This is a genomic window from Humibacter soli (assembly GCF_054779035.1).
Genome location: NZ_BAAGYX010000001.1, coordinates 1,820,272 through 1,877,112, shown reverse-complemented (window position 1 = coordinate 1,877,112; position 56,841 = coordinate 1,820,272). Strand labels below are relative to the sequence as shown.

At 68.1% G+C, this 56,841-nt stretch carries 51 protein-coding genes and 1 tRNA gene (2 of these 52 cut by a window edge); 25 read left to right on the top strand and 27 right to left on the bottom strand.

The features are described from left to right. Window positions 1-1,613, top strand: partial view of a urocanate hydratase gene (gene hutU / locus ACYVDN_RS08745; protein ID WP_460570452.1) — the 3' portion only. Its footprint begins 43 nt before the window's first position; 1,613 of the gene's 1,656 nt are visible here — the last part of the coding sequence; the start codon falls outside the window, past its left edge; it ends in the stop codon at window positions 1,611-1,613. 65 nt (window positions 1,614-1,678) lie between these two features. Further along, entirely contained in the window at window positions 1,679-2,890 is a 1,212-nt protein-coding gene (gene hutI / locus ACYVDN_RS08740) for an amidohydrolase family protein (RefSeq protein ID WP_460570450.1), read from the top strand. A 9-nt stretch (window positions 2,891-2,899) separates the two neighbouring features. Here hutI and ACYVDN_RS08735 read toward each other — a convergent pair whose 3' ends face one another. From ACYVDN_RS08735 to ACYVDN_RS08705, 7 genes are all read right to left on the bottom strand, one after another. Next, complete coding sequence (locus ACYVDN_RS08735) at window positions 2,900-3,478, bottom strand: DnaJ family domain-containing protein (protein ID WP_460570448.1); 579 nt, start codon at window positions 3,476-3,478, stop codon at window positions 2,900-2,902. A 19-nt stretch (window positions 3,479-3,497) separates the two neighbouring features. Beyond that, window positions 3,498-4,268 carry an HpcH/HpaI aldolase family protein gene (locus tag ACYVDN_RS08730; RefSeq protein WP_460570446.1) on the bottom strand — a complete coding sequence of 257 codons (771 nt, stop codon included), beginning with the start codon at window positions 4,266-4,268 and terminating at the stop codon, window positions 3,498-3,500. Further along, entirely contained in the window at window positions 4,253-5,038 is a 786-nt protein-coding gene (gene hpaH, locus ACYVDN_RS08725) for an FAA hydrolase family protein (RefSeq protein ID WP_460570444.1), read from the bottom strand. The genes ACYVDN_RS08730 and hpaH overlap by 16 nt, the downstream gene beginning before the upstream one ends. Window positions 5,039-5,104: 66 nt before the next feature. Next, window positions 5,105-6,244 carry a 3,4-dihydroxyphenylacetate 2,3-dioxygenase gene (gene hpaD / locus ACYVDN_RS08720; RefSeq protein ID WP_460570442.1) on the bottom strand — a complete coding sequence of 380 codons (1,140 nt, stop codon included), beginning with the start codon at window positions 6,242-6,244 and terminating at the stop codon, window positions 5,105-5,107. Window position 6,245: 1 nt separating this feature from the next. Next, window positions 6,246-7,838, bottom strand: a complete 1,593-nt coding sequence (locus ACYVDN_RS08715; RefSeq protein ID WP_460570440.1) for an aldehyde dehydrogenase — start codon at window positions 7,836-7,838, stop codon at window positions 6,246-6,248. Then, window positions 7,835-8,545 (bottom strand): GntR family transcriptional regulator, encoded by a 711-nt coding sequence (locus ACYVDN_RS08710; RefSeq protein WP_460570438.1) that lies wholly within the window; start codon window positions 8,543-8,545, stop codon window positions 7,835-7,837. The genes ACYVDN_RS08715 and ACYVDN_RS08710 overlap by 4 nt, the downstream gene beginning before the upstream one ends. Further along, the gene (locus ACYVDN_RS08705; protein ID WP_460570436.1) at window positions 8,542-10,092 is read right to left on the bottom strand and encodes a fumarylacetoacetate hydrolase family protein; all 1,551 of its coding nucleotides are present in this window, start codon (window positions 10,090-10,092) and stop codon (window positions 8,542-8,544) included. The genes ACYVDN_RS08710 and ACYVDN_RS08705 overlap by 4 nt, the downstream gene beginning before the upstream one ends. 88 nt (window positions 10,093-10,180) lie before the next feature. Here ACYVDN_RS08705 and ACYVDN_RS08700 point away from each other — a divergent pair, with 88 nt between their 5' ends. After that, the gene (locus ACYVDN_RS08700; protein WP_460570434.1) at window positions 10,181-12,091 is read left to right on the top strand and encodes an FAD-binding monooxygenase; all 1,911 of its coding nucleotides are present in this window, start codon (window positions 10,181-10,183) and stop codon (window positions 12,089-12,091) included. On the opposite strand, the gene ACYVDN_RS08695 is transcribed toward ACYVDN_RS08700, so the two are convergent. Together ACYVDN_RS08695 and ACYVDN_RS08690 are read right to left on the bottom strand one after the other, a co-directional pair. Next, a complete protein-coding gene (locus ACYVDN_RS08695) occupies window positions 12,072-13,724 on the bottom strand; it encodes a thiamine pyrophosphate-binding protein (protein ID WP_460570432.1) in 1,653 nt (550 codons plus the stop codon). The two genes, ACYVDN_RS08700 and ACYVDN_RS08695, sit on opposite strands and share 20 nt — an antisense overlap. Before the next feature lie 139 nt (window positions 13,725-13,863). Then, the gene (locus ACYVDN_RS08690) at window positions 13,864-14,115 is read right to left on the bottom strand and encodes a hypothetical protein (RefSeq protein WP_460570430.1); all 252 of its coding nucleotides are present in this window, start codon (window positions 14,113-14,115) and stop codon (window positions 13,864-13,866) included. A 170-nt stretch (window positions 14,116-14,285) separates the two neighbouring features. On the opposite strand from ACYVDN_RS08690, the gene ACYVDN_RS08685 reads away from it, so the two are divergent. After that, window positions 14,286-18,050, top strand: coding sequence for an AAA family ATPase (locus ACYVDN_RS08685; RefSeq protein ID WP_460570428.1), 3,765 nt, complete (start codon window positions 14,286-14,288; stop codon window positions 18,048-18,050). A 157-nt stretch (window positions 18,051-18,207) separates the two neighbouring features. Further along, the gene (locus tag ACYVDN_RS08680; RefSeq protein WP_460570426.1) at window positions 18,208-18,435 is read left to right on the top strand and encodes a hypothetical protein; all 228 of its coding nucleotides are present in this window, start codon (window positions 18,208-18,210) and stop codon (window positions 18,433-18,435) included. Window positions 18,436-18,507: 72 nt separating this feature from the next. Here the strand turns inward: ACYVDN_RS08680 and mscL are convergent, their stop codons facing one another. The 3 genes from mscL to ACYVDN_RS08665 form a co-directional block, all read right to left on the bottom strand. After that, window positions 18,508-18,984, bottom strand: coding sequence for an MscL family protein (gene mscL, locus ACYVDN_RS08675; RefSeq protein WP_460572299.1), 477 nt, complete (start codon window positions 18,982-18,984; stop codon window positions 18,508-18,510). A 90-nt stretch (window positions 18,985-19,074) separates the two neighbouring features. Further along, on the bottom strand, window positions 19,075-19,422 hold the full coding sequence (locus ACYVDN_RS08670; RefSeq protein ID WP_460572297.1) for an FmdB family zinc ribbon protein: 348 nt from the start codon (window positions 19,420-19,422) through the stop codon (window positions 19,075-19,077). A 62-nt stretch (window positions 19,423-19,484) separates the two neighbouring features. Next, entirely contained in the window at window positions 19,485-20,066 is a 582-nt protein-coding gene (locus ACYVDN_RS08665) for a 5-formyltetrahydrofolate cyclo-ligase (RefSeq protein ID WP_460570424.1), read from the bottom strand. Between the two features lie 76 nt (window positions 20,067-20,142). Here ACYVDN_RS08665 and galU point away from each other — a divergent pair, with 76 nt between their 5' ends. From galU to ACYVDN_RS08640, 5 genes are all read left to right on the top strand, one after another. Further along, window positions 20,143-21,075 (top strand): UTP--glucose-1-phosphate uridylyltransferase, encoded by a 933-nt coding sequence (galU, locus tag ACYVDN_RS08660; protein WP_460570422.1) that lies wholly within the window; start codon window positions 20,143-20,145, stop codon window positions 21,073-21,075. A gap of 43 nt (window positions 21,076-21,118) precedes the next feature. Continuing rightward, on the top strand, window positions 21,119-21,772 hold the full coding sequence (locus tag ACYVDN_RS08655; protein ID WP_460570420.1) for a GNAT family N-acetyltransferase: 654 nt from the start codon (window positions 21,119-21,121) through the stop codon (window positions 21,770-21,772). 139 nt (window positions 21,773-21,911) lie between these two features. Then, complete coding sequence (locus ACYVDN_RS08650; protein ID WP_460570418.1) at window positions 21,912-22,874, top strand: hypothetical protein; 963 nt, start codon at window positions 21,912-21,914, stop codon at window positions 22,872-22,874. 68 nt (window positions 22,875-22,942) lie between these two features. Beyond that, window positions 22,943-24,646 (top strand): class I adenylate-forming enzyme family protein, encoded by a 1,704-nt coding sequence (locus tag ACYVDN_RS08645; protein ID WP_460570416.1) that lies wholly within the window; start codon window positions 22,943-22,945, stop codon window positions 24,644-24,646. A gap of 77 nt (window positions 24,647-24,723) precedes the next feature. Continuing rightward, window positions 24,724-24,799: transfer RNA gene (locus ACYVDN_RS08640), tRNA-Ala, on the top strand. Between the two features lie 145 nt (window positions 24,800-24,944). On the opposite strand, the gene ACYVDN_RS08635 is transcribed toward ACYVDN_RS08640, so the two are convergent. Together ACYVDN_RS08635 and ACYVDN_RS08630 are read right to left on the bottom strand one after the other, a co-directional pair. Next, on the bottom strand, window positions 24,945-26,897 hold the full coding sequence (locus ACYVDN_RS08635; RefSeq protein ID WP_460570414.1) for a metallophosphoesterase family protein: 1,953 nt from the start codon (window positions 26,895-26,897) through the stop codon (window positions 24,945-24,947). A 186-nt stretch (window positions 26,898-27,083) separates the two neighbouring features. Beyond that, window positions 27,084-27,629: a CGNR zinc finger domain-containing protein gene (locus ACYVDN_RS08630; protein WP_460570412.1), complete on the bottom strand. Its 546-nt coding sequence runs from the start codon at window positions 27,627-27,629 to the stop codon at window positions 27,084-27,086. A gap of 26 nt (window positions 27,630-27,655) precedes the next feature. On the opposite strand from ACYVDN_RS08630, the gene ACYVDN_RS08625 reads away from it, so the two are divergent. The 3 genes from ACYVDN_RS08625 to ACYVDN_RS08615 are packed head-to-tail and all read left to right on the top strand — an operon-like array spanning window position 27,656 to window position 30,782. After that, window positions 27,656-28,978 carry an MFS transporter gene (locus ACYVDN_RS08625; RefSeq protein ID WP_460570410.1) on the top strand — a complete coding sequence of 441 codons (1,323 nt, stop codon included), beginning with the start codon at window positions 27,656-27,658 and terminating at the stop codon, window positions 28,976-28,978. 55 nt (window positions 28,979-29,033) lie between these two features. Continuing rightward, window positions 29,034-30,302 (top strand): NAD(P)/FAD-dependent oxidoreductase, encoded by a 1,269-nt coding sequence (locus ACYVDN_RS08620; RefSeq protein ID WP_460570408.1) that lies wholly within the window; start codon window positions 29,034-29,036, stop codon window positions 30,300-30,302. Between the two features lie 57 nt (window positions 30,303-30,359). Beyond that, window positions 30,360-30,782, top strand: coding sequence for a hypothetical protein (locus ACYVDN_RS08615; protein WP_460570406.1), 423 nt, complete (start codon window positions 30,360-30,362; stop codon window positions 30,780-30,782). A gap of 3 nt (window positions 30,783-30,785) precedes the next feature. Here the strand turns inward: ACYVDN_RS08615 and ACYVDN_RS08610 are convergent, their stop codons facing one another. After that, a complete protein-coding gene (locus ACYVDN_RS08610; RefSeq protein ID WP_460570404.1) occupies window positions 30,786-31,517 on the bottom strand; it encodes a VIT1/CCC1 transporter family protein in 732 nt (243 codons plus the stop codon). 62 nt (window positions 31,518-31,579) lie between these two features. After that, a complete protein-coding gene (locus ACYVDN_RS08605) occupies window positions 31,580-32,176 on the bottom strand; it encodes a cadmium resistance transporter (RefSeq protein ID WP_460570402.1) in 597 nt (198 codons plus the stop codon). A gap of 60 nt (window positions 32,177-32,236) precedes the next feature. Here ACYVDN_RS08605 and ACYVDN_RS08600 point away from each other — a divergent pair, with 60 nt between their 5' ends. Continuing rightward, window positions 32,237-33,058, top strand: a complete 822-nt coding sequence (locus tag ACYVDN_RS08600) for a Rossmann-fold NAD(P)-binding domain-containing protein (RefSeq protein ID WP_460570400.1) — start codon at window positions 32,237-32,239, stop codon at window positions 33,056-33,058. Window positions 33,059-33,067: 9 nt separating this feature from the next. Here ACYVDN_RS08600 and ACYVDN_RS08595 read toward each other — a convergent pair whose 3' ends face one another. Beyond that, on the bottom strand, window positions 33,068-34,429 hold the full coding sequence (locus tag ACYVDN_RS08595; RefSeq protein WP_460570398.1) for a DUF1254 domain-containing protein: 1,362 nt from the start codon (window positions 34,427-34,429) through the stop codon (window positions 33,068-33,070). 328 nt (window positions 34,430-34,757) lie between these two features. Here ACYVDN_RS08595 and ACYVDN_RS08590 point away from each other — a divergent pair, with 328 nt between their 5' ends. The 4 genes from ACYVDN_RS08590 (at window position 34,758) to ACYVDN_RS08575 (ending at window position 39,999) form a co-directional block, all read left to right on the top strand. Next, window positions 34,758-35,840 (top strand): ABC transporter substrate-binding protein, encoded by a 1,083-nt coding sequence (locus tag ACYVDN_RS08590; protein ID WP_460570396.1) that lies wholly within the window; start codon window positions 34,758-34,760, stop codon window positions 35,838-35,840. A gap of 20 nt (window positions 35,841-35,860) precedes the next feature. Next, on the top strand, window positions 35,861-37,657 hold the full coding sequence (locus ACYVDN_RS08585) for an ABC transporter permease (RefSeq protein ID WP_460570393.1): 1,797 nt from the start codon (window positions 35,861-35,863) through the stop codon (window positions 37,655-37,657). Beyond that, a complete protein-coding gene (locus ACYVDN_RS08580) occupies window positions 37,654-38,811 on the top strand; it encodes an ABC transporter ATP-binding protein (RefSeq protein ID WP_460570390.1) in 1,158 nt (385 codons plus the stop codon). The genes ACYVDN_RS08585 and ACYVDN_RS08580 overlap by 4 nt, the downstream gene beginning before the upstream one ends. Window positions 38,812-38,907: 96 nt before the next feature. Continuing rightward, the gene (locus ACYVDN_RS08575) at window positions 38,908-39,999 is read left to right on the top strand and encodes a COG4280 domain-containing protein (protein ID WP_460570388.1); all 1,092 of its coding nucleotides are present in this window, start codon (window positions 38,908-38,910) and stop codon (window positions 39,997-39,999) included. 32 nt (window positions 40,000-40,031) lie between these two features. Here ACYVDN_RS08575 and ACYVDN_RS08570 read toward each other — a convergent pair whose 3' ends face one another. The 4 genes from ACYVDN_RS08570 to ACYVDN_RS08555 all read right to left on the bottom strand — a co-directional run bounded on the left by ACYVDN_RS08570 (window position 40,032) and on the right by ACYVDN_RS08555 (window position 43,955). Beyond that, the gene (locus ACYVDN_RS08570) at window positions 40,032-40,613 is read right to left on the bottom strand and encodes a Chromate resistance protein ChrB (protein WP_460570386.1); all 582 of its coding nucleotides are present in this window, start codon (window positions 40,611-40,613) and stop codon (window positions 40,032-40,034) included. 68 nt (window positions 40,614-40,681) lie between these two features. After that, on the bottom strand, window positions 40,682-40,813 hold the full coding sequence (locus tag ACYVDN_RS08565; protein WP_460570384.1) for a hypothetical protein: 132 nt from the start codon (window positions 40,811-40,813) through the stop codon (window positions 40,682-40,684). Between the two features lie 126 nt (window positions 40,814-40,939). Beyond that, entirely contained in the window at window positions 40,940-42,211 is a 1,272-nt protein-coding gene (locus tag ACYVDN_RS08560; protein ID WP_460570382.1) for an arylsulfotransferase family protein, read from the bottom strand. A 70-nt stretch (window positions 42,212-42,281) separates the two neighbouring features. Then, the gene (locus tag ACYVDN_RS08555) at window positions 42,282-43,955 is read right to left on the bottom strand and encodes a SulP family inorganic anion transporter (RefSeq protein WP_460570380.1); all 1,674 of its coding nucleotides are present in this window, start codon (window positions 43,953-43,955) and stop codon (window positions 42,282-42,284) included. 174 nt (window positions 43,956-44,129) lie between these two features. Here ACYVDN_RS08555 and ACYVDN_RS08550 point away from each other — a divergent pair, with 174 nt between their 5' ends. Next, window positions 44,130-45,524 (top strand): glutamate decarboxylase, encoded by a 1,395-nt coding sequence (locus tag ACYVDN_RS08550; RefSeq protein WP_460570378.1) that lies wholly within the window; start codon window positions 44,130-44,132, stop codon window positions 45,522-45,524. Between the two features lie 128 nt (window positions 45,525-45,652). Then, window positions 45,653-46,279, top strand: coding sequence for a hypothetical protein (locus ACYVDN_RS08545; protein WP_460570376.1), 627 nt, complete (start codon window positions 45,653-45,655; stop codon window positions 46,277-46,279). A gap of 5 nt (window positions 46,280-46,284) precedes the next feature. Here the strand turns inward: ACYVDN_RS08545 and ACYVDN_RS08540 are convergent, their stop codons facing one another. Continuing rightward, a complete protein-coding gene (locus ACYVDN_RS08540; protein ID WP_460570374.1) occupies window positions 46,285-47,568 on the bottom strand; it encodes a cytochrome P450 family protein in 1,284 nt (427 codons plus the stop codon). Window positions 47,569-47,678: 110 nt separating this feature from the next. Here ACYVDN_RS08540 and ACYVDN_RS08535 point away from each other — a divergent pair, with 110 nt between their 5' ends. The 5 genes from ACYVDN_RS08535 to ACYVDN_RS08515 are packed head-to-tail and all read left to right on the top strand — an operon-like array spanning window position 47,679 to window position 52,025. Beyond that, entirely contained in the window at window positions 47,679-48,728 is a 1,050-nt protein-coding gene (locus ACYVDN_RS08535) for a Gfo/Idh/MocA family protein (RefSeq protein ID WP_460570372.1), read from the top strand. A gap of 39 nt (window positions 48,729-48,767) precedes the next feature. Then, window positions 48,768-49,064, top strand: coding sequence for an antibiotic biosynthesis monooxygenase family protein (locus tag ACYVDN_RS08530; protein WP_460570370.1), 297 nt, complete (start codon window positions 48,768-48,770; stop codon window positions 49,062-49,064). A 4-nt stretch (window positions 49,065-49,068) separates the two neighbouring features. Further along, window positions 49,069-50,130, top strand: coding sequence for a LacI family DNA-binding transcriptional regulator (locus ACYVDN_RS08525; RefSeq protein WP_460570368.1), 1,062 nt, complete (start codon window positions 49,069-49,071; stop codon window positions 50,128-50,130). Between the two features lie 30 nt (window positions 50,131-50,160). Continuing rightward, window positions 50,161-51,039 (top strand): TolB family protein, encoded by an 879-nt coding sequence (locus ACYVDN_RS08520; RefSeq protein ID WP_460570366.1) that lies wholly within the window; start codon window positions 50,161-50,163, stop codon window positions 51,037-51,039. Next, window positions 51,036-52,025: an aldo/keto reductase gene (locus ACYVDN_RS08515; protein ID WP_460570364.1), complete on the top strand. Its 990-nt coding sequence runs from the start codon at window positions 51,036-51,038 to the stop codon at window positions 52,023-52,025. The genes ACYVDN_RS08520 and ACYVDN_RS08515 overlap by 4 nt, the downstream gene beginning before the upstream one ends. Before the next feature lie 46 nt (window positions 52,026-52,071). Here ACYVDN_RS08515 and ACYVDN_RS08510 read toward each other — a convergent pair whose 3' ends face one another. The 5 genes from ACYVDN_RS08510 to ACYVDN_RS08490 form a co-directional block, all read right to left on the bottom strand. After that, window positions 52,072-52,674: a TetR/AcrR family transcriptional regulator gene (locus ACYVDN_RS08510; RefSeq protein WP_460570362.1), complete on the bottom strand. Its 603-nt coding sequence runs from the start codon at window positions 52,672-52,674 to the stop codon at window positions 52,072-52,074. Next, a complete protein-coding gene (locus ACYVDN_RS08505) occupies window positions 52,674-53,417 on the bottom strand; it encodes a Rossmann-fold NAD(P)-binding domain-containing protein (protein WP_460570360.1) in 744 nt (247 codons plus the stop codon). The genes ACYVDN_RS08510 and ACYVDN_RS08505 overlap by 1 nt, the downstream gene beginning before the upstream one ends. 92 nt (window positions 53,418-53,509) lie before the next feature. Further along, window positions 53,510-54,178, bottom strand: a complete 669-nt coding sequence (locus ACYVDN_RS08500) for a sulfite exporter TauE/SafE family protein (RefSeq protein ID WP_460570358.1) — start codon at window positions 54,176-54,178, stop codon at window positions 53,510-53,512. Between the two features lie 11 nt (window positions 54,179-54,189). Then, window positions 54,190-55,665 (bottom strand): phospholipase D-like domain-containing protein, encoded by a 1,476-nt coding sequence (cls, locus tag ACYVDN_RS08495; RefSeq protein WP_460570356.1) that lies wholly within the window; start codon window positions 55,663-55,665, stop codon window positions 54,190-54,192. Continuing rightward, on the bottom strand, window positions 55,662-56,841 hold the 3' portion of the coding sequence (locus ACYVDN_RS08490) for an AI-2E family transporter (protein ID WP_460570354.1). The gene runs 26 nt beyond the window's last position; only the last 1,180 of its 1,206 coding nucleotides appear in the window; the start codon falls outside the window, past its right edge — the gene reads right to left on this strand; it ends in the stop codon at window positions 55,662-55,664. Before ACYVDN_RS08490 ends, cls begins: the two co-directional genes overlap by 4 nt.

Below are 56,841 nucleotides of genomic sequence, written 5' to 3'. Positions count from 1 at the left end.
TGCGCGCGAAGTCGTGGCAGACCGAGGCACCTCTGCGCATGCTGATGAACAACCTCGACCCGGAGGTGGGGGAGCGCCCCGAAGACCTCGTCGTGTACGGCGGAACCGGCCGCGCGGCGCGCAGCTGGGAGGCGTACGACGCCATCATCCGCACGCTCGAGACCTTGGATGCCGACGAGACGCTGCTCGTGCAGTCCGGTAAGCCGGTCGGCGTGTTCCGCACCCACGAGTGGGCGCCCCGCGTGCTGATCGCCAGCTCCAACCTGGTGCCCGACTGGGCGAACTGGCCTGAATTCCGCAGGCTGGAGGCGGCCGGCCTCACGATGTACGGCCAGATGACGGCCGGATCGTGGATCTACATCGGCAGCCAGGGCATTCTGCAGGGCACCTACGAGACCTTCGCCGCCGTCGCCGATAAGAGGTTCGGTGGTAGCCTCGCCGGCACCCTCACCCTGACCGGCGGATGCGGCGGCATGGGTGGCGCACAGCCGCTCGCCGTCACGATGAACGACGGCGCCGTGCTGATCGTGGATGTCGACCGAGCCCGGCTGCAGCGTCGAGTCGACCACGGATACCTCGACGAGCTCACCGACGACCTCGACGCCGCCATCACCCGCGCGATCGTCGCGCGTCAGGCCGGGGAGGCCCGTTCGATCGGGCTCGTCGGCAACGCGGCGACCGTCTTCCCCGAGCTTCTGCGGCGTGGCGTGCCGATCGACATCGTCACCGACCAGACCAGTGCGCACGACCCGCTGAGCTACCTCCCCGAGGGCATCTCCGTCGAAGAGTGGCACACCGCAGCCCGGGAGGACCCGGAGGGCTTCACGGCGAAGGCGCGGGCATCCATGGCGAAGCAGGTCGAGGCGATGGTCGGGTTCATGGATGCGGGCGCCGAGGTCTTCGACTACGGCAACTCCATCCGGGCCGAGGCACAACTGGGCGGCTACGAGCGGGCGTTCGCGTTCCCCGGGTTCGTTCCTGCGCACATTCGGCCGCTGTTCGAGGAGGGGAAGGGGCCGTTCCGCTGGGCGGCGCTCTCCGGCGATCCGAAGGACATCGCGGTGACCGACCGCGCGATCCTCGAGCTGTTCCCCGAGGACGAGAAGCTGCGGCGGTGGATCACGAAGGCCTCGGAGAAGGTGCACTTCGAGGGACTTCCCGCCCGCATCTGCTGGCTCGGCTACAAGGAGCGTCATCTCGCCGGCCTGCGGTTCAACGAGCTGGTGGCGTCTGGAGAGCTCTCCGCACCGATCGTGATCGGTCGTGACCACCTCGACTCCGGGTCGGTGGCATCGCCCTATCGCGAGACCGAGGGCATGAAGGACGGGTCGGATGCCATCGCCGACTGGCCGCTGCTGAACGCGCTGCTGAACACGGCGTCGGGCGCCACCTGGGTGTCCATCCACCACGGCGGCGGTGTCGGAATCGGCCGCTCGATCCACGCCGGGCAGGTGGTCGTCGCCGACGGCACCGAGCTCGCTGCGCAGAAGATCGAGCGGGTTCTGACCAATGATCCGGGCAGCGGTGTCATGCGTCACGTCGACGCGGGATACGAACGCGCCGCGCAGGTTGCACGCGAACGCGGCCTGCGCGTCCCCATGCTGGAGGGGTAGCGGTGCCGGTCGCCACGAGTGACGACACTGGCGACGACACCGCCGACCGACGGGGAGGAGCAGCCATGGGCACACTCTTCGTGCACGGCATCGGCCTGCTCGTCACCAATCTGCTCGGAGCGCAGGGTGCCGGTGCGGATGACCCGCTCGGCGCGATCCCCGACGCGGCACTCATCGCGATCGACGGAACCATCGTCTGGGCGGGCCCGCAGGCGGACGCAGCACCTCAGGTCGCACGGCTCCTGCACGGCGACGTCGAGCGGGTGGATGCCGGAGGTCGCGCCGTCATCCCCGGATTCGTCGACAGCCACACGCACCTCGCCTTCGCAGGTGACCGCTCGGACGAGTTCGTGTCGCGGATGGCGGGGGAGCGGTATGCGGCGGGCGGCATCCTGCGAACGGTGACGGCGACCAGGGCGGCGAGCGACGAACAGCTGCGGGCGACGCTGCTGCGCTTCGAGCGTGAGTTGGCGTCGCAGGGAACGACGACCTTCGAGGTGAAGACCGGATACGGCCTCGACGTCGAGACCGAGAGCCGGCTCGCCCGGCTCGCGGCCGAGATCACGGATGAGGTCACCTTCCTCGGCGCCCATGTGGTTCCGCCCGAGTTCGCGCACGACCGCGACGGCTACGTCGACCTGGTGGTGGGCGCGATGCTGGATGCCTGTGCAGAGCAGGTCCGCTGGATCGACGTGTTCTGCGAAGAGGGCGCCTTCACGGCGGACGAAGCGGCGCGCATCCTGGCCGCGGGGCGCGCCCGGGGACTCGGGGCGCGCATCCATGCCGGTCAGCTCGGAGTAAGCGACGGCGTTCGCGTCGCAGTCGAGGCGGACGCAGCCAGCGTCGACCACGGCACGTACCTGTCCGAGCGCGATGTCGAGTTGCTCGCAGGCTCGGAGACGGTCTGCACGCTGCTGCCCGGAGTCGAGTTCAGCACCAGGCATCCCTGCCCGGACGCCCGCGCCCTCCTCGCCGCTGGCGTCACACTGGCGCTCGCCAGCGACTGCAACCCGGGCTCCTGCTTCACCTCGTCGATGCCCTTCGTCATCGCAGTCGCCGTGCGAGATCTCGGAATGACGCCGGACGAGGCGCTCTGGGCGGCGACCGCAGGGGGAGCGCTGGCGTTGCGTCGTGACGACGTCGGTCGCCTGTCGCCCGGCGCAAGCGCCGACCTGGTGCTGCTCGACGCGCCGAGCCACATCTACCTCGCCTACCGGCCGGGTGTGCCGCTGGTGCGGCGGGTCTGGAAGCACGGCGTCGAGCTGCGGGTGCACTAGCCACCCCGACTACCCTCTTCGCCTCCACCGCCGCCTGGGCTTCTCGGCCGCTTCCGTTGCACGCCGCTCGAGCTCGACCGACAGCCGCTGCTCCCGACGCTGCCGCCACGCCGACACCTCTACTTCGAGGTCTCGTGTGGGCGTGACGACCGGCGGGCCGCCGAGCAGCTGCCGTCGAGCTTCGATGACTCGTCGGTTGAAGTCGTCCACCGCCGCACGCACGTCGCCCTCGCGGTGGAGCCTGTCGAGCCGGTCGTCGAGCTCGGCATCTTCGACGCGAAGCGTGAGCGCAGGAGGCCCGAGGCCGCCCAGCTTCTCGGTCTCGATCTTGCGGCGGATCCACCAGTCGGGGTCGTAGGGGCGGCTCAGACCCCGCAACGGTTTTCCCGCGCCGGGCAGGTCGTCGAACTCGCCCCGCCTGATCGCCTGCTGAATAGCGGTCTCCACGTACGCGGCACGGTGCAGAGCGGATGTCCCGCCGGAGCTTGCGCCGCCGCCCTGTGCGGTGCCTTCAGGCTCGCCGCCGTTCGCCTCGTTCGTCTTATCGAGGCGGTACCGAGCAGCAGCCAGTCGCGGATCCTCGTTCATCGTGGGTCCTCGCGATCGATCACACCTGCCGCCTTGCCAGCCTCTCCGACTCGTGCGCGAGCACGGTCACGTCGGCGCCAACCAGGATAAAGCCCGCGCCCGCATCGAGGTAGCCCTGTGCGGCCACGGGGTCGAAGGCGTTGACGCCGACGGGCTTGCCCGCCCTGCGCACCACCTCGAAAGCTCGCAGCACCGCGGCGACGACATCCGGGTGCGTCTGCTGCCCGATCAGCCCCATCGACGCGGCGAGGTCCGACGGGCCGACGAACACCCCGTCGACGCCGTCGACCGCGGCGATCTCGCCGGCCGCATCGATGGCAGCCGGCGTCTCGACCTGCACGAACAGCGACACGTGCTCGTCGCCGTCCTGCAGATAGCCCTGCACGCGATTCCACCGCGCAGACCGGGACAGCGCCGAACCCACGCCGCGTCGCCCCCGAGGCGGGTACCGCACGGCCTCAACAGCCGCGCGCGCTTCCTCGACCGACGACACCATGGGAACCAGCAGGTTCTGCGCCCCGAGGTCGAGCACCTGCTTGATCGTCACGATGTCGTTCGTCGGCACCCGCACGACCGGCGTCGTCGGATACGCGGCGACCGCCTGCAGCTGCGCCAGCACGCTCTCGAGCCCGTTCGGCGCGTGCTCCATGTCGATCAGCAACCAGTCGAGGCCGGCTCCAGCACAGATCTCGGCCACCAGCGGACTGCCGGTGCACACCCACATGCCGGTGAGCGGAGCGGATGTCCCAGCCAACGCATCCCGAAACGTGGGGTTCAGACGAAGCGGCATGTCAGGGTTCCCATCTCTCGGTAGTCGCACAGCACGCTGTCACCGCGCGACACCCACATCGGCCGCGTGAACGATCCGGCGAGGATGATCTCGCCCGCCTCCAGGCGAGCGCCGTGCTGGTGCAGCTTGTTCGCAAGCCAGGCCACGCCCGTCGCCGGGTGGTTCAGCACCCCGGCGGCGACGCCCGTCTCCTCGATCGTCTCGTTGCGGTAGAGCAGCGCGGAGACCCACCGAAGGTCCACGGCGTCCGGGGCGGTGGGGTTGCCGCCGATCACCATGCCGCCGTATGCAGCGTTGTCGCTGATGGTGTCGACGATGGTTCGTCCCTCCAGCTCGATGTGCGAGTTGAGGATCTCCAACGCAGGCGTGACGTACTCCGTGGCACGCAACACGTCGAACACGGAGGTGTGCGGCCCTTCCAGTGCCCGGCTCAACACGAACGCCAGCTCCACCTCGACGCGCACGTTCGAGAAGTCGTCGAAGGGGATGACCGAGCCGCTCTGCCACACCGTGTCGTCGAACATCACGCCGTAGTCGGGCTCGGTGATGCCGGTGGCCTGCTGCATCGCCCTGGAGGTCAAGCCGATCTTGCGGCCGACCAGTCGGCGACCGGCGGCGAGGTTGCTGTCGCGCCATATTCCCTGAATGGCATACGAGTCCTCGATCGTCGCCTCGGGATATCGGGCCGTGATGCGCGGGATGACGCTGCGTGCGCGCCCCGCCGCCGCAAGCTCCTCCGCGATCGTCGCGTGCGTCTCAGCGGAGAGCATGTGCCTCGCCTCTCAACCCACGGGGGACGCGCGCCTTCGGCGTGCTCCTCAATCGACGGGGCGGCTTCACAGTTGCTGGCCCAACTTGTACTCGGCGCCCTCGTCCGGCCGGGTGTACGAGAAGCCGTCGGCGCCGACCGTGACGGACATCTCGCTCGCGTCGGTGCGCGCGACGACGGGCTGCGGATTTCCGTCGAGGTCGAGCACGAGCGAGGCATCCGTGTACCAGCTCGGTACAACGGGGTTGCCCCACCAGTCGCGGCGCTGGTTGTCGTGCACGTCCCAGGTGACCACCGGGTTGTCAGGGTCGCCGGTGTAGTAGTCCTGCGTGTAGATCTCGACCCGGTGGCCGTCCGGATCGCGCAGGTAGAGGTAGAACGCGTTCGACACCCCGTGGCGTCCCGGCCCGCGCTCGATGCAGTCCGAGCGACGCAGGGCGCCGAGCTTGTCGCAGATGGCGAGGATGTTGTGCTTCTCGTGCGTGGAGAACGCGATGTGGTGCATCCGCGGGCCGTCACCGCCGGTGAGCGCTGTGTCATGCACCGTCGGTTTGCGGCGCATCCATGCCGCGTACACGATGCCCTCCTCGTCCTGGATGTCCTCCGTCACGCGGAACCCGAGGCTCTGCAGGTAGCCGACCGCACGAGGCACGTCGGGCGTGACCTGGTTGAAGTGGTCGAGTCGCACCAGGGCGCCTGGCGTGTAGAGGTCGTAGCGCCAGGCGAGGCGTTCGACGTGCTCGACGTCGTGGAAGAACTCGTACGGGAAGCCGAGCGGATCGATGATGCGCACCGAGTCGCCGACGCCGTTCACGTAGCCGTCGGGGCGACGCTCGACGCGGCATCCGAGCTCCGAGTAGAACGCGACAGCCCTGTCCAGGTCCTGCGGAGCTCGCACGCGATACGAGAACGCCGCGACGGCTGCGACCGGCCCCTGACGGAGCACCAGGTTGTGGTGGATGAACTCCTCGAGCGGCCGCAGGTAGACGGTCCGCTCGTCCTCCTCCGTCACCGTGAGGCCGAGCACATCGACGTAGAACTCCCGCGATCGCGCCAGGTCGGTGACGACGAGCTCCATCGAGGCGCAGCGCAGGATGTCCGGGGGTGGCGACGTCGGTATGGGCAGCGGGTCGTCGGCAAGGATCGGCGCCTCCTGCGACACGAAGAAGCCGGATGACGTCGGTGTCATGTCGGTGCGGCGGGTCATCTCAGCGTCCTTGCTCGTCGGATGTCGAGGGCTGGTCGGATGTCGAGGGCTGGTCCGTTGTCGAGGGCCGGCCGGATGCCGGAGCCCTTCCGAACGTGGGGTTCGGGGTCGGCCCGAGCGTGATGTGCACCGCCTGCTGGTCAGTGTAGAAGTCGATCGAGCGATAGCCGCCCTCGTGCCCGAGGCCGGACGCCTTGACCCCGCCGAACGGTGTTCGCAGGTCGCGCACGTTGTTGGAGTTCAGCCACACCATGCCGGCCTCGATCGCCTGGGCGAAGGTGTGCGCGCGCTTCAGGTCGTTGGTCCACACGTATGCCGCGAGGCCGTACTTGACCCCGTTGGCGAGGGCGAGCGCCTCGTCGTCGGTGTCGAACGGCGTGATCGCCACGACCGGACCGAAGATCTCCTCCTGGAAGATGCGCGCGGTGGGCGGAACGTCCGCGAACACGGTCGGCGCCACGAAGTTGCCGGTCGGGAACCCGGCAGGCCGGCCTCCGCCGGCGACCAGCCGCGCCTCGGTCTTTCCCAGCTCGACGTAGCCCATCACCTTCGCGAAGTGCTCGGGATGCACCAGCGCGCCGACCTCGGTCGATGGCTGGTTCGGGTGTCCGACGACGACCCGCTTCGCCTGCGCTGCGTACCGCTCGACGAACTCGTCGTACACCGGCCGTTCCACCAGAATGCGGCTGCCTGCTGTGCAGCGCTCGCCGTTGAGCGAGAAGACGCCGAAGATCGTGGCGTCGATGGCGGCGTCGAGGTCGGCATCCGCGAAGATGACGGCGGGAGACTTGCCGCCGAGCTCCATCGAGAGCCCCTTCAGGTAGGGGGCGGCGTTCGCGAAGATGAGCTGCCCCGTGCTGCTCTCGCCGGTGAAGGAGATGAGCGGCACGTCCGGATGCTTGACCAACGGGTCGCCGGCATCCTCACCCAGGCCATTGACCAGGCTGAACACCCCTTGCGGCAGCCCGGCCTCTTCGAAGATGCCCGCCCAGAGGGATGCCGAGAGCGGCGTGAACTCGGCCGGCTTGAGCACGACAGTGTTGCCGGTCGCGAGCGCCGGGCCGAGCTTCCACGACTCGAGCATGAACGGCGTGTTCCACGGCGTGATCAGTCCGGCCACGCCGATCGGCTTGCGGTTCACGTAATTGAGCTGCCTGCCTGGCACCTTGAACGCGTCGTCGGCCTGCGCCACGATCAGGTCGGCGAAGAAGCGGAAGTTCTCCGCAGCGCGACGTGCCTGCCCGAGCGCCTGGGTGATCGGCAGTCCGGTGTCGAACGTCTCCAGCTCGGCGAGACGGGCGTCGCGCGACTCGACGATGTCGGCGACGCGGTGCAGCACCCTTGAGCGCTCCCTGGGGAGCATCCGCGGCCAGGGCCCCTCGGTGAATGCCCGGCGTGCGGCGGCCACCGCGAGGTCGACATCCGCCTTCTTTCCGGCAGCAGCCCTGACATACGCCTCGTTCGAGACCGGGTCGAGAACCTCGAACGTGCCGCCGTCGACCGAGTCGACGAACTCACCGTCGATGTAGTGCCTGATGCGCTCGGGCAGCCCGTCGGGAACGTGCCGGGATGCCCGGATCTCGGGGTCGCTCATCGTCGCTCCTCGCCTGGATCCGCCGCGTGGTGGTGCCTCGCGGCGACGAACTCGTTCATCGTGCGCCATCTGTGGTCTCTGGCGGCGAGCTCGATCGTGAGTGCCGGTGCGCCCTCGTCGATGAGCCGCACGATCTCGTCGTGCTCCTCGACGGAGTGCTCTGCTCGCTCGGGGATGACCGCGAACGTGGAGTCGCGCACGTCTGGCAGCCGCCGCCACCCGCGTCGAACGAGGTCGAGGATGTGCGGGTTGGGGCACCGCTCGAACAGGATGGCGTGGAATCGGTGATTCAGCCGCGTGAACTCGTGCGGGTCGAAGTGGTCGAGCATGCCGCGCAGTCGATCGTTCACCGCGCGCGCCTCCGCGATCACCTCGGCGGTCAGCAGGGGAGCCGCGAGCGACACGGCCGAGCCCTCGACCAGGCCCAGGGTCTGCATGGTGAAGACGTATTCGGACTCGTCGGGCACCGCGACCCTCGCCCCGACGTTGCGCTCGAACGTGACGTACCCCTCGGCCTCCAGGCGACGGATCGCCTCCCTCACCGGCACGACGCTCATGTCGAGCTCCTCGGCGATGGTGGCGAGCACGAGGCGGTATCCGGGGGAGTACACGTGCTGCGCGATGCGATCGTGCAGGTGGTCGTACGCTCGCTGCGACTTGCTTTCGGTCTGTGCGGTGCTCTCCGCGGGCGCGGCGGTGTCGGTCATCGTGCGGCTCCGCCGGACTCGGTCCCGGTCCCGCCGTCGCCGGTGCTGTGGCGGTGCTCGAACCTTGCCCGCCACACGGCGTTCATCGGGAACAGCCCATCGATCGGATGACCGAGCGCGACCTGTTGCGCGATGTAGGCATCCTCTTCCTCCTGCGCAAGCGCCGCGTCGGCGATCTCCTCCGCGACTGCGGCCGGGATGACCAGCACGCCGTCCGAGTCGCCGACGATGACGTCGCCGGGTTGCACCGTGGCTCCTCCGCAGGCGATCGCGAGGTCGCTGTCCCACGCGACATGCCGCCGCCCGAGCACTGCGGGATGTGCTCCGGCCGCGAAAACGGGGATGCCCACCGCGGCGACGGCGTCGGCGTCGCGCACCGCGCCGTCGGTCACGATGCCGGCCGCACCAGCAGCCTGAGCGCGGATGGCCAGGATGTCGCCGAGCGTGCCGGCTGTCGCGTCCCCTCGCGCCTCGATGACGATCACCTCACCTGGCTGCACCGCGTCGAACGTGCGCTTCTGCGCGTTGTACCCGCCGCCGTGTGTCGCGAAGAGGTCTTCGCGGTTCGGCAGGAATCGCAGCGTCTTCGCCGGGCCGACCAGCTTGGTCCCCGGTCGCAACGGGCGAAGTCCGTCGATCGAGACGTTGTTCAGCCCGTGCTTGCGCAGCTGGCCGGAGAGTCCTGCGGTCGGCGCGAGCAGGAGCTTGTCGCGCAGCTCGGGAGAGATCCCCGGCGCGGCCGCGGGCAGCCCGGCCGCTTGGCGTGACCCCCAGGCATCCTCGCGCTGCCGGTCGTCCAGAGCGGGCAGCGAGCCGAGCTCGGCCTCGAAGCCGTCCTCGCCCTGCACGACGGTGCTGACGAGTCGTCCGGAGCTGGGCGCACCCTGGACATCCGGCGCGTCCACTTCGACCTCGACGACGTCGCCCGGCACGACGACGGATGACCCGGCCGGCGTCCCGGTGAGAATGACGTCGCCCTCCTCGAGGGTGAAGTGCTGGGAGAGGTCTGCGACGAACTGGGCGAGCGGGAACAGCAGCCCTGCGCTGGTGTCGTGTTGCACCAGGTGTCCGTTCACCCAGGTGCGCAGCCGAAGGGCGTACGGATCGACCGTGCGAGCGTCGATGAGGCCCGGACCGATGGGCGTATATCCATCGCCGCCCTTGGAGCGCAAGTTCGATCCCTTGTCGTTCGCGCGCAGGTCGTAGAGCCCGAAGTCGTCCGCGGCGGTCACCCACGCCACGTGATCCCAGGCGTCCTCCAACGACACCCGGCGGGCGCTTGTGCCGATCACGAGCGCGATCTCGCCCTCGAAGGCGAGCAGTTCGGTGCCGAAGGGGCGCTCGATGGGGCTTCCCGAAGCTGCGATGGAGCTTGACGGCTTGAAGAAGTAGGAAGGCTCCGTCGGGCGTCTGCCGCGCTGGTCGGCGCGCGACGCGTAGCTCAGATGGACGGCGACGACCTTGCCGGGGCGCGTCGGCAGGGCCGTGAAGCGGGAGTCGGCATCTGCCCGGTCGACGTCGTCGACGCTGGGCTCGTCATTCGTCATCGAGAGCTCCTTCGCCCTGGCATCGTATCTCAAATCGTATATCATCGAAAGGCAGGAGCGAGGAGGCACCTGGCGCGAGGAGGCACCCATGCAGTTCCATCACCACGGGTACGTGTCGGGGGACCCGAGGGTGCTGCCCGCGCAAGGCACCGGGATCGATCGCCCGGCCGAGCTGCCGGACACGATGGACGTTCTCGTGGTCGGCACAGGTCCCGCCGGCATGGTCGCTGCCGCGCAGCTCTCGCGCTTCCCCGCTGTCGCTACCAGAATCATCGACCGTCGTCCCGGCCGCCTCGTGATCGGCCAGGCCGATGGCATCCAGGCGCGCAGCGTCGAGACGTTCCAGGCCTTCGGCTTCGCCGAGCGCATCATCGCGGAGGCGTACCGCATCACCGAGATGGCGTTCTGGAAGCCCGACCCCGCCGAACCGTCCCGCATCGTGCGTGCGGCAGTCGCACCGGACGACCCGACGGGCATCAGCGAGTTCCCCCACCTGCTCGTGAACCAAGCGCGGGTGCTCGACTACTTCGCGGAGTTCATGGCGAACGCGCCGACTCGCATGCGGCCGGACTACGGCTGGGAGTTCCGCGGCCTCGAGCTCACCGAAGGTGAGTACCCGGTGGCGGTGACGCTCGCACGGACGGATGGCGAGGATGGCCACATCGTCGGCGCGGAGCGCATCGTCCGCGCCAAGTATGTCGTCGGCGGCGACGGTGCCCGCAGCTCCGTTCGGGACGCCATCGGTGCCGTGCATCTCGGCGGCAGATCGAACCACGCGTGGGGTGTCATCGACACGCTGGCGGTGACGGATTTCCCCGACATCCGCACGAAGTGCTCCATCCAGTCCGAGGCGGGCAACATCCTGCTCATCCCTCGCGAGGGCGGCTACCTGTTCCGCATGTACGTCGATCTCGGCGAGGTGCGCGACGACGACAACGGAGCCGTGCGCGCCACGACGCTCGAGCAGATCGTCGCCAAGGCGAACGAGATCCTGCACCCCTACTCTCTCGACGTGCGCGACGTGCCCTGGCACAGCGTCTACGAGGTAGGACACCGTCTCACCGACCGCTTCGACGACGTGCCGGTGGAGCTGATCGGCCGGCGGATGCCCCGCGTGTTCATCGCCGGCGACGCCTGCCACACCCACAGCGCGAAGGCCGGGCAGGGCATGAACGTCTCGATGCAGGACGGCTGGAACATCGGCTGGAAGCTCGGCCATGTGCTCTCCGGCATGGCACCGGAGTCACTTCTAGCGACGTACTCTGCCGAGCGGCACGTCGTCGCAAAGAACCTCATCGACTTCGACCGCGAGTGGTCGACGCTCATGGCCACGAAGCCGGAAGACCTCGACGACGCGACCGAGCTCGAGGACTTCTACGTGCGCACGTGGGAGTTCCCCGCAGGCTTCATGACGCAGTACCAGCCATCCATGATCGTGGCGGATGACGCACATCAGCACCTTGCGACGGGATTCCCCATCGGCAAGCGCTTCAAGTCCGCGATGGTCTCCCGTGTCGCGGACGGCAACCCTGTGCACCTCGGCCACCACGCCACGGCGGACGGACGCTGGCGCCTGTACGTCTTCGCCGATCGGGCGGGGCAGGATGCCGCATCAGACGTCTCCGCGTTGGCGAGCTGGCTCACCGAATCGCCCGAGTCCCCGGTCGTACGGTTCACGCCCGAAGGGGTCGACGCCGACGCCGTCTTCGACGTGAAGGTCGTCTATCAGCAGCCGCACGGTGACGTCGAGGTGCTCGACGCACCAGAGGTGTTCCGGCCCTTCGGCGGCCCGTTCCACCTGATGGACTACGAGAAGGTCTACTCGGCGCTGACCGACGACGACATCTTCGACGCTCGCGGCATCGACCGCGACGGTGCGGTCGTCATCGTGCGGCCCGACCAGTACGTTTCCGCGGTGCTGCCGCTCACGGCGACCGCGGAGCTCGCCGCCTTCTTCGACGGCACGATGCTCCCTCGCCCTACGAGTTCACGCGGATGATCTCCTGCTGGTACGGCGCGATCACGGTGGGGGAGACGCGGCAGTCCAGCAGTAAGAAGCGGCGTTCGGCGCGGTCCTCCCGTGTCCACGATCCCAACCGCTCGAGGTCGGCCAGGTCGCGCACGACGATCCCCTCAGCACCCACGGCGGTCGCGAGCCCGGCGAAGTCGACCTCCGGAATGAGCATCGGCGCCTTCGCGAGCCCCTTGAGCCCGTAGAGGTTGACCTCAGCACCGTAGGCGCCGTCGTTCCAGACCACCGCCATCCCGTGTCCGCCCGCGACCCGCACCGCCGTCTCGAGGTCCGCGAGCGCCATCAGCCCGCCTCCGTCGCCCGTCGTGAGCACGATGGTCGCCTCCGGCCGTGCCATCGCAGCGCCGGCGACAGACGGGAAGCCGAGGCCGATCGACTGGTATGCGGTGCCGACCATGATCATGCGGTCCGGCGACGCGACCGGCCAGTACATGTTCGCCCAGCCGATGAAGTGTCCGCCGTCGGAGACGACGACCCGGTCATCCGGCAGCAGGTCGCCGATGCGTGCGGCGACCGAGCGGGGATCGAGCCGGCCGTCGGATGTCAGTCCCTCACCTCGATCCCGCGCCGTCGCTGCTGCGAGGTCGACGCTCTCGCGCCAGCTGCTCGACTCGGCACGCAGCCGGGCGAGCTCGGCGACCAGCTCACCGGCGACCACTGCGGCGTCCGCACGAATGAACCCGCCGACGTTCGGATGGGTCGCGGCCGGAGCCATGTCCACCTGCACCACGCGAGTGCCCGGCGCGAACAGATCGCCGAAGCGCATCGTGAACTGGTTGAGGGATGCCCCGAACACGACGGCGACGTCGGCCTGACGCACCAGTTCCATCGCGCCCTCCGCACCGAACCCGCCGGTCACGCCGAGGTCGTATCGCCCGTCGGGGAACACACCGCGGCCGAGCGCGGTGCCGGCCGTCAGTGCCCCCGTCGCCGCGGCGAGGGAGCCGAGCGCCTCGCCTGCTCCTGAGAGCCATGCCCCTCGGCCGGCGAGCAGGAAGGGCCGCTCGGCGTGGGCGAGTGCGGCGGCGAGGTCGCGCACGGCTGCCGCGGCGAACGGTCCCATCGGGGCGAGCGGCGCAGGCGGCGTCGGCTGCGGCACCTCGGGTACGGGGCCGGCGTCGAGCTGCGCCACGTCGTAGGGGATCGCCAGCACCGTCGGCACCCGGTATGCAAGGGCGTGCTCGACGGCGATGACGGCGGTGGATGGGGCATCCGTCCGTCCGACCGTGTAGGTGCGCGCACCGACCGCGGATGCGAGGGCGATCTGGTCGACATCCCACGGCCGCGGTCCGGAGGTGGGCTCGTCGCCGACCACGAGGATGAGCGGCACGTGTGCCTGCACAGCTTCGGCCAGCGCGGTCAGCGTGTTCGTGAAGCCTGCGCCGTATGTCGTGGTCGCGGCGGCGAGGCGTCCGGAGGCGCGGAAGTGGGCGTCAGCTGCGACGACAGCCCCGGCCTCGTGCCGAACGGCCGAGTACACCGCGTCGGTCTCGCGGTCGAGGGCGTCGATGAAGTGGGCGTTGCCGTTGCCCATCACGCCGAAGACGTTGTCGAGATGACGGGCGAGTGTGATGGCGACGTGCGCGGAGACGGAGGGCATGCGAGAGCCTTTCGAGACGATCACCATGCACGCTACTGCGCCACGTGCGCTCTACTGCGCCAGCCGGAGTGGCGCAACAGAGCGCACATGGCGCAATAGATGGGTCGGGGGTCGGGTCCGAGTCGGAGACCCGAACGCTCTAGTCGTTCTCTTCGTGCTTGAGCGCGACCCCGAGAGCCAGCAGCGCGGCGACCCACTCGCCGATGAACAGCCCCCAGCGGTCGGACTGCGCGCGCTCGTCCTTCTTGATGCGCGAGATGATCCAGCTCAGGAACACCAGGCCCACCGAGACGAACGCTGCCAGATAGGCGTGCTCGCTCCTGATGCCCCAGCCGTACAGCGTCCTGATCGGGTTGCCGCCCAGTTCGACGACCTCGTCACGCTTGCTCATCGTTGCTCCCCACTGCCGCTTGGAACTGCCACTTGGAACTGCCTTCGAGTTTCGCGGCTCAGCCTACGCCGAGGCTTAGAGCCGCCCTACCCCTTGACTTGCCCGCCGGATGCCGTTGAAACGGCCTTGCTTCACCGGCATCCGCGCCCATGCCGCATAGGGTTTTGCGTGTGCGGAGACTGGAGAAGCGGCAGAGCGTCGACTTCACATCGCTGGAAGCGGTGGAGGACTCCGCCCTCGACCCCCGCACGGCGACGGGTCCGTACACCGTCACCCTCGGTGATCCTCACGTGACGCCCGGCAACATCGCCGAGCCGACGTGGGCCGAATGGCGCGACGAGGTCGCCGCGATCGGCGGACCGTCGCCCCTGCTGCACTTCGTCGACACCCCGCGCACCCGCATCGAGCTGAGCGCCACGCATCCAGGCGGCCTCCCGCAGTTCATCACCGGCGACCGCACGCTTCTCTCCAGCCTGATCCGCGACGACATCGCCCTCCGCACGGCGAAGGCCGCGGCGGGCGCCGTCACCGCAAAGGGCATCGAGCTGCGAGCCGTACGCGGCATCGACGCCGTGCACCTCGGGGTCGGACTCGCCCGCTGGCGAAACGGAGCCGATGACTTCAGCGCCCCCGTGCTTCTGCGGCCCGTCGCCATCCGTCGTTACGGCCGCGACTTCGAGCTCAAGCTCCGCGGCAGAACCTTCCTCAACCCCGAGCTGAAGCGTGCGCTGCACGAGCAGTTCCACATCGAGCTCGACGCAGAGGCGTTCGTCGCGCTCAGCGAGGTGGGCGGGGTCTTCAAGCCGCAGCCGGTGATCGACCGCCTGCGCGGGCTCACGAGTCACCTCGAATGGTTCGCCGTTCAGCCGAGGCTCGTGGTGTCATCCTTCGCCGATGTCGCACACAGCATGACCGACGACCTTGGCGACTTCGACCACGATGTGCTCAGCGCCCTCGCGGGCAACCCGACGGCGAGGGACCGGGTCGAGGCCGCGTTCACACCCGCCGAGGTGGTGCCGGTCGACAACCGTCCCCCGTCGATCGACACGATGCTCGTGGATGCCGACCCCGAGCAGGAGCGCGTCGTCGCCCAGATCTCGAACGGCAACTCCATCGTCGTGAAGACGCTGCCTGGCACGGGAGCCACGCAGACCATCGTGAACGCCATCGGCGCTCTCGTCGCGCAGAGCAGGCGAGTGCTCGTCGTGAGCCCACGGCGCTCGAGTCTCGACGCCATCGCACATCGGCTCGACCAGGTCGGCCTCGGTGGTGCGGCCGCCGCGACCCGAAGTGTTCGACGCGATCTGATCCGCTCGATCACCCGCAACGAGAAGAGCGCCAAGCCCGACGTCGATGAGGTGGATGACGCACTCTCACGCCTGCGCAGGGTGCTGCTCGACTACCGAGGCGCCCTGACGGCACCGGATGCGGCCTTCAAGGTCAGCGTGCTCGACGCACTCGGCGAGCTCGCAAGGCTCGCGCTGCTGCCATCGCCGCCGAAGACGCGGGCACGGCTCGACCGTGCTTCCGTGGAACGCCTGGCCGGCGGCAGGGGTGAAGCGGCGGACATCCTGATCAAGTCGGCGGCGCTCGGCGAGTTCAGGTACGGGCCGAACGACTCGCCCTGGTACGGCGCCGACTTCTCGTCGACCGCACAGGCGACCGCCGCGCACACACTCGCGAAGAAGCTGAGCGCGATCGAGGTGCCGAGGCTGATCGATCGCGCGACCACTCTCATCGAGGGCACCAGGCTGCGTCCGTTCGAGAACATCGCCGAGCTGGGCATCTACCTGAGGCTGCTCGCCGACCTGCGCGAGACTCTCGACAGGTTCCTGCCCGCGGTCTTCGACCGTCCGCTCGACGAACTCATCACGGCGACCTCCAACCGCCGCGACACCCCGAGCATGTCGGGCTCTACGCGTCGCAAGCTGCGCAAGCTCGCCCTCGAGTACGTGCGACCGGGGGTGCACGTCGCCGACCTGAACGAGTCGTTGCGGCGCATCCAGCAGCAGCGAACCCTGTGGCAGCGATTCGCAGACGCCGGCGCCCCTCCTCGCGTGCCGGTCGGCATCGCCGACGTGCAGGTCGCGTATCAGAAGGTGTCGGAAGACTTGGCGAGCCTGGATGTGCCCCTCGGCCGCACCCGCAGCTCCGAGTCGCTCACCGTGCTGCCGCTGAAGGAGCTCACGAGCATGCTCGGCGGACTCGCCGTCGAGTCAGAGGTGCTGATCAATCTGCAGGAGCGCACCGCCCTCCTCGCCAGGCTCCGAGAGTTGCGGCTCGATCCGCTGCTGTCCGACCTGTCGGCACGTCACGTCACGAGCGAGAACGTCGCAGCCGAACTGGAACTCGCGTGGTGGCAGTCGGTTCTCGAGATCCTGCTCGGCGACGACCGTGCCCTGCTCAGTGCGAACACCAGGGTGCTCGACCGTCTCGAGGCCGACTTCAGGCTCGTCGACCAGGCCCACGCCTCTGCCTCCGGGCAGCTCATGGCCGCCCAGCTCGCGGTGCAGTGGAAGATCGCGCTCGCCGACAACCCCGAGCAGGCCGACGGACTGCGCCGCCTGTTGCGCGCCGGATCCGCCACACCGACCACTCTTACTGAGAAGGCTCCGCAGCTCGCCCGCGTGCTGGCGCCGGTGTGGCTCGCCTCACCCTACGACGTGGCATCCCTGCCGTCGGCCATGGCGTTCGACACCGTCGTGCTGGTCGATGCAGGAGCCTGCACCCTCGCCGAGAACATCGGCGCGGTGCGGCGTGCCCGGCAGGTCGTCGCGTTCGGCGACCCCGTGACCCAGACGCCTTCGGCGTTCCGCATCGCCGTCGCCGATCCGTCGGCGGCCGCCGAACCGCGTGACACCGACGAGGTGGCGGCCAAGCGCGAGGCGCGCGATGTGGATGCCTGGCACACGGCGTCCGCACTGGCGAGGCTTTCCGAGCTGCTACCGGTGTACACACTCACCCGCAGCTACCGGTCGGTGGGCGACGATCTCGCGGAGCTCGTGAACCGCCGTTTCTACGGTGGACAGATCGAGTCGCTGCCGTGGGCAGGCAGCTACCTCGGTCACACCAGCCTCTCTCTGAGCTACGTCCGCGGCGGACACGGGATGCCCGACGACGACACCGGCACCGTCGAAAGCGTCGACGCCGAGGTGGCCAGGGTCGTCGAGCTCGTGCTCGAGCACGCGGTCAGCCGTCCTCGGGAATCACTCATGGTCGTGACGGCGAGCCCGAAGCACGCCGTGCGCGTGCAGCATGCCGTGTTGACGGCATCCACGAAGCGGCAGGAGCTCGCAGACTTCATCCTCGGGGATCGCCCAGAGCCGTTCACGGTCGTCACCCTCGAGGAGTCGGTGGCGCAGAGCCGCGACCGGGTGATCTTCTCCATCGGGTACGGCCGCACCCCGCATGGGCGACTGCTGTCGACCTTCGGAGCCCTTGGAGAGCCGGGGGGTGAGCGACTGCTTGCGGTCGGCCTCACGCGTGCGCGGCGGGCGATGGACATCGTCTCGTGCTTCCGGCCGGACGACATCGACGACCAGCGCATGAAGCACGGCATCGTGGCCCTTGCTCAGGTGCTCGAGGAGGCCGCGGAGATCGAGGCGGGACCGGACGAGGTTCCCGATGACTCCGAGCCGCTGCTCGTCGACCTCGCGTGCAGGCTGGAGAAGCTGGGACTCAAGGTGCAGCTGGGACACCGTGGTGTTCTGCCGCTCGCGGCGTCATACCGAGGCAAGGCCGTCGTCGTCGAGACGGACCGGGTGCTCGGACAGGCCAGCCTTCGCGAGTCGCTGCGGCTGCGACCGGAGGTGCTGCGCCGCCTCGGCTGGCACTACGTTCGCGTGCACAGCTTCGAGCTGTTCGCCAACCCGGAAGCCGTCGCCCAGCGCATCGGCAAGCTCCTCGGGGCCATCGAGGCCGACGAGGCCTCCTAGCCCCCCTCCCCGCGCGGCGGTCTCCCCGGGCGCCCCGCCCCTGCGCATAACTCCTGCAAATCCGCGACCGGGCGCGGGCACACTCCCGGGATTCCGCGGTTCTCGCGGCGCCCACCGTGCAATCTGCAGGAGTTATGCACGCGGCTACCCTTGAGGGATGGCCGAACGCACGACGGGACGACGCGCGAAGCGCCCCGGCGCGCCCGGCACCGACCCGACCCCGCAGTCGACAGCGCCTCGCTCGAGGACCGGCGGACCGGACGGGGGAGCGGATGCCCCGGTGCGGGCATCAGAGGACACCGACCGCGCGTGGGGCGACGGTGCGGACTCCAATGACGAGCGGCTCAGGCGCGACATCCCGCCGCACTGGGGCGGCGGTCGCTGAGCAGGTGGGGCGGGGGTCGCTGAGCAGGTGGGGCGGGGGTCGCTGAGCAGGTGGGTCGGGAGAGCCTGACCTCTATGCGGTGGGCCCGTCGGCGTGACGGCCGCCGGCGTTGTCTCCCGGGGAGGCGAGCGACGCGTCGGCCTGCGCGGCGAGCAGGTCGCGGATCTGGGTGAGCAGTTCGACGTCGGCCGGCACGGGCTCGGCCTCCGGCTCGGTGTTCAGTCCCTTGCGTGCCGCCGCGCGCTCGCGCAGGTGGTTCATGGGGAAGACGAAGACGAAGTAGACGACGACGGCGACGGCGAGGAACTGGATGACCGCGCCGACGATGGCGCCGAACATCAGCTTGGACTCCCCGCCGCCCAGGGTCGGAATCGTCACGACCAGTGCGCTGTCGAGAGAGCCGGCCTTGAACACCGCGCTGATCAACGGATTGATGAGGTTGTTCACGATCGAGTTGACGACCGCGGTGAACGCGGCCCCGATCACGACGGCGACGGCAAGATCGATCACATTGCCGCGCATGATGAACTCTCTGAAGCCCTTGATCATGTGCTGTCCCTTCCCCTCACTCATCGATGGTAGGAGAGGCGCGGCTCGATCTCGTGGAACCCGGGATCCCGGGCGTTTGCCACCTCTGCGTCAGGCGGCGGAGCTGGAACTGCTGCTCGAACCGCTCGAGGCTGCGGGTGCGGCCGGGGTGGCCTTCTTCTCGCCCGAGCTCTTCGACTCGGTCTTGGTGCTGGATGCCGCCTGGTCGTTCTTCGGTCCGCTCGGCTCGTTCTTGCCGGAGGGAACCGACTGAGATCCGCCGGAGCGCGAGTCGGTGCGATAGAAGCCGGAGCCCTTGAACGTGACGCCGACAGCGCCGAACACCTTGCGGAGCGGGCCGCCGCACTCGGGGCAGGCGGTGAGCGCGTCGTCGCTGAACGCCTGGTGGATGTCGAACGCGTGACCGCATTCGGTGCACTTGTACGAGTAAGTGGGCATCGTCATCTCTCAGTTCGAAGTCTTCGCCGGTGTATGGGGGACCGGTCCGCGGGCGTGTGCCGCTAGCGGAAACGGATGATGCGGGTCGGGGTCACCGCGCCGGTCACGGGTTCGTCGTGTCTTTCGCGGGGCACCTCGTCGAGCACCTCGCCGTCGAACACGACGGCATACACCGGAGGACATTTTTCCATGCTGCCCAGGGTTTTGTCGAAGTAGCCCCTGCCCCAGCCCATCCGCACGCCCCGCAGGTCGACGGCGGCGGCCGGCACGACGATGAGATCGACGTCGTTCACCGCGATCGGACCGAGCAGTTCACCGACCACTTCCGGCCATCCGTACATGCCCTCGGTCTCGGATTCGCCGTCATCCACGGTCCAATCGAGCAGGCCGTCTTCCCTGCTGATCGGCAGCAGCACGCGCATGCCCTCGGCGAACGCCCACCTGAGAAAGGGACGGGTGTCCGGCTCGTTCGGCGCTGAGAGGTAGCACGACAACGAGCGTGCGCCGTACTGCTCGACCAGTTGTCGGAGGTTCTCGGTGATGCCTACGGTCGCGCGTTCCCGCTCGGTGACCGTCGCGTTCCTGCGGCGCTCCCGCAGCTCGGCTCGCAGCGCGCGCTTCGCGCTGGTCGGGTCGGACGCCATACCAGGCATCCTAGGGCGAGGTCCATCTCCTCATTCCGATTGCTCCGGGCGACCGGGCACCAGATACCCTGAGCAGATGGCCATCACCAAAGCCGTCATTCCGGTTGCCGGTCTCGGCACCAGGTTTCTTCCCGCGACGAAGGCAATGCCGAAGGAGATGTTGCCGGTAGTCGACAAGCCGGCCATCCAATACGTGGTCGAGGAGGCCGTCGGCGCAGGGCTGCGCGACGTGCTCATGATCACCGGACGCAACAAGAACGCGCTCGAGAACCACTTCGACCGCGCGACCGAGATCGAGTCGACCCTTGCCGCGAAGGGCGACACCGAGAAGCTGCGCAGGGTCATGTACTCGACCGACCTCGCCGACGTGCACTACGTGCGGCAGGGCGACCCCAAGGGCCTCGGCCATGCGGTGCTTCGCGGTCGCATGCACGTCGGGCACGAGCCCTTCGCCGTGCTACTCGGCGACGACATCATCGACAGCCGCGACGTTCTGCTGAGCCGCATGCTCGAGGTCGCCGAGGCCAAGGGCGCCACCGTCATCGCGTTGCTCGAGGTCGAGCCGTCGCAGATCCACCTCTACGGCGCCGCCGCTGTCGAGGCCACGGAAGAGGGAGACGTGGTGCGCGTTCGCGGCCTCGTCGAGAAGCCCTCAGTGGAGGATGCCCCCTCGAACCTCGCGCTCATCGGCCGCTACGTTCTGCAGCCCGAGGTCTTCGACGTTCTGGAGCACACCGAGCCCGGCAAGGGCGGCGAGATCCAACTGACGGATGCCCTGCAGGAGCTCGCGACCGAGCCGGGCGGCCCCGGCGTGTACGGCGTGGTCTTCCGTGGACGCCGCTACGACACGGGCGACCGGCTCGACTACCTCAAGTCGATCGTGCAGCTCGCCGTGGATCGCGAAGACCTCGGATCGGACTTCCGGCCGTGGCTCCGCGAGTTCGCCTCCACCCTCGCCGATCAGCCGGATGCGGGCGAGACCATCGACGAGCCCGGCGTAGGCAAGTAGCCCACCACGACCGTCGAGACCGACAGACGAGAACGAGCGACCCGTGTACGTACCGACTCTCAGCGATGGCGCTGTCGGCATCCGACCGATCAGGCTGCGCGACTCGCGTGCACTCGAGAAGGAGTTGCTCGACAACCGCGGGTGGCTGCGGCAGTGGGAGGCCACCAGCCCGCACGCTCCTGTCTCGTTCGATACCAGGGCGAGCATCAGGTCCCTTCAGGCCTCGGCGAGGTCCGGCCACGGGCTGCCGTTCGTCATGGAGCACAACGGCGAGCTCGCCGGACAGCTGAACGTGTCATCCATCACCTACGGGTCTCTCGCCTCCGCGACGATCGGCTACTGGGTGGCCGAGCGGTTCGCGGGCAAGGGCGTCACCCCGACCAGCGTCGCGTTGGCGACCGACTACTGCTTCTTCCAGCTCGGTCTGCACCGCATGGAGATCTGCATCCGTCCCGAGAACGGGCCTTCGCTGCGTGTCGTGCAGAAGCTCGGCTTCAGGTACGAAGGGTTGCGCAGGCGGTACATCCACATCAACGGTGACTGGCGCGACCATTTCTGCTTCGCGCTCGTCGTCGAGGAGATTCCGCAGGGCGTGCTGCGCAGGTGGAAGTCCGGCGACGTTCCCGAGGGCGTCGCCGTCGTTCCAGAGGTCGATCGCGAGGCAGCGGCGCACCCGCTGACGCCTCGCGGCCGATGAGGCTGACGACCTCCTCGAATCGAACGGCACCATCGCAGGCTGCGCTGGGGATGCCCGGTGCGATCGGGGACACACGGCGGCCACGACCGGGCCAAGCGACCGACCCCGCCTACCGTAGTCACATGACCGGGGGGACACTGTGACAGGGGGGACGCTGAGCGGCGGAGTCGTCATCGCGCTCGCGGCCGCTCTGTGGCTGGCGTACCTGGTGCCGACGTGGTTGCGTCGGCGCGACTATCTGAACGCCGAGCGCAACGCGGTGCGACTGCAGCAGACGCTGCGCATCCTCGCCGAGACCGCCGAGGCGCCCGAAGAGGTGCACGTCGAGGCGACGGCCCGCGAGGTGGCACGGCAGCAAAAGGTTCTGAAGAAGGCACGTGCGAAGGCGGATGCCGCAGCTCGGGCCGTCTCGTCGACGCCGCCTGCGAGCGAGAAGCGTCCCGTGCTGACGCGCGAGGAGCGCGACCGGGCGTTCGCGCGAGCCGTGCGCCGCACCCGCCTCGCGACCAGCGGTGTCATGCTGGCCGCTCTGGTCGGCATCGGCGCCGGCGTCTACTCGCTCGTCATGGCTGCATCGTGGTGGCTGCTGGCGGCCTCCGTCGTGTTGATGCTGTGCGCTTTCGGCGTGCAGCGCCGACTCGCGGCACAGGTGGTGGCGCATCGGTCCGCTCGCCAGGAACGGCCGCGCGCTGTGCAGGCAGACCCGGAGCTCTTCGACCACGTTCAGCACATCGAGCCGGAGCGGGTCGAGCCGAAGCGGGATGTCAGCTGGAAGCCCCAGCCGTTGCCGAAACCCCTCTACCAGTCGCCCGGGTCGCGCGCGGCAGCAGCGATGGCCTCCGTCGACGCGGCGGTGGCGCTGCGACGGGCAGCGGTGCGAGCCGAGCTCGAGGAACGCGCGGCACGCATCGCGGCGTCTCAGGTGCCCACCTTGCCTGCCGCCACCGCGGCGCCTGCAGCGACCCTTCCTGCGGCCGCTCCTTCCGCAGGGGAGCGGACGTCCCAGCCGAGCAGGTACACGCGCATGGGCGTCGTCGCCGACGTGCAGGGCGAGCACATCGATCTCGACGAGGCGCTGCGTCGTCGTCGCGCCGCAGGCTGACGCTCTCCCGCGACGCGAGCGCGATCGTGCCTGTTCTCAGGAGAGGCGCCAAACGGTAGCCTCACGCCATGACCACGCTTTCCGAACCCGAGATCGCCCGTCGTCGTGCCGCGCTCGAGAGCACCGTCGGACAGTGGACCCGCCGCTCTTTGGCCACCGCGTTCGACGAGGCCGTTGCGAGGCATCCTGACCGCCCGTACGTGATCACGGATGCCGCCACCCTCACCTACGCCGACGTCGCAGAGCGCTCTCGGCATCTCGCAACGGGCCTGCTGGAGCTCGGCGTCGAGCCCGGCGATCGCGTGGCCCTTCTGATGGACAACCGTGCCGACTACCCGGTGGTGAAGTTCGCGATCGCGCGCATCGGTGCGATCGCCGTCGCCCTCAACTACTCCTACCGCGGCGACGAGATCGTGCAGCGGTTGAAGCAGGCAGGCGCGAGCGTGCTGATCAGCGTCGACAGGTCTGTGGCCACCGACTTCCTCGCCGTCTTCGACGAGCGATTCCCCGGCTGGGAGGCCGAGGTGCGCAGCGACGAGGTGCCGCTCCTGAGGTCGATCGTGCTGGCCGAATCGGGCTGGAGGTCCGGGGCGCTCACCGTTCCTGGGTTGTCGCGTCAGCAGGATGACGCGGAGGTCGATGCCCTGACGGCGGGCATCCTCGCCGATTCGGTCGCCGACATCGTGTTCACGTCGGGTACGACGGGGCACGCGCTCGGCGCCGAGCTGACCCACGACATGCTGCTGCGCAGCGCATACGGCTCCGCGTATCACCGGGCGTTCGACGACGGCTGGCGCATCGGCTTCGCCCTGCCGCTCTACCACGTGTTCGGCTACGTCGAAGGGATGCTCGCTGCGATGTTCGCCGGAGGTGCGATCGTGCCGCAGCGCGTATTCAACCCCCGCACCACCCTCGAGCAGATCGAGCAGCATCACATCAACGAGGTGCTGTTCGTTCCGACCATGACCGTAGCCGTCGTCGACCAGGCCGTGAAGGGCGACTACGACCTCTCCAGCCTGCAGTCCGTCTTCTCTGCCGCAGCGCCTGCGCCAGTGTGGCTGTGGAACCGCGTGATGAGCGACCTGAACCCGCAGATGATCTTCACTGGATACGGCCAAACCGAGGTCTCCGCCGCGACCGCGCTGACGCTCCCCGGTGACCCGATCGAGCTGGTGGCGACAGTGGTGGGCACCCCGAAGCTGGGCGGAACAGCGGCTGAAGGCACGGGCGTGCCTGGCGGTCGGCTGGCCGAGTACCGCACGATCGACCCGTTCGACGGGCATGTGCTGCCACAGGGCGAGCCCGGCGAGCTGGTGGTGCGCGGGCCACAGGTGACGCGCGGCTACATCGGAGACCCTGAGCAGACATCCGCAACCATCGACGCGGAGGGATGGCTGCGCACCGGAGACCTCGGATTCGTCGATGACGAGCGATACCTTCATCTCAGCGGCCGAAGCAAGGAGCTGTTCAAGGTGGGCGGCGAGCTGGTGGCTCCCGTCGAGGTGGAACTCGTTCTCAGCGGCGCCGACGGCGTGAGCCAGGCGTATGTGGCGGGCATCCCCGACGACCGCTACGGCGAGGTCGGCTGGGCGTGGATCGTGCCGACCGAGGACGTCGTGCTCGACGAGCGCGAGCTGCTCGCGCACGCCAGGACCCACCTCGCACCGTTCAAGGTGCCGCGCGGTATTACGGTGCTCGCCGTCGAGGAGCTGCCGATGACGACGACGGGCAAGATCCAGAAGTACCTGCTCGTGCAGCGCATCACCGGCTGAGCACGGTCCGGCCGCCTCCGCACGAGGCGCCGATTCCGGCCGGGGGCAGGCGACGTGCTAAAGTCTCATACGCACTTGGGGCTATGGCGCAGTTGGTAGCGCGTCTCGTTCGCAATGAGAAGGTCCGGGGTTCGAATCCCCGTAGCTCCACCAAGAAGACGATCTGTCGGACAGGCGATCGGGCGGATTGAAGTACCTCTGACCAGGGATTTTACCGCGCGCGGGGCGACGCTCAGCGACCGTCTCCCGGTTCTGACGCCATGGCCATGGCCGGGAGACGGTCGGCGACTGCGTTTCCCTACTTTGCGGTGAGGAACTCGTTGATACCGAGCGGACGGTTCACGATGCGGGTGTCTCCGATGCTTCCGTGGAAGACGATGTCGATGGCACCGGCGTATTCGTGGCCGCCGAGGAGCCAAGGCAGTCCGAGGGTGGTGAGACCCCTGGAGATGCGACTCGGGTCGTCCACGACCGGTGAGCTGTCGACGTAGAGCTTGGTGTAGCGGCCGTCGTTGACCACGGCGAGATGCCACCAGCGGAGTTCGACGAGACCCTGGCCCCAGTTGGTGGTCGGGTAGGTGTCGTTCAGCGGGTAGTGGTTGAACTGCGGCTCGCGGCCGTTGTTCGAGATCGCGAACGCGACGACGGGCTCGTTCGGGTCGGTGTTCTCGCCGTGCTTGCCGGCAGCCTGAGCTGAGCCGCGGCGGGTGAGCATGGCCGCCCAGCCGTTGTTGCCCGCGTCCCAGTCGAGCGGCATCATCACGAAGGTCTCGATCGTGTAGCCGTTCGTGAACTTCTCCGCGTTCAGCGGGGCCTTATCCGCCGTCGTCAGGTACGCCCCGTGGACCGGATTGCGGCCGCCGAGGAACTGCAGGCTGGCATGTCCCGGCTGATCGGGGTGGTGGTCGGCCGACCAGGAGAGCGCGTTGGCGGCTGTACCGGGAACCGTCACGACTGTGAGATCGTTGCCGTTCCTGGACTGGTCCGCGACCCTGGCGCCGGCCGCGAGCACGGTACCCGGAGCGCCCTGGCCATCGAAGCGCCAGTACGCCAGCGTGCCGTCGATGAGCTCGCTCGAGGCCGGGCGTGCGGGCCGCGGCACGGAGGGAGCGAAGCTCGCGAAACGCTGCTCGAAGTCGATCGGAACCGAGAAGTCGTCGACTGGGCCGGTGACGCGAGAGTGCTCGGCGGCGATCGGGCTGCGCGACTCCGGGTCCTGCCCGAGGATCCAGGGGTTCAGCGTCTCGACGTCGATCATGTTGCGCGCCAGGTCGAAGTGGTACAGGCGGATCATGGCGCCACCACCGAAGAAGATGTTCTGGTAGTTGGTCATGTGCAGGTACACGTCGTTGCCGGCCGCGTTCTTCATGGTGGTTCGCCCCGGAGGCCAGTAGTGGCCGCAGAGCGCCAGGAACACCTGATCGTTGTCGTCGATCAGCTTGTCCCACATCGCCTGCCCGTTGGCCTCGAACACGGCATTGTTCTCCGGATCCCCCGACTGGTACGGGAACACGTTGTCGTCATACGGGGAGGCGACGATGTCGTGCGAGGTGACGATCACCGGCATCTTCGGATTGGCCTTGATGATCTGGTTCGCCCAGGCGTATCCCTGGTCCGTGGTGCGCCAGTCGAGCGCCAGCAGCAGCCAGGATCGGCCCGCCGCCTGGAAGATGTGCGCGGTGTTGTAGCCGGTCGAGTCAGCACCGGCGAAGGTCTTCGAGTGGGCGAAACGCTGCGGGCCCATCGTCCGAAGGTACGGAGTGGTTCCACGGCTGTCGTCGCCGGTCACATCGTGGTTGCCCGCCAACACGCTGTAGCCCACACCGTGCGTGTCCAGAATCTGGAAGGCCTTGTCGACCTCGGTGAATGAAGTGGCATCGGCATCTTCGGTCAGGTCACCAAGGTGCGCCATGAAGACGATGTTGTTGTCGGGGGTGCCGCTGTTGTTGATGATGTAGCGGAACGACGCCTCCTGCGGCTCACGATTGATGCTGCTCTGGCTCCCCCAGTACAGGAACTGGGTGTCAGGCATGACGGCGAGCGTGAACTGCAGCGATGTGATGTCAGGGTTCCATCTGCCGATCCCGCCGGCGTTGTTGGTCTCTGCCGCCACGGCCGAGGTGGCGTCGAGGGTGACGCTGGCAACGCTGGCCGCCGCCGCGCCGGCTGCGGCCAGAGCGCCGGTGAGGAGGAACCCTCGTCGGCTGTGTCCGCCGGGCGTCGCGGGCGGATTGTCATCCACATGGCTCATTGGGGGGGACCCTTTCTAGTGGTTGGTCACGAGCGAACTCGACCCTAGAACGGGGGGTGAACCGTGGGGCATACATCACATGACGAGCAAGAAGCGCGCCATCGTACGAGGGACAAAGTCCCTCATTCGAGGCACGTCAGCGCATCGAGTCAGGGCTCGGGTCGTCGTGTCCGGTGAGGGGCGCGATTAGCGCGAAATGGCAGCCTTTCGTTCGCGGTAGCGCAGTACGGCGTGCGTGTTGCCGCATACCGAGGTGCAGTAGGCGCGACGGCCGTTCTTGCTGGTGTCGGCGAACACCCGCTCGCATCCCGGCCGTGCGCAAACGCCCATTCGTTCTGCTTCGGCCTCCACCGCGAAGATCGCGAGGCCTCCGGCGGTCAGCGCCTTGATTCGTTGAACGAGCTCGGACTCGGCATCCGCGAAGTGCAAGTGCGGGGGCAGGCCATCGTGGGTCGCGAGCCGGATGATCCGCACACCCTCCGAGAGCAGCTCGTTGATGCGGTCCGCTCTCTCGTGGGGTCCGTCGGCGGCGAACGGGCGACGCAGGTGCCCCGCCCACGCGCGCAGGCGACGCATCGCGTCCTCGTCGAGTTGACGGATGTCCGTCATGGTGACGAATGCGCCGCGCAGCACGGGGAACACCGAGGCCGCGTCCCACCGGCCCTCCCACTCGAGGTTGACGAGGTCCTCGGCAAGGCGGACGCCGATCATGTTGTCATGGTTGAACGGCATTGACCAATGACAGCACACTGGCCTGAATGAAGAAAGGGCCGTCCGTGACACCACTCCACACCTCGCTGCCGACTGATCCGATCGTTCGTGAGCGACTGCGCGCATCCGTGCAGCGGCGAACGCTTCTGGCGGTCGCCATCACTCAGATGCTCGGAGGAGCCGGCCTTGCAGCTGGAGTGACGGTCGGTGCGCTTCTCGCGCAGCAGATGCTGGGCGGCGACCAGTTCGCTGGCCTGCCCGCCGCGACGCTCACTCTGGGCTCGGCGCTCACCGCGTTCCTGGTGGGAAGGATCAGCCAGCGCTTCGGTAGGAGGCCCGGTCTCGGCGGGGGCTTCATCGCGGGCGGGATCGGCGCGATCGGCGTTGTGGTGGCCGCAGGCATCGACTCGCCCTGGCTGCTGTTCCTCGCGCTGTTCATCTACGGGGCGGGCACGGCGACGAACCTGCAGGCTCGTTACGCCGGAACAGACCTGGCGCTTCCTGCCCGCCGGGCGACTGCGGCGAGCATCGGGATGGTCGCGACGACCGCGGGCGCCGTGCTCGGACCGAACCTGGTCACGCCGATGGGCGGGGTCGCGGCGGCCTGGGGCATCCCGGCGCTCGCGGGCCCGTTCATCCTCGCCGCAGCCGCATATCTCGCCGCCGGGACGGCGCTGCTGGTGCTGCTCAGACCGGACCCGCTACTGCTCTCGGAGCGGCTGTTCCGGCCTGACGCGGCGTCAGGTGACGTTGCGCCCGGCGGGACGATACCGGCCGGGACGGCGCAGCCCTCCCGTAAGCGACGTCCCACCCGAGGCGTCGTGATCGGGGCGACCGTGATGGTGGTCGCCCAGATCGTGATGACGGGCATCATGACGATGACCCCGGTGCACATGGAGATGGACCACCACGGTCTCGGCGCCGTCGGGGTGGTGATCGGCATCCACATCGCGGCGATGTACCTTCCTTCCCTGGTGACGGGGATCTTGGTCGACCGCGTCGGACGCACGACGATGGCGATCGCGTCCGGCGTCGCGCTTCTCCTCGCGGGCGTCACGGCCGCGACCGCCGGTGATTCGCTGGTCGCCGCCATCGGGGCGCTGACGCTGCTCGGGCTGGGGTGGAACTTCGGGATCATCGCCGGCACCGCGATGATCATCGACGCCACCTCGCCGGACATCCGCGCTCGGACGCAGGGGAGCGTCGACGTGCTCATCGCGCTTGCCGGGGCCGGCGGCGGCGCTATGTCGGGCGTCGTGATGGCGGCCGGTGGCTACGACGTGCTCGCGCTGGGTGGCGCGGTGCTCGCGGTGGCATTGATTCCCGTGGTCGCGATCAAGACCGCCCGACCACGTGCAGCGACGGACTGACGGGGCGGACCGGTTGACGCGTACGAGTCCATCTGAGCGGTGCTAGCATCCTCGCGTGGAACCGGCTGCGCGTGGACGCATGGCGATCATCGGCGGCGGCATGGCCGGGGTCTCGACCGCATACTTCTGCGGTTCCGGCTGGTCTGTCGACCTCTTCGAGGAACAGCCACGACTCGGCGGGAACGCCGCGACAGTGGTCGTCGACGGCGTGCCCGTCGACCTCGGAGCCGAGACCTTCAATCCGGCGACGCATCCCTGGTACTGGTCGCTCCTGAAAGAGGTCGGGGCAGACACGACGGTCATCGAACTGCCCGGGACGTTGTCGGTCTTCGACGAGGCGACGCGGCGTTCGCGCTTCGTGTCGCGGCACCCGATGCGTACCCCGCGGCACGCGCTGAGCCTGCTGCGATTCACGCGAGCCGCCCGCCGGTTCATCGACTCGGACCCGTCAGCTGAGATCACGCTCGGGGAGTGGTTCGAACGACACACCTTCGATCGCCGCTTCGAGCGTGATGTGCTGCTGCCATGGCTGGCGTCACTCACGTCGTCCCGCGTCGAGACGCTGAGGTCGCAGTCGATGCTCGCATTCCTTGTGCTGTTCGCCCCTGCGTTCCCGTCGAACGTGTTCAGCACGCCGAAAACCTACGGGTCAGGCATCGGGCTCGGCGGGATCGTTGAGCTGCTCGCCTCGCGGAGCGCCGACCTCACCGTCCACGCCGGATCGCCTGCGCGGCGCGCGGAGCGGATCGGAGAATCATGGTTCGTCGACACGGCCGATGGGCGGTCGGGGCCCTACGAGAAGCTCGTCGTGACGGCACCGCCGTACGCGGCCCTCGACGTGCTGACCGGCCTGCCCTACGGACTGCGCGACACCCTGGGTGCGTTCGACTACTACCCGGCCAGGTTGGCGATCCATCGGGATCCGGCATGCATGCCCGCCGACCCGCGCGACTGGTGCATGCACAACGCCGCGGTCGGCGATGACTCCTGCGAGGCGACGTTCTGGCTCGGCGCCTATCGCACTGATCCGGCGACGGACCACCCTCTGCGGCTTTTCAAGAGCTGGGCGACTCATCGCGCGGTGCAGCCACGGGAGGTGCTCACCGAGCGCACCTTTCACCATCTGCTCCTCACCCCGGCCGCAGTCAGCGCAGCGCGAGAGCTCGAGCGGTGGCAGGGCTGGAACGGGCTTCACTTCGCCGGGCACTTCACGCAGCTCACCGATCTGCAGGAGACGGCGCTGGTGTCTGCGATGGCCGTGGCCGACGCTCTGGATCCCGACAGCCCGAACCTGGCATCCCTCCGCCGACAGGCTCCGGTGTAGAAACGAGGAGGGGTCCGGCCCACCGTCGAGCCAGAGCGGCAGGCCTACGATGCGATCATGAGCGAGATTCCGGACGGAAAGCCCGATCCGCTGGAGAAGGCGCGGTACGAGACCGCCGTGCAGCTCGGATATCTCAACGCCGGGGAGCTGGGCGGCGTGCTCGACGAGTCTCGCGCCCAGCGCGATCGAGGCATAGGATCGGGCGGCCGCATCGGTCGAAGGCGCCCGCACTCGAAGGGGATCTGGCGGGCGCGGGTGGTGTCTGCGGTCTGTGCGATCGTGTTTGCCGTGCTGACTGTCGCGTCCATCTTCGTCCTGGCACTGACTATCGGTTTCATGCCAGAAGTGACGATCGTTCTCCTCGTGCTGACGGTCGTCGCCACAGCGGTCTGGATCGGAACCTACGGAGCGGAGCGGCGGGAGATCCTCCGTCGGCACGCCCGGGAGCACGCGGAGCAGGAGCAGGGATATGGCAGGTAGAGGTCAGAGCAACAGGAGTCCGAGCAGGTAGCTGAGGAGGGCGGTGCCGAGGCCAACGGTCATCGCTCGAGCCAGGACCCGTGCCAAGCGGATGTGGCCTCCGAGCGAGGTGATGTACGACGTGATCGTGAGCGAGACGGCGACCGCGATCAGAACGACCCAGCCGTCGATGCTGACAGGGACCAGTAGCGTGATGAGAAGGGGAATCAGCGCGCCGACAGCGAACGCGGCGGCGGCGCCGAGCCCTTCGAGGGCCGGCTGGCCGCGGTGGGGCAACCCGACGATCCCGTGCTCGTATTCGAGTTGGGCGGCGAGGGCATCCTTCGCGCTGAGCTGCTCGGCGACAACCGACGCGACCTCCGGAGTGAGACCCTTGCCCACCCAGTAGTCCGCGAGCTCAGCGATCTCGTCCTCGGGGTTCGCCGCCAGTTGGCCGGCTTCCTCAGCGGCCAAGGCGAGTTGGGCATCCCGTTCAGCGGCCGCTTCCGCCCATTTCGCTCCGCCGAGACCCAGCGCTCCGGCGAGAGTGGTGACGGATGCTGCAAGCACGAGCGTGTGCTGCGTGGCGCCTGCGCCGGCGAAGCCCTCGAGCAGCCCGGAGGTCGCCACGATGCCGTCGTTAGCGTCGACCATGCGGGCGCGCAGCACCGGTGCGTCGCGGATCCAGGCGAGCAATCGGCGCGGCCAGGTGCGCACGGCATCGGTGTCGAGCGTCGCGGCGGAGTCCTCGGTCATGTCGACGTCATCTTGTACCACGAGGAGTGGTAGTCGCAGTGGGCACGCCGTCACCGGCCGCGTCATCCGATCAGGCCGGTTCTCACCATGATCGCGAACCCGATGAGGATGAAGACCACGGGGATGACCCAGTGCCCCCACCGCTGCACGATCGCGACCGTGCGGGGGTGGGCGGTCAGCAGGCCGCCGAGCAGGCACCAGGCCGCGACCGCGACGGCGAAGACCGACAGGGTGATGGCGAGTTCCGACGGAGACATCGTCCGGAAAGCCGGGGTGTAGGCGGCCACGTTGTCCGCGCCGTTCGCGATGGTCACGGCGACGACGCCCGGGAGACCGCGTACCACCGGTGCAGTCACCGGCTCGGGGGAGCGATGATCTCGGATGGCCGTGACGAGGCGCCACACGCCGATGCCGAGCGGGATCAGCCCGAGAACGCCGATCCAACGCGTCGTGACGAAGCCGAGCCCGGCGGCGGCGAGCAAGGAGATCACGACGAGGATCGCCACGCCGACGTACTGGCCGGCCCAGATCTGCCAGGGTCGGGGACGTCCGCCCGCGCGTGCTGTGGCCCGGAAGAGCGTCAGCAGGATCAGATCGTCGAGGTTCGTGCCGACGAACAGCACCACCGCGGTCGCGATGGTCGCCAGGATGTCGGGCATCACCCCACCTTAGGGAGATCGAAGGTGCCGTGCCCACGCGTGCGGCGTTAGCCTGAGCGCATGGCAGATGTCGCGGTGGTGACCGGCACGTCGTCGGGCATGGGGATGTTCGCGGCCGTCGAGCTCGCACGCAAGGGGCTCACGGTGGTCGCGACGATGCGTGACGTCACGCGGTCGGACCGTCTGCGCGATGCCGCAGCAGACGCAGGAGTGCGGGTCGACATCCGGACCCTCGACGTGGTCGACCACGCGGCAGCCGCCGGCCTCGTCGACGATGTGATCGCAGACCACGGACGTGTCGACGTGCTCGTCAACAACGCGGGCAGGGGAGGGGTCGGCACGGCTGAGCAGCTCAGCATGGCGCAGATCCAGGCGCAGCTCGATGTCAACTACCTCGCTCCGGTCAACCTCGCCAAGCTGGTTCTGCCCGGCATGCGGGAGCGCGGCTCAGGGCACATCCTCACCGTGACGAGCGTCGGCGGAACGGTCGGTCAGCCGTTCGCGGACTCGTACTGCGGCGCGAAGTTCGCGGTGGAGGGATTCATGCAGTCCCTCGCTGTCGTGGCAGAGCGGTTCGGCGTGCACGTCGGTGTCATCGAGCCCGCCGCCGTGTCGAGCGACTTCGTCGCGAACGCGGAGCTTCCCGTGGATGCCGGTGCCTATCAGCCTCTGCTCGACGCGTACTTCTCGCGCACGGCGGGCGCGTTCGCGAACGCGCAGACCCCGCAGAGCGCCGGCGCAGCGATCGCCGATGCCGCGACCTCTGACGACTTCCGCTTCCGCTGGCAGACCTCCGAGGGGGCATCCGCATTCGTCGGTGTCTCCCTCGCTGACCTCGACGGCGAGCGCGTCGCAGGATTCACCCGCCCCTGGATCGCCTGACGCCTGGCTTCAGGTTTCCGGCAGGGTGACGGCCGGCGGCTGCCACGACTGGTCGAGAATGCTCTCGTCCGGCCAGTAGGCGCGGAGGAAGAGCGAGAAGGGTCCGTCGGGGGCGGGAAGCCAGTTCGCGAGCTCCTCGGGGTCGGTGGGCGCGACGCCGCCTGCGGTCAATGTCAGTGACCCGTCAGCGGCGACGTGCAGGTTCTTGTTCTTCGTGCCGAGAGAGAACCGATGCAGCTCGTTCTCGTTGAAGAAGTGGTGCTCGTTGTAGAGCGTGAGTGACCAGAACCCACGGACCGGGGGAAGAGTACCCGCCGGGAAGGTCACGGCGTAGCGGTGGGACCCGTCGAGACGCCTTCCCTCGACATCCAGGTCCTGGTAGTAGTAGCAGGTTTCGTTCGGAGTGTTGACGAAGATGTTCGCCTTCGCCATCGCCGTACGTGAGAGGTAGTCGGTGCCGAATCGGGCTCCGTTGCGCTGGGTCGACCAGTTGCACGCCGCCGGGAGCCCGATGTTGCGGAACTCGAACAGCTCCTGCACGAGCCCGGCATCTGCGTCCACGGCGGCGCGCGTGATGACCTCGAGGGCGTGCGGGTCGGAGGTCGCCGTCGTGACGAGGGACCGGAACCAGTCGTAGAGCGCCTCCTCGCCTGGCCGCGCCGGAACCTCGTCGAGGACTGCGGAGAGCGCGTCTACGAAGTCCGTCGGATCCACCCACTTCGTCTCGGCCTCGCCCTGTGCCGCTTCGGCAGCTCCGCCGAAGCTCGGAACGTTCGCCCAGTCGACGCTCTTCATCGTGCCGTCGTACTCCGCGAGCGGGTACATGCTGATCTGCCCGAGCACGGACTGGATGGCGGCGCGGTCGTCGACGGTGTCGTCCATGAAGACACGGGGGATGACCACGCCGACGGCCGTGTCGAACCGGAACACGCCGGCGATACCGTTCGGCACCTCGCCGTCCCAGTCGGTCGGGGCGAGCAGATAGTGGCCCGGCTCGGTTCCGTACATCGCGCCGAGCTGCACGAAGCCGTCGGTGCGCTGATCGACCGCCTGATACACCCAGAACCGGTCGCCGAAGTCTGGTACCTGGATGACCGACGGACCGACCTCTGCGGCGACCATGCCGAACCCGTAGGCGACATCCTGGTTCGGACAGGCGACAAGACGCTCTTGAGGTTCGACGTAATCGTGCAGCATGCAGACGCGGCCGAGCGGCGCAGCCGGCACGATGCCCATCAGCATGCCGGGCTCCGGAAGCTGTCGCATGACGCTCTGGCGGTTGTGCATGTTGATGAGCGGCCACGCCCACAGGTACGCGTTCTGCGCGAGAGCGATCAGGTAGGCGTCGGTGGTGCGGAACTGATCGGTCATCGCGAATCCTTCGGTCGATGGCGACTGTGCGGCAGTTGCCAGTGTTGCACGCCACGGCATGTGGGCGTCCTCGATCCGCCGTGTCGGGTCCCCGCCGCCTGAATGGAACCTCATGGCGACGGACGCCCGAAACCGCCGCGGCTTCAGCCGCTGTCCAGCGCCGGTTCGCATGCTCACCAGCGAGAAGGTTCGACCTTGGCGCCCAGACAGCGGCGGGCCACCCTCCGTTCACCTCCCGGCCATGTGCGCGGCAGACCGACGACACATCTGTTGCTGATCATTTCTAACGATCGTTTGTTCTGCAAAATAACTGGAACGGGAGTAGCTCATGGTCTCATCGAGGCGTCTGCTGGCCGCCGGGGTCGTCGGAGCCCTGGCCGTCGCGCTGACCGGATGCACGGCAGCGGCGGCATCGTCGTCGACAGGTACGGCATCCGCCGCCAGCACCAAGGTGGAGCCGCTCGTGCTGTACGCAGCGGAGGGCTACGACGCCGCCATGGCGAAGGCCTTCACCGCGAAGACCGGCATCCCGGTCAAGGTGGATGACGACAGCACCGGCCCGCTGCTGACGAAGATCGCAGCGGAGAAGAACAACCCGCAGTGGTCGCTGCTCTGGGTCGACGGCGACCAGGCTTTCGCATCGCTCGACCAGCAGGGCGAGCTGCTGCACTACAAGTCCCCGGTGACGCTGACGGCTGAAGGGAAGGCCATCCAGCCGTCCGACAACGCCTACAGCCCGACGGGCACGACGGTGATGGCGGCGCTCATCTACAACGCGGCCAAGACCAGCGCCGTGCCGACCAGCTACCAGGACCTCCTCGGCTCCGCCTACGCGGGCAAGGTCGGCATGAACGACCCGGCGCAGTCCGGCCCGACCTACCCCTTCATCGCCGGGGTCATGAACCAGCTCGGTGGTCAGAGCAGCAGCGGCATCAGCAAGGGCGAGAGCTACTTCCAGTCGCTCAAGTCGAACGGGCTGAAGGTCTTCCCGACCAACGGTGACACCCTGCACGCGCTCGAGACCGGTCAGATCGACTACGGGCTCATCCAGAGCTCGGCCGCGGTCGGCGAGACCATCAAGGTGAAGCCGACGGCTCAATTCCAGCCGAAGATCGTGTACCTGCCCAAGTCGACTCTGCTGCCGAGCGTGCTCGGCATCGACAAGGGCGTCGACGCGACGCAACAGGCAGAGGGCAAGAAGTTCATCGACTTCGCGCTGTCGCCCGCCGGACAGAAGGTCATGCAGGGCGCCGACACCAGCGGCGACTCGCTGTACTGGCCGATCGTCAGCGGTGTCTCCGCGCTGTCGCAGCTGCCGGCCTTCCCGTCGTCGTACCAGCGCCTCGACCCGACCTACTGGGGTGCCAAGGAGCCGAGCGTCGTGAGCTGGTTCGAGCAGAGCATCAAGTGAGTCGAGCCACCGTGCCACTCGTGGCCCCCACCGTCGTCGGTGGGGGCCACGGGGCCGTGGGTGCGCTGGATGTCGGAGCAGAGGCCCCCGCGAAGTCGTACCGCACGAGCGTGTGGCGCCGCGTACGCATCCGGCCGATCGTCGGGCTCTGGATCGTTCTCATCGCCATCCTCGTCATACCCATCGGCCTCTTCCTGATCATCGCGATCAGCCCGGCTCTGCTCGACCAGGGGACCGACTGGTTCAGCTTCGCCTCGTTCCAGCAGGCGCTCACTGGCGCGACCCTTCAGGGCTTCCTGAACTCGTTCATCATCGGAGTGGTCGCCGCGATCGCCGCCACCGGCGTGGGATTCGGCCTGGCATGGATGCTCCTGCGCACGAACGCGCCGGCGCGCACGATCACCACCGGGCTGATCTTCGCCCTCTTCCTGACCCCGTCGTACCTGATCGCGCTGGGCTGGCAGAGGCTCGTCGAGCCGAACGGCGTGATGCAGGTGATGGGGCTCGACCCCGTTCCGCTGCGCGACGTGATCTACAGCCCGGTCGGCGTCGCACTGGTGCTCACGGTGAAGGGCATACCGTTCGCGTACCTCGCGGTGGCCGCCGCACTGCGGGGCCTGGGGCGCGAGCACGAGGACGCCGTCCGCGTGCACGGCGGAGGCGCAGGCACGAGCATCCGGATGGCCCTCGTACTGATCTCGCCGGCGATCTGGTCGGCGCTCGCCATCGTGTTCGCCGAGTCCGTGAGCGACTTCGGCGTGGCATCCACCCTCGCGAACGCCGCTCAATTCCCCGTCGCGACCTACGCGCTCTACAACGCCGTCGAAGTCTTCCCGGTGAACTTCCCACTGGCATCGGCCATCAGCTGGTTGCTCCTCGTGCTCGTCGTCGTCGCACTCGTTCTGCAGAACCGGGCGCTGCGCGGACGAAGCTACCGGGTGCTCAGCGGGCGGTCGCGCGCCGGACGGGTGACGGCCCTGACCTGGCAGGCGAAGGTCGTGTGGCTGGTGTGCTTCGCACTGCTCATCCTGACGACTCTCGGTGTTCCCGTGTTCGGCGCCATCTCCGCCTCGCTGATCGACGGCCTCGGCAGCCTCGCCGGCAGCCACCAGTGGGATCTCTCCAACTACCAGCGGGTGCTCACCAGCCCTGACCTCGGCGGCCCGCTGCTGTACTCGGCAGGGCTCGCGACGATCACCGCGACGGTCGCTGTCGTTCTCGCGGTGGCGTGTGCGCGCATCCTCGCGACGAAAGGAACAGGGGTGGCCGGACGCGCGATGGACATGATCCTGCTGGGCGCCGTCGCTCTGCCGGGCATCGTGTTCGCGGCCGGGTACATCTTCACCTTCAACCTGCCGCAGGTGAACGCCGTCGGCATCCGCATCTACGGAACGACCGCGCTGCTCGTGCTCGCGTATCTCGCCACCGCTCTGCCGTCGACCACCCGCATGCTGGTCGGCTCGTCGAGCCAGCTGCACGAGTCGATGACGCACGCCTCGCGTGTGCACGGCCGTGGCGCCATCCGCACCTGGCTCTCCGTGACGCTGCCCATCATCTCGCGGCCGCTCTTGACCGCGTGGCTGCTGACCTACTCGGCGACCCTGCTCGAGCTGCCCGTCTCGCAGCTGCTCGCCCCGCCCGGACAGCAGCCGATCTCGGTCGGCATCACGACAGCCCTCGGCAAATACGACTTCGGAGGAGGAACGGCCATGGAAGTGCTCGCCATCCTGTCTGCGCTCGCCGTGGTGGGCGTCGCCTACGGCGCCTATCGACTGCTTACCCCTGCAGGCTGGCGCGCGATCGGAGCGTCGACGTGAGCGCCGAAGCCCAGGTGGATGTCGGTGCCGACGGTGCTCAGTACGCGCTGCGCATCCGGGGCGGAGGCAAGGCGTTCGGGCGCACGAAGGTGCTGTCGGACATCCATCTGGAGCTCGCTCCCGGCCGCTTCCTGGTGCTGCTCGGGCCATCGGGATCAGGCAAGTCGACCCTGGCGCGCATCATCGCGGGCGTCGAGGAGATCGACGAGGGCGTCGTCGAGATCGGCGGAAAGGTCGTCGGCGGCCAGGGAAAACAGGTGCCGCCCGAGCGACGCGACCTCGCCATGGTCTTCCAGGACTACGCCCTGTGGCCGCACCTGACGGCGGCGCAGAACATCGCGTTCGCCCTGCGACGTCGCAAGCTCGGTGCCGCCGAGACCGCCTCGCGGGTCGAGCGGATGCTCGTGCGCGTCGGCCTGGACGGCATGGGCTCCCGCTACCCCAACGAGCTCTCCGGCGGGCAGCAGCAAAGGGTGGCGCTCGCTAGGGCACTGGTCGCCGATCCTTCGCTTGTCGTCTTCGACGAGCCGCTGTCGAACCTCGACGCCGACCTGCGCGAGAAGCTGCGGGTCGAGATCGCGACGCTCGTCGCGGAGTCGGGCGCGAGTGCCGTCTACATCACGCACGACCAGTCGGAGGCGTTCGCGCTCGCGGACGAGATCGCTGTGCTCGATCGCGGACGGGTCGTGCAGGTCGGCAGCCCGGAGGAGATCTATCACCGGCCGGCGACGCCGTTCGTCGCCCGGTTCACCGGACTGTCCGGCCGCGTGGCGGGGACCGTCGTCGCCGACACGGACGGCTACGTCGACGTCAGCTCGAATGGTCATCGCCTCGCCGCCGTGGCCATCGGCGGCGATCTCGACATGGAGCCCGTCGACGTTCACGTGCGTCAGGCCGCGTTGTCGCTGCGCCCGGCAGGTGTGGCGCACGACGGCGAGTCCTCGGATGAGCGCGTCGAGGTTCGACGCAGCAGCCTTCCGGGGACCGTGGTGGACATCGCTTATCGCGGTGCGTCGTACGACCATGTGATCGATACTCCGCTGGGCCGTTTCACCTCGGTGCACGATCGCAAGGCCTGGCCCAAAGGCGAGCGCTGCACGCTCGTGATCGATGCCGCAGGTGCGTTCGCATTCCCCCTCGAGGACGACCGCTGAAACAGCGCGTCGAACCACCCCGAACCGCCCTGGCTGGGCAGGTCGAATAACGACCGTTAGAATACTGAGATAACCAACCTGGAGGATTTTCGCTCGATGAACGCCGGTGCACTCTTCATAGCCACCTTCCTGGCCTGTCTGGTGGAGGCCGTCGAGGCCACGACCATCGTGCTCGCCGCAGGCACGGCCAGGAACTGGCGATCGGCGCTCTGGGGCGTCGCGGCCGGCGTCGGCGTACTCGTCGTCGCGGTGGCGATCGCGGGCCCGGCCGTCGAGCTGATCCCGATCCAGGCGCTGCGCGTGCTCGTCGGCGGCCTGCTGCTGGTGTTCGGTCTGCAATGGATCACCAAGGCCGTGCTGCGCGCATCCGGCCGCAAGGCGCTGCACGACGAGTCCGCCATCTTCGCCCGTGAGGTCGCCGCCGCGCAGGGCCACGGCGGATCGGCGGATGGCACAACGCCTGCCCGCCGCGGCCTGGTCACCGACTGGTACGGCTTCACCCTGTCGTTCAAGGGTGTGGTTCTCGAGGGGCTCGAGGTCGTCTTCATCGTGCTCACCTTCGGCGCGAACGCCGGGCAGGTCGGCCTCGCGTCGTTGGCCGCCGCCGCGGCGATCATCGTGGTGGTCATCCTCGGCCTGATCGTGCGTGGACCGCTGTCGCGCATCCCCGAGAACACCCTCAAGTTCATCGTCGGCATCATGCTCAGCGCGTTCGGTCTGTTCTGGGCTGCCGAAGGCGCTGGCACCGAGTGGCCGGGTTCCGACATCGCCCTTCTCGTGATCGCGCCCGCCATTGCGGTGTACGCCCTCGTGCTCGTCGCCATCCTGCGCAAGCCGAAGCCCGAGCCGCAGGAGCAGAAGCAGGTCGTCACCGTCGCCGCAGCCACGACCGCGACCGCCACCGGGGCCGGAAGCTCAGACGGTGGAGTTCAGTCGTCTCAGCCGGCTTCGGCGCCCGCCGAAGAGCCCGCCCGTCGGCGTGTGACGTTCGGCTCGGCGGCGCGCGCGTTCGGCAGGTTCTGGTACGACTTCCTGATCGGGGATGACTGGTTCGTCGCCACGGCAGTCGCGATCGGCATCGTGATCACCGCACTGCTCTCGCTGGTGGCGCCAGCGGTGTCGTGGATTGCGCTGTCGGCCGCGGTGCTGGTCATCCTGCCGTGGAGCATCAGGCGCGCCCAGCACTGACGGCGCGACCCGGGGCTCAGTGGCCCTCGGGCTCAGTGGCCCTCGGGCTCCTCGGCATAGACGCGGGCGGCGTAGTCCTCGAGCGCTCGCTCGCACCGTTCGAGCGCAGCCTGTGCGGCTGTGCGGCCGTCCGCACCGAAGTGATCGCGCTCGCAGACCTTGGCGAACCAGTTCGCGAGCTTGGTGTAGTCGACCTCGTTCTCTTCGAGCTCGGCGTAGCTGAAGTGTGACTTGTCGTACTCCTTCTGGATCTCTTCCAGGAACCCTTCGCAACGGTCGACGATCTCGTCGAACTCGTCGCTGCGGGCGGCTTGGAAGAGCGAGAGGATCGTCTCCTCGCCGGCGAGCACCGTGGTCTGCGTGAGCACCGCGGTGCCCGACATCTCGATGATGTCGTGACGCAGCTTGCGCAGCGCCCTCTCGGATGCCGGAGTGCGAGGGAACGCGGCGACGGAGTTCTGCAGATAGACGGCCCCCAGCGACTTCAGCCGCCGCCACGCCCCGGCACGCAGGCGGGTCGGCTCCGGCGGGATCTTGTAGATGAGCAGGAGCCACTCAGTGCCCTTCTCGGGCGGAGTTGCTGAGGCGATGGGCACCTGTGGGTCGGACGGCACGAGATCAGGCTATCCGCGGCGGCCTGCACAGTGCAGCCCCGGCGTGGGTGAGGTGGCGCGACCCACCCTCACGCAGTCGCGACGACCCGCGAGGTACCGAGCGTTGCTCCAGAGGCGTCGAGCGCGACGACCCGCACCTGGGCGGCGCCCGGGATCTGCGCCGTGGTCTCGAAGCCGTCCTTCTTCACTGTCGCGGCCACAGCCAGATCTTGCTCCGAGGCGCCGGCGAGCACCCGCCACGAGTCGACCTCCGTCGCGCCGTTCCAGCTCGCCGCGACCGTGAGCCGGCCGCCCTCTGCGGTGGCGACTGCGATGTCCGGATCGGCCTAAGGCGTTCCCGTCCAGTCGCTCTTCGCCACTCGGTAGCACGCCTTGCCGAGGCCCGTCGCCTCCCAAACGGCGCTGCCGTCGGCGGTGAACTCGGTGGCGAAGGGCTGCGTGCCCCAGCCGACCAGAACGTTTCCGTCGGTCGACGGCTCCATCGAGCCCATCGCGAAGCCGACGTGGTCCTTATAGGCGTACTGCTGTGCGACCGACGCTGTCTTGGCATCCTCGTCGACCGTCAGCAGCAGGCCGCGCGAGGTGCCGTTCGAGGTGTCGACGTGGTTGTCGAACATGCTGATCGTGGTCGCCGAGCGCCTGCGAGCGTGATGCTGCCAGGCGAACTTCGCGTCGGCATCCACAGCGAAGTCGCTCTTCTTGCCACCGAGACGCCAGCGGATGTCGCCCGATGCCCGATCGATCGAATAGACCGTGTGAGTGTGGCGCGCGGAGAGCAGCAGGGTGTCGGCCGTGTCGGCCGAGATCGCGTTGAAGTGGTACGGGTCGTAGGCGGCTCCGGCGGACGTTCCGTCGGAGCCGACCTTCTCGTAGCTCTCGTCGAGCGAGATGTGATCGCTCGCGCGCCAGTTCATGAGCAGCTCGTCGGTCTCGACGTCGATCTCCTGCACGTGGCAGTCGAAGATCCAGCCATCCTTCGGTCCGCCGAGAGAGCTGAGGTCCGCCTGACGCGGGGGATACGAGGTGATCAGTGCGGTGCCGGCGTCGGTCAGCTCGAACTCGTGAAGATCGGACTGCAGCCCCGCCCTCGCGAAGACGTGGCCGACCGGTCGGTACGCCGTGTCGAGGATGACGCCGTGCCCCTGCCCGTTGCCGCCGAGCGACCGGCCCGACCAGAAGGTGAGCACGGGCTCGCCGCGGTACTGCTGAACGCGGAAGTCCGTGCCCGCGGTGCCGCTCGGGTCGGTCCAGATCAGCGTGCCGTCGGCGTCGTAGATCGCGGGGTAGAACTGATCGGTCTGCGGCGTCGCGAACAGGTATCCGGGGGAGACCGCCGCTCCGCTCTTCTGCCAGACATCGAGCTTCGGCGCGGTGACCATCGTGCTGGAGAACCGCTGAAGGGTGTAGGTCGGCGTGGCGCTGGCGGTGGATGTCGGGGTAGGAGTCGCACCGGCCGCGCGGGTGGCTGCCCTCGCGGCACCGACGCCGCCGAGTGCTCCGGCGATGCCGACCGCGAGACCCCCTCCCGCGAAGAGCAGATCGCGTCGGCGCACCCCACGGGTGCTCGGTTCTTGGTCGTCGGGGTGAAGAGGAGGCATGATCGGGCCACGGTATGACCTGTGAATATGCACAGGCTATGGATCTGCCCATAGTGACGGATGTCCGCAGTCACGCCTTCGTCGTGCCGAGCTCCCGCCGGGCATCCGCATAGGCAGTGCGCAGCGTCTCGCCGACCCACTCCGTGCCGCGGTAGAGGTTCTGTTCGCCGATCTCGGCTGCCAGCCCGCTCGTGATGAGCTGGTCGCAGACGCGCTTCTCGCTCACCACGAGCTTGAGGGTCGAGTCGGCGTCGACGAGGGAACGGTGCAGCCGCCGCAGCACCTCGATGAGCGCGAGCCCGATCTCGTCGGTGCCACGTAGCCGCACGATGACGACGCACGGTCCTGAGGCCGCGGTCACCGCCGGCAGCTGCTGCTCGAGAATCGGTGCGCTCGCGAAGAAAAGGCTGCCGTACGGCTGCAGCACCAACACCTCGCCGGAGTCGACCGTGCTCGGGGGATCCGTCTCGCGCAGACGTCCCTCACCGGAGACCTCGACCCGCCGAACCCTGACCCTGTTCGACTGCTGCGCCACGTAGAGCACGATGCCGAGGCCGACTCCGACGAGCACGGCGAACTGCAGAGGGATGATCAAGGTCAGCACGAACGTGACAGCCATGATCGTGGTCTGCAACGGTCCGCTCTTGATGACCGAGAACACCCGGCTGGGCTTGATCGTCGTGATGCCGACGACGATCAGCAGGCCGGCGAGGGCGGGCATCGCGACGTATCCGACGGCAGACGAGGCGAGCAGGATGACGATCGCCATGACGACGCTCGCGTAGATCAGCGACATGCGGGTCTTCGCACCGGCCGCGGTGAGCAGACCGGAGGCCGACATCGAGCCGCCTACGGGCATCCCTCTGAACAGGCCGGAGACGAGGTTGCCGGCGCCCTGGCCGATGAAATCGCGGGAGGCATCCGCCGGGCGCCCGTCGGGAGAGGGGATGCCAGCTGAGACGCCTGCGCCCTGAACGAGTCCGACGAAGGCGAGCGACACGGCGGGCAGTGCGAGGAAGGGCACGTCGCCGATGTCGGGCAGCACCGGCGCGGGCAGACCGTTCGGCACGGAGACGATGTCGTCGAGCACCGAGACCTGGCTGCCGACCCAGAGGTTGAGCAAGGCTGCCGCGACGGAGCCGAGCACCACGGCGATCACCAACCCGAAGCTGCCGACTCTCGTCGGCATGAACAACACGATGGTGAGGATCGTCACCGCTCCGACGATGACCGCCGGGAGGCTCCATTCACCGATGTGCAGCAGCAGGTCGATCGTCTTGACGACGCGGTTCGCGCCCTTCGCCTGATAGCCCGTCAGGTTGCCGAGCTGCCCGAGCACGATGTTCACGCCGACCGCCGTGATGAACCCCGTCATGACGGCCGTCGGCACGAATCGGATCAGCTTGCCCGCCTGCAGCAGGCCGGCGGCGATCATGACGATCCCGGTCATGATGGCGAGCGTGTAGAGCGCTCGGTCGGGGTCCTGCCGGGTCTCGAGCCCCGCGTCGGAGACGATCAGCGACATCGCGCCTGTTGCCTGCACCGCCATGAAGGAGCTGCCGGTGAACAGCGCGGCGCCCGCCATGCCGAAGAGGTAGCCGTACAGTCCGGCCAGCGGATTCACCCCGGCGAGCACACCGGACGCCAAGCCGTCCGGAACGCTCTCGATGCCGAGCACGAGTCCAGCGACGGCGTCCCGCAGCATCGTCCTCGGGGAGAACCAGCGTTTCAGGTCGATTCGCACCTGTTCAGGCTATGGGCCGCGCTGCACATCGCCTTCCCCGCAGATCACCCCTTTTGCGGGATGTCTGCCTGCCGTTGCGACGAGTTAAGTCGATCTCGTGTCATCGCCGACACGGTCATTGGCGTGCTCACCATTCGACAGTCCGCCGCGGCAGACAGAGTGAGGAAACAGAACATGTTGCACAACCGGGAATCAATCAGGGACGAGCTGTTCGACGAGGTCTTCGCCTCGAGCGACCTCTCCATCGCGATGCCGAAGTACCGCATGCCCGAAAAGGAGCACCTCGCGCAGCATGCCTATCAGGTCGTCTCCGACGAGCTGATGCTCGACGGCAACTCGCGTCAGAACCTCGCCACCTTCTGCCAGACCTGGCTCGAGCCCGAGGTGCGAGCGCTCATGTCGGAGACGCTCGACAAGAACATGATCGACAAGGACGAGTACCCGCAGACCGCGGCGATCGAGGAGCGCTGCGTGCACATCCTCGCCGACCTGTGGAATGCGCCCGACGCGGTGAACACGATCGGAACGTCCACCACCGGCTCGAGCGAGGCGGCGATGCTCGGCGGAATGGCGCTGTTGTGGAAGTGGCGAGCCGCTCGCCGCGCGGCGGGTAAGTCGATCGAGAAGCCGAATCTCGTGACGGGACCGGTGCAGATCTGCTGGCACAAGTTCACCCGGTACTGGGGCGTCGAGCACCGGGAGATCCCGATGGAGCGCGACCGGCTGCTGATGTCGCCGGAAGAGGTGCTGAAGTACGTCGACGAGAACACCATCGGGGTGGTCCCGACCCTCGGCTCGACCTACACGGGCGGCTTCGAGCCGGTGCAGGAGGTGAGCGCGGCGCTCGATACGCTGCAGGCGCAGACCGGACTCGACATCCCGATCCACGTCGACGGTGCCAGCGGCGGTTTCCTCGCGCCGTTCACCGCCCCGGAGCTCGTCTGGGATTTCCGACTGCCACGGGTCAAGTCGATCAATGCGTCGGGTCACAAGTTCGGCCTCGCACCCCTCGGCGTCGGCTGGATCGTCTGGAGGGACGCCTCAGACTTGCCGGAGGAGCTCATCTTCAACGTGAACTACCTCGGCGGCAACATGCCGACGCTCGCCCTGAACTTCTCCCGCCCAGGCGGCCAGGTCATCGTGCAGTACTACAACTTCTTGCGCCTGGGTCGCGAGGGTTATCGCAAGGTGCATACCTCGTGCTACGACACGGCGCTGTACCTCGCCGACGAGATCGGCAAGCTCGGGCACTTCGAGATCATCAACGACGGCAGCCCGGAGAACGGCATCCCCGCGGTGTCGTGGAAGCTCAAGGAGGGTGTCGAGCATCCCTTCACGCTTTTCGACCTCGCCGACCGGCTGCGGACTCGAGGCTGGCAGGTGCCCGCATACACGCTGCCTGCGCACTGCGACGACCTCCCCGTGCAGCGCATCCTCGTTCGTGCGGGGTTCAGCAGGGACGACGCGTCGCTCTTGATGGATGACTACCGTGGGGCGATCGCGCACTTCGACCGGCACCCCATCACCGTCGCGATGACCGAGGACGAGGTCGGCTCCTTCCACCACTGATCGACAACGGATCGACCCGCCGTCCGTCGCCGGGCGGCGGGTCGATCCGTCTGTTTCCACGACCCCGAGGCGGCACAATGTCACGCTATGCTCGGCGGGTGCGGGCGCCCCGAACTCGAGACACGAGAATGCGACGCGAGTCATGGGGCTTCGCGATCGGATCGGCGTTCTTCGCCGTCGGCTCCGTTCCCTGGTACGCGAGCGCGGTCGGTGTGGTCTGGGATTCCGCGACGTTCTTCATCGGCTCGATCTTCTTCACCCTGGCGGCACTCATCCAGCTCGCGCTGAGCGGCAGACGCCCGCCGAAGCGGTCGTCGTCACCCGCCGACTTCGCGGATTGGTGGTCTGCGGCCATCCAATTCGCCGGCACCCTGCTCTTCAACGTGAGCACCGGATCGGTGCTCATCGGTGCCATCAGCAGCACCTCCACACCATCGACCGGATGGACCCCTGACGCCTGGGGTTCCGCCGCCTTCCTCATCTCCAGCGCCGTCGCACTCGTCGCCGCGTATCGTCGACACGAGCTGTGGGATCACGATGCCCGCACCGTGCACGGCACCTGGCTCAACATGGCAGGGTCGATCGCGTTCGGGTTCTCCGCGGTCGGCGCCTACGTCATCCCTGCGACGAACCAGCTCTTCGACCTGCGATGGGTGAACGCAGGAACGTTCATCGGCGCCGTGTGCTTCTTCCTCGCCGCGGTGCTCGCCAGGCGCTCCCTCAAGTTCGAGGAGAGCGCCTCGCAGACCGCGTAGCGCTGTCAGCGCGCCCTTCGGCGGGAGTTGTTGCGAACGGGGAGCGTCTCGACGGTATGGACGGCCTCGCTGAACCCGAAGACCGGCTCGCCGAGCTCGACGTCGGGAAGGCGGTGCAGAATCTCGCCGATCAGCGCTCGCAACTGGGTGCGCGCGAGAGCGGCGCCGAGGCAGTAGTGCACGCCTCCGCCGCCGAAGGCGACGTGCCGGTTGGGGCGCCTGGTCAGGTCGAGGTCATGAGGCGAGGTGAAGAGGGACTCGTCGCGGTTGCCCGAGCAGTAGAACAGCGCGACCTTGTCACCGGCGGCGACGGTCTGGCCGCCGAGCTCCGTGTCCTCCGTAGCGGTTCGCGCGAAGCTCAGAATCGGGGAGGCGTATCGGATGAACTCGTCGAAGGCGACGTCGAAGCGCCCCTCGAAGTCCGCCTGCAGCCAGGCACGCTGTTCCGGGAAATGCTGCAGCGCGAGGAAAGCGAGGGTGGTGGTCTGGGTCATCGTGTCGTCGCCCGCTGCGATGAGCAGGAGCATGGTGGAGAAGATCTCATCTTCCGTCATCGGACGACCGTCGACCTCCCCATGCACGAGGGCCGTGATGAGGTCGTCGGCCGGTTCGCGCCGCCTATCCCGGCAGAGCATGGCGCAAAGCTCGCGCAGATACTCGCCTCTGTTGCCGATGAACTCGGATGCAGGCTGCCCTGAGGTGTCCGAAGGGATGCGCGTTCGCACGTACTCGCCTGCAAGCCGCACGAAGCGTTCGTGCTCAGCATCCGGCACGCCGATCAGGTCGGCGATGGTTCTCAGCGGCAACGGAGTCGCGACCGCCTCGATGAAGTCGAACTCTTCGTGCAGCGCGGCGCGGCCGACGATCTGAGCCGCACGACGCTTCACGTCGTGGTCGAGACGGGCGATCGCCCGTGGCGTGAAGGCGCTGCCGATCAGACGTCGGTACTCGGCATGGCGGGGAGGGTCGGTGACGAGCATGTTGTCCGAGAGCCGGAAGGGTGCAGGGCGCACGCCGACCTGACCGATCTCGGAGCTGAACAGGTGGGCGTGCCTGCTGACCTGGGAGATGGTCTCGGCGGTCGTCACAGCCCAGAACCCCGCCTCGCGATAGCGCTTGGGCAGGCCTGGCGTGGCGAGCGGCGGGTGCCAGCTCACTGGCGCGTATCGGCGCAACTGCGCGAACGAGTCGTCGCGGGAGCGGAAGTCGCGTTGCCAGAACGCGATCGACGAGACATCGACGTCGGTGGTCTGGCGATGTGGGGTCCGGAAATAAGACGTGAGCGTCATGAGGCTTCGGCACCTTCGCGGAGTTGGCACGTGCTAACTGGGCTTCATGCTAGCCTGCCGATTGGCACGAGCCAAGGGCTCTGTCCAAACCTGAAGAGAGAGGTTCACCGATGACCGCAGCACTTCCCTCGCCCCGCGTGATCGCGTTCGACTCGGGACCCGCCCTGCGCTGGGGGATCATCGGCACCGGCATCGCGCAGCAATTCGTCTCCGCGATGCACGCCCACACTCATCAGCGGGCCGTCGCCGTCGCTGCGCGTGACCCGCAGAAGACGAGGGCGTTCGCCGCGGAGCACGGCATCGAGGTCGTCCACGACGACACCTCAGCCCTCGTGACCGACCCGAACGTCGACGCCGTCTACATCTCGACGCCGCACCCGAATCACCATGCTCTGACGCTCGAGGCGATCGCGGCGGGCAAGCATGTGCTGGTCGAAAAGCCGATCGCGATGTCGGCGGCCGAGGCTCGTGAGATGGTCGACGCCGGCCGTCGTGCCGGTGTGCTCGTGATGGAAGCCATGTGGACGCGGTATCTTCCGCAGTCCGACATCATCCGGCAGGTGCTCGCCGACGGGATTCTCGGCCGGGTGAACATCGTCGACGCGAACTTCGGCTTCGTGGCCCCCTATGCCGACAACAGCCGCATGTGGAACAAGGAGCTCGGCGGCGGCGCCCTGCTGGACGCCGGTGTGTACCCGATCTCGTTCGCCTCCTCGGTTCTCGGCACTCCGACCTCGATCACAGCGACGGGCACGATGACTTCGACAGGCGTCGACGCGACGGCCGGTCTGCTGCTCGGCCACTCCGACGGTTCGATCGCCCTGCTCGCGACGTCCATGGTGAGCTCCGTGCCGACCACCGCGACCATCATGGGCTCCGAGGGCAGGATCGACGTGATCAGCCCCTTCTTCGGCCCGACCGGCCTTTCGCTGCGCATGGGCACCCTCGGAACGGGCGAGTCCGAGACCTGGCTGGACGAGCGGTTCGAAAGCCTGCACGAGGGGATGTCGCACGAGATCGTCGCCTTCGCGTCCTACGTCGAGGAGGGACGCGTCGAATCGCCCATCCACCCGCACGACGAGGTCGTCGGGGTGATGGCCACGATCGACGAGGCGCGCCGTCAGGTCGCCGAACTGGGCCACCCGTATCCGACCGCCTGACCGCCGGCACCGAACACGATCGCCAAGCAGGGAGCAGCCATGTCCATCCAGCACACCGTCGCCTTCAGACTCGTCCATGCGCCGGGCTCAGCAGAGGAGACCGAGTTCCTCGACAACGCAACGCGCATCCTGACCGGCATCCCCGGCGTAGAGGACTTCGCCGTCGACCGTCAGATCAGCGCGAAGAGCGACCTCGCGTGGCGCTTCTCGATGCGCTTCGCCGACCAGGCGACCTACGAGGGCTACAACACGCATCCCGATCACGTGGGCTTCGTCGAGACGCGCTGGGTGCCTGAGGTGGCGGCTTTCCAGGAGCTCGACTTCGTGGCGCGATGACCTCATGACCTCAGCTGCCGGCGTCGCGAAGGCGCGCGAAACCGAGGCGGACGTCGAGCAGCGGCTGCCGACGATGAGCGACGTCGCGGCATTGGCAGGCGTGTCACGACAGCTGGCCTCGCTTGCGCTGCGCGGAGAGCCCGGGCCGAGCGAGGAGTCGAGGCGCCGGGTACTCGACGCCGCCGCTGCGCTGGAGTACCGGCCGAACGCCTCGGCACGGCTGCTGAGACAGCAGCGCACCCGGCTGATCGGCGCAATGTTCTCCACCAGCAACGCCTTCGAGGTGAGGGTCGTCGAGCTGCTGTTCGATCGGGCGGCGGCACAGGGCTTCGGCGTCGTGCTCGCACCCGTCACCGCGACCCGATCGACGGAGACGGCGGTGACTCAGCTCCTCGAGCAACGGGTCGAGGCGCTCGCCTGTTACAACCCCGACCCGTCATCCCCGGCGTTCCAGCGCGCCCTCGATGTGCTCCCCGTCGTCTGGATGGGCGAGCGGTCGAGCGACCTGAGGGCGGATGTCGTGCGCACCGACGACACCGCAGGGCTCCGGGTCGTCGTCGAGCACCTCGTGGGCCTCGGCCACCGGCGCATCGCGTACGCCGGGGGACTGAGCGCCACCGTCGGGCCCGACCGGGCGCAGGCCTACCGCGAGGCGATGACTGCTGCAGGCCTCGCCGAGCACATCGACGTCGTGCCCGTCGGGTTCGACGAAGAGGACGGCGCAGACGCGGCCAGACTGCTGCTCGGCCGCGACGTGCTGCCGACAGCGGTGGCGTGCTGCAGCGATCACTGCGCGGCGGGACTCTTCGCCACGCTGATGCGCGCGGGTGTCGCTGTGCCCGACGAGGTCTCCGTCGTCGGGTACGACGACAGCAATGTTGCGGGGCTCTCGTACCTGCAGCTCACGACGGTGCATCAGGATGTCGAGCTCACCGTCGCGGCCGCGGTCGACGCCATCGTGCGTCGCCTCGACGACGCCTCGGTCGCACCACGCGAGCTCGCCACCCCTGCGCCCCTGATCATCCGTTCAACGACAGGGCCGGCGCGCACCGACGGCGCGCTCTGAGCCCGAGACCCACGACCCCGAGGAGGACCTATGACGTTCCGCGAACACGCTCCCGGACGCTTCACGCGCATCCACATCCACGACGCCGCGACCGGCGATGACGTCGTCGTGCACGAAAGCCACGACATCCTGTTCGAGGCGCCGAACTGGTCGCTCGACGGCTCCACCCTGCTGATCAACGGGGCCGGCGGCCTGTGGGCGCTTCCTGCTCAGGCCGGCGCCGTCCCGACGCGCATCGAGTTCGACGGGCTGCCCGACATCAACAACGACCACGTGCTCGACCCCGACGGTGAGTCGATCTACCTCTCGGCGATGGACCAGCACATCTACCGCGGCGCGGTGACAGGCGGTCAGGTGGCGCGGGTCACGTCGGATGACGGTCACTGGCACTTTCTGCACGGCGTCTCACCCGACGGCGAACGGCTCGCCTACACCCGCATCAGTACCTTCGACCTGCCTGGCCTGCTGGCGGTGATCCCGGCATCGGGCGGAGACACCTCGGTCGTCGACACCGGAAGCGGACATATCGACGGTCCAGAGTGGTCGCCGGACGGCGCGTGGATCTACCTCAACACCGAACGATGGGCGAGCGAGCCTGGTCACGCACAGCTCGCGCGCGTTCCCGACGGCGGCGGCGAGGTCGAGCGGCTGGTGGAGAGCGAGACCGTCGACTGGTTCCCGCATCTGACGGCAGACGGACGTCTCGCGACGTACCTCGAGTTCCCTCTCGGCACGCTCGGGCATCCGGCAGACAAGGAGGTCGCGATCGTCGTCGTCGACACCGCCGACTGGCGCTCGCCCCTCGAGCGCATCCGCATTCCCGGCGGCCAGGGCACCATCAACGTGAACAGCTGGTCGCCCGACTCGCATCGCTTCGCTTACGTCTCATACCCGGCGGTGGAGTCGTGAGCGGCGCAACGAGGCACGTGCCGACGCCGTCCTCGTCCGACTGGCTCCGTGCGCTCGGACGGACCGGTCTGCAGGTCTCCGCGGTGATCGCCGGAGGCGGACCCATCGGGGGACAGCCCGAGCTGTTCGGCTACGACGTTCCGGAACGTCAGGGCATCGACCTCGTGCGCGAGATCCTCGCCAGCCCCATTCGTGTCATCGACACCTCCAACGGTTACTCGGCAGGCAAGAGCGAACAGCGCATCGGCGACGCGCTCCGAGAACTCGGCGGACTGCCGCCGGATCACCTCATCGTGACGAAGACGGACGCCAAGGGAGACGACTACTCGGGCGCCCGCGTGCGCGATTCGATCCGCGAGAGCCAGGACCGTCTCGGCATCGAGACGTTCCCGCTCGTGCACCTGCACGACCCGGAATTCCATCTGGACTCCGGGTTCGAGCTGCCGGGCGGCGCGATCGAGGCGCTGCTCTCCCTTCGCGACGAGGGGGTGATCGGCCACATCGGCGTCGCGGGCGGTCAGATCGCGGCGATGCACAGGATGCTCGACACGGGCGCCTTCGAGGTCGTGCTCACCCACTCGCGGCTCACGCTGCTGGACCGATCTGCGGATGAGCTGGTGGAAAGGGCATCCGAGGAGGGGCTCGGTGTTCTGAACGCCGCGGTGCTCGGGGGAGGGCTGCTCGCCTCGCGCACGGCGATGCCCTACTACGGGTATCGCCCGCCCGCCCAGCAAGTGCTCGACGCGGCCGCGGCTCTTCACGACCTGGCCGACGAGCACGGAATCCGCCTCGCCGACGCCGCCGTGCAGCACTCGCTGCGCGACCCACGGGTCACCGCAGTCGTTGTCGGCTTCTCCAAGCCGGAGCGCATCCCCACGATGCTCGACGGCCTAGGGGTCACGATCCCGCAAGCGTTCTGGGACCGCGCGGCAGAGCTGCTGCCACCGTCGAGGTTCTGGCTCGATCCGCCCGCCTCCGCTGGTTGAGGAGCACCGCGTGGCGGCGCGTCTCGATACCAGGTGAGACGAACTTCTAGGAGCCCGGGGTGAGGATGCCGTCGAGCAGGTTGTCGAGCAGCGCGGCGATAAACGCGTCGGTGATCGGCTCGTCAGGGATGAGCAGTCGGTGGTACACCGCGCCCCAGAGCTGGTCGACAACGACCTGCGGATCGACGTCGGCACGCAGCTGACCGCTCTCCTGGGCGTTCCGCATGCGCTCGACGGCCAGCCGCCGTCGCTCTGAGGAGTACAACGCGCGGTAGGCGACGGCGAGCTCGGGGTCGGTCTGCGAGGCCCCGATCAGCTCGGCGAGCAGCCGGCCGGCCGGGGTCTCGCCGACCAGCCGACCGAACGCGTGCAGCTGAGAGGTGAGGTCGGCACGGATGTCGCCCGTGTCCGGGAACGCGAGCGTGGGCTCGACCGCGTGGAAGTATCCGTCGAGCGCCAGCGCTCCCCTCGACGGCCACCACTTGTAGATCGTCGTCTTGCTGACGCCGGAGAGCCGGGCGACCCGTTCGATCGTGAAGTCGGTCAGTCCCTCCTGCAGGAGCAGCTCGCCGACCGCGCGAAGCACGTCGGCGCGCACCTCGTCGGCCGGACGACGGCCGCGGCCGCGGCGCGGCGGGGCATCCGTCATCAGGCGAGGCCGCCGTTGGTGAAGACCACCTGACCATTGACCCAACGACCGGGGCCCGCAAGGAATGCGACGGTCTCGGCGATGTCCTCCGGCTGGCCGAGGCGCTCGAGCGGGACCGCCATGGCGAGGCCGGCGATCGCCGCCTCGTCCTTGCCGTCGAGGAAGAGCGGCGTGGCTGTCGGGCCGGGGGCGACGGCGTTCACGGTGATGTCCTTGCCGCGCAGCTCCCGCGCGAGGATCAGGGTGATGCCCTCGACGGCCGCCTTGCTGGCCACGTACGCGCCGTAGTTCGGGAACGAGGTGCGGGTCACCGAGGTGGAGAAGTTGATGATGGCTCCGCCGGAACGAACGCGGTTGGCCGCGAGCTGGTCGACGACGAACGTGCCGCGGATGTTCGTGCGGTGCATCCGGTCGAGGTCGTCGAGGTTCAGCGTCGCGATCGGCGACAGGAGCATGATGCCAGCGGTGTTCACCACGACGTCGACACCGCCGAACGCTGTCTCGACCGCGTCGAAGGCGGCAGCCATGGCGTTCTCGTCGGCGACGTCGCCGCCTACCGCAATGGCCTTGCCGCCGGCCGCCGTGATGTCTGCGACGATGGCATCGGCCTTTGCCTGATTGCCCGCATAGTGCACGGCGACGGCGAAGCCGTCTGCGACGAGCTTGTCCACGACCGCTTTGCCGATGCCGCCTGATCCGCCGGTCACCAGTGCGACGCGGTCGGTGCTGGAGGTGCTGTTCATGGTGTGGATGTCCTTTCCTATCGCCCCTCGCTAATGGACGATCCGTACATATAATCACATAATGAACGCCGCGTCCATTTAATTCCCGGATGCTAGAACCGCGCGAACCCCGAGATCACGATCAGCACAGCGATCAGCGCGAGGATCGCGCTGGTGACGGCGGAGGCGTTCCGAGCGAGCCACGCCTGCGCCGCACGCAGACGCGGCTCCATCCGGTGCGGGGCGGCGAGGGTCATGATGATCGGTATCGCGACCGTCGACGCGGAGATCACCGTGTAGATCAGGATGACGATCGCCGACAGTCCGATCGACAGATTCTCGGCACGCACAGCGAGCCCGGCAGCGACAGCCAGCAGAAGCGCCTTCGGACGCACGTTCAAGAGCAGCGCGATGCTGAACGCCGACCACGGTCCGAGCGCGTCGATGCGGTTCAGCCACTTCGGCATCGCGTCGCTCGGGTTCCGTCGTGATCGCACCCACGCGACCACAGCCACGACGAGGAGCGCGAGCCCGATCACGATCTCCGCCACGCCGATGACGGTGTCCGGGCGTCGCGTCGATCGCGGCGTCGGGATCCCCTGCGCCAAGATCGTGCAGAGGGTCACCACGGCGGCGAGGCCCAGAACCCATCCGACCAGGAACGGCATGGCGGATCGAGACCTGGCGGGGGAGAGCAGGAGCACGATCGTCGCCATGATCGGCACCGAGCTGATCGCGGCGGCGACCGCGATGGGAAGGATGTGGAGTATGGCGAGCCCCATGCGGCCCCCGCCTACTGCAGGGCCGACGTGAGGCGCGCGACCCCGTCGAAGAACGTTGCGGAGGCAGGCTCGTGCTGCCACTCATCGAGCGTGAGCTCGCGTGAAATGGCCCTGTAGTCCGCCTCGACCTGCCGCATGTCCGCCACGAAGCCCCTGCCACGCACCAACAGCGAGATCTCGAAGTTCAGGTTGAACGACCGGATGTCCATGTTGCTCGACCCGATCACGGCGACGTCGTCGTCGATCGTCAGGTGCTTCGCGTGCAGGATGTACGGCGCGGGGTATCTGAAGATGCGAACGCCTGCTCGGAGCAGGGCCCCGTAGTACGACCGCTGCGCGTGCCACACCGACCACTGGTCGCCGATCTCCGAGACGAAGAGCTGCACGTCGAGGCCGCGGAGCTTCGCGGAGGTGATCGCGTACATCATCGCCTCGTCCGGCACGAAGTACGGGCTCGTGATGATCACGCGCTCCTGTGCAGAGGCGACGAGGGCGAGGAACATGCGCAGGTTGTTCTCCTGCGCGTACGCGGGTCCGCTCGGAACGATCTGGCAGACCAGGTCACCCGATCCGGCCTCCGCTCGCACGTCCTCATCGGGGAGGTGCTCCTCCATGAGCAGGATCTCGTCGGTCTCCGCGTACCAGTCGGAGAGGAACACGGCGTTGATCGCAGGCACGACGGTGCCGGTCGCACGGGTGACGAGTTCCTGCCACTTGAGGCCGCGCTTGAGGTTCTTCTTGGAGTCGTAACTGCGGTCGATGAGGTTCTGCGAACCGGTGAACGCGACGCGCCCGTCCACGACGACCAGCTTGCGGTGGTTGCGCAGGTCTGGGCGCTGGTACTTGCCCTTGAACGGCTGCACGGGCAGCAGGTAGCGCCAGCTCACGCCAATGCGGTCCAGCTCGGCGATCGTCTCCTTGTGCACGGGCACCTTGGCCGACGAGATGTGGTCCATCAACAGCCTGACGGTGACGCCTCGCTGCACGGCTCGCTCCATCGCGGCGAAGAATCCGCGCGTGGTGTCATCGAGCGCCACGATGAAGAACTCGACGTGCACGAAGTGCTCTGCGAGATCGATGTCCGAGGCCATCCGGTCGATGGATGCCTGGTAGTCGCCGATCAGCTCGGCACGGCTTCCGTCCGACGCAGGCAAGGCGCCCAGCACGCGGTTCTGCTCCGTCGCCGTGGCGAACCACGTGGGCCAGGTCGAGGTGTCGACCGCCAGGCCGGAGCGTTCGGCGCCCTCCTCGATCATCCGGTTGATCTCCAGCTGCCGCTCCATGCGCTTCTTCGGCAGCTTCACGTTGCCGATGATCAGGAACAGCAGAATGCCGATGAACGGGATCAGGAAGATCGCGAGCAACCAGGCCATGGCGGCCGTGGGCTTGCGCTCCCGCGGCACGATGATGAGCGCCGCGATGCGGATCGCGAGATCCGCCAGGATCAGGAGTCCACCGATCAGGTTGGTGAGTTCGGAGCCGTTCACGAGGGGTCACCGGACGCAGCAGGGGTGCGGCGCTGGGCGCGGCGAGCTGCCCTTTGGGCCTTCTGCTCCGCGTCTGACGCGGACATGATGGCTCTCGTCTCGTCGAGCTCGCCGAGCAGCGGTCTGATCCACGACATCGAAGGATTGGTGTCGACGAGGATCAGGCGGACGAGAAGCGTGAGCGGGATCGCGAGGATCGCGCCGAGCGGGCCGAGGATGACGGCCCAGAAGAGCACGGAGAAGAACGTGATCGTCTGGCTGAGCGAGACGGCGTTTCCGACGACTCGCGGCTGGACAACCGACTGCACCCCGGCGTTCACGATGCCGTAGATGACGATGACGGCGATCACCGTGGGCCAACCGCCGACGAGCCCGCCGAACACGATCGGCGGGATGATCGCGATGAAGTAGCCGACGTTCGGGATGAAGCTGCAGAGGAACGACAGCAGCGCCCAGATGAAGGCACCGGGCACCTGCAGGATCAGCAGGGCGATCCAGTTCAGGAAGCCCTGCGCCAACCCGAGCAACGTCGTCACGACCATGTATCGCCGCACGCTGTGGGCGTAGTGGCCGATGGCGATGGTCAGGAGCGGGCGGCGTGGCTTCAGCTGTCGCAACAGCGTTTGCGAGAAGCCGGCATCCATCGCCATCAGGAGGAGCATCGTGAAGACGATGACTGCCCAGGTGATCCAGCCCGTCAGGCCTCCGACCAGGCCACCGACGAAACCGATCAGGGCGGACGGGTTGAAGCTGGAGCCGATCGCCTGGATCTGACTGGAGGTGATGCCGATCGAGCTCAGCCAGGAAGCGACCCCCTTGATCGCGGCCTCGATCTGCGGCTGGAACTGGGGGAGGAGCTGACCGAACTGACCGAAGGCGACGAGAATCGCGTAGCCGAAAGCGACAAGCAAGAGCATCACGGCGATGATGACCGAGCCCGTTGCAATGCCGCGCGAGACGCCGTGGCGCTCCAGCCACACACGGAGCGGATGGACGCAGATGGTGAGCACGAGAGCGAAGAACACCGGAGCAGCGATGCCCGCGATGGCGCCCAGTCCGAAGCACACCACGACTGCGCCACCCAGGCCGATCATGATGTAGGCGTTTCGGTGATCGGGGATCGGTTCGGCGGTGGCCTCATCGAACGAGTCGGAGGCCTCCTCCTTCGGTTTGGCA

Excerpts from the sequence above, each read along its gene's own strand:
- ACYVDN_RS08670 (WP_460572297.1), bottom strand. The coding sequence starts at position 19,422 with ATGCCCACTTACTCGTACAAGTGCACCGAATGCGGTCACGCGTTCGAC.
- ACYVDN_RS08525 (WP_460570368.1), top strand. The coding sequence starts at position 49,069 with ATGACCTCAGCTGCCGGCGTCGCGAAGGCGCGCGAAACCGAGGCGGAC.
- ACYVDN_RS08520 (WP_460570366.1), top strand. The coding sequence starts at position 50,161 with ATGACGTTCCGCGAACACGCTCCCGGACGCTTCACGCGCATCCACATC.
- ACYVDN_RS08595 (WP_460570398.1), bottom strand. The coding sequence starts at position 34,429 with ATGACCGATCAGTTCCGCACCACCGACGCCTACCTGATCGCTCTCGCG.
- ACYVDN_RS08690 (WP_460570430.1), bottom strand. The coding sequence starts at position 14,115 with ATGAGCAAGCGTGACGAGGTCGTCGAACTGGGCGGCAACCCGATCAGG.
- ACYVDN_RS08625 (WP_460570410.1), top strand. The coding sequence starts at position 27,656 with ATGAAGAAAGGGCCGTCCGTGACACCACTCCACACCTCGCTGCCGACT.
- ACYVDN_RS08500 (WP_460570358.1), bottom strand. The coding sequence starts at position 54,178 with ATGGGGCTCGCCATACTCCACATCCTTCCCATCGCGGTCGCCGCCGCG.
- galU (WP_460570422.1), top strand. The coding sequence starts at position 20,143 with ATGGCCATCACCAAAGCCGTCATTCCGGTTGCCGGTCTCGGCACCAGG.
- ACYVDN_RS08645 (WP_460570416.1), top strand. The coding sequence starts at position 22,943 with ATGACCACGCTTTCCGAACCCGAGATCGCCCGTCGTCGTGCCGCGCTC.
- ACYVDN_RS08710 (WP_460570438.1), bottom strand. The coding sequence starts at position 8,545 with ATGACCGACACCGCCGCGCCCGCGGAGAGCACCGCACAGACCGAAAGC.
- ACYVDN_RS08695 (WP_460570432.1), bottom strand. The coding sequence starts at position 13,724 with ATGCCCTCCGTCTCCGCGCACGTCGCCATCACACTCGCCCGTCATCTC.
- hpaD (WP_460570442.1), bottom strand. The coding sequence starts at position 6,244 with ATGACCCGCCGCACCGACATGACACCGACGTCATCCGGCTTCTTCGTG.
- ACYVDN_RS08560 (WP_460570382.1), bottom strand. The coding sequence starts at position 42,211 with ATGCCTCCTCTTCACCCCGACGACCAAGAACCGAGCACCCGTGGGGTG.
- ACYVDN_RS08705 (WP_460570436.1), bottom strand. The coding sequence starts at position 10,092 with ATGACGAATGACGAGCCCAGCGTCGACGACGTCGACCGGGCAGATGCC.
- ACYVDN_RS08535 (WP_460570372.1), top strand. The coding sequence starts at position 47,679 with ATGACCGCAGCACTTCCCTCGCCCCGCGTGATCGCGTTCGACTCGGGA.
- ACYVDN_RS08610 (WP_460570404.1), bottom strand. The coding sequence starts at position 31,517 with ATGACCGAGGACTCCGCCGCGACGCTCGACACCGATGCCGTGCGCACC.
- ACYVDN_RS08540 (WP_460570374.1), bottom strand. The coding sequence starts at position 47,568 with ATGACGCTCACGTCTTATTTCCGGACCCCACATCGCCAGACCACCGAC.
- ACYVDN_RS08635 (WP_460570414.1), bottom strand. The coding sequence starts at position 26,897 with ATGAGCCATGTGGATGACAATCCGCCCGCGACGCCCGGCGGACACAGC.
- ACYVDN_RS08545 (WP_460570376.1), top strand. The coding sequence starts at position 45,653 with ATGCGACGCGAGTCATGGGGCTTCGCGATCGGATCGGCGTTCTTCGCC.
- ACYVDN_RS08605 (WP_460570402.1), bottom strand. The coding sequence starts at position 32,176 with ATGCCCGACATCCTGGCGACCATCGCGACCGCGGTGGTGCTGTTCGTC.
- ACYVDN_RS08505 (WP_460570360.1), bottom strand. The coding sequence starts at position 53,417 with ATGAACAGCACCTCCAGCACCGACCGCGTCGCACTGGTGACCGGCGGA.
- ACYVDN_RS08700 (WP_460570434.1), top strand. The coding sequence starts at position 10,181 with ATGCAGTTCCATCACCACGGGTACGTGTCGGGGGACCCGAGGGTGCTG.
- ACYVDN_RS08510 (WP_460570362.1), bottom strand. The coding sequence starts at position 52,674 with ATGACGGATGCCCCGCCGCGCCGCGGCCGCGGCCGTCGTCCGGCCGAC.
- ACYVDN_RS08615 (WP_460570406.1), top strand. The coding sequence starts at position 30,360 with ATGAGCGAGATTCCGGACGGAAAGCCCGATCCGCTGGAGAAGGCGCGG.
- ACYVDN_RS08735 (WP_460570448.1), bottom strand. The coding sequence starts at position 3,478 with ATGAACGAGGATCCGCGACTGGCTGCTGCTCGGTACCGCCTCGATAAG.
- hutI (WP_460570450.1), top strand. The coding sequence starts at position 1,679 with ATGGGCACACTCTTCGTGCACGGCATCGGCCTGCTCGTCACCAATCTG.
- ACYVDN_RS08680 (WP_460570426.1), top strand. The coding sequence starts at position 18,208 with ATGGCCGAACGCACGACGGGACGACGCGCGAAGCGCCCCGGCGCGCCC.
- ACYVDN_RS08715 (WP_460570440.1), bottom strand. The coding sequence starts at position 7,838 with ATGAGCGACCCCGAGATCCGGGCATCCCGGCACGTTCCCGACGGGCTG.
- ACYVDN_RS08630 (WP_460570412.1), bottom strand. The coding sequence starts at position 27,629 with ATGCCGTTCAACCATGACAACATGATCGGCGTCCGCCTTGCCGAGGAC.
- ACYVDN_RS08575 (WP_460570388.1), top strand. The coding sequence starts at position 38,908 with ATGAACGCCGGTGCACTCTTCATAGCCACCTTCCTGGCCTGTCTGGTG.
- hpaH (WP_460570444.1), bottom strand. The coding sequence starts at position 5,038 with ATGCTCTCCGCTGAGACGCACGCGACGATCGCGGAGGAGCTTGCGGCG.
- ACYVDN_RS08530 (WP_460570370.1), top strand. The coding sequence starts at position 48,768 with ATGTCCATCCAGCACACCGTCGCCTTCAGACTCGTCCATGCGCCGGGC.
- mscL (WP_460572299.1), bottom strand. The coding sequence starts at position 18,984 with ATGATCAAGGGCTTCAGAGAGTTCATCATGCGCGGCAATGTGATCGAT.
- ACYVDN_RS08730 (WP_460570446.1), bottom strand. The coding sequence starts at position 4,268 with ATGCCGCTTCGTCTGAACCCCACGTTTCGGGATGCGTTGGCTGGGACA.
- ACYVDN_RS08590 (WP_460570396.1), top strand. The coding sequence starts at position 34,758 with ATGGTCTCATCGAGGCGTCTGCTGGCCGCCGGGGTCGTCGGAGCCCTG.
- ACYVDN_RS08665 (WP_460570424.1), bottom strand. The coding sequence starts at position 20,066 with ATGGCGTCCGACCCGACCAGCGCGAAGCGCGCGCTGCGAGCCGAGCTG.
- ACYVDN_RS08550 (WP_460570378.1), top strand. The coding sequence starts at position 44,130 with ATGTTGCACAACCGGGAATCAATCAGGGACGAGCTGTTCGACGAGGTC.
- ACYVDN_RS08600 (WP_460570400.1), top strand. The coding sequence starts at position 32,237 with ATGGCAGATGTCGCGGTGGTGACCGGCACGTCGTCGGGCATGGGGATG.